The organism is Listeria booriae (assembly GCF_000766865.1).
In the GTDB taxonomy this organism is placed as follows: Bacteria; Bacillota; Bacilli; order Lactobacillales; family Listeriaceae; genus Listeria_A; species Listeria_A booriae.
On the sequence record NZ_JNFA01000028.1, the window covers coordinates 1 to 57,671 of the forward strand.

General features: G+C 43.1%; 53 protein-coding genes (1 of these 53 running past the window's edge). 46 read left to right on the forward strand and 7 right to left on the reverse strand.

What is annotated here, in order from left to right:
- Positions 1–2,958, forward strand: a 2,958-nt coding sequence (locus tag EP57_RS12650) for a right-handed parallel beta-helix repeat-containing protein (protein ID WP_036087280.1), incomplete at its 5' end; no start/stop codon positions are given.
- A 93-nt stretch (positions 2,959–3,051) separates the two neighbouring features.
- Here EP57_RS12650 and EP57_RS12655 read toward each other — a convergent pair.
- A complete protein-coding gene (locus tag EP57_RS12655) occupies positions 3,052–4,431 on the reverse strand; it encodes a sugar porter family MFS transporter (RefSeq protein ID WP_036087281.1) in 1,380 nt (459 codons plus the stop codon).
- A gap of 153 nt (positions 4,432–4,584) precedes the next feature.
- Between EP57_RS12655 and EP57_RS12660 the strand changes: the two genes are divergently transcribed.
- Complete coding sequence (locus EP57_RS12660) at positions 4,585–5,466, forward strand: AraC family transcriptional regulator (protein WP_338151743.1); 882 nt, start codon at positions 4,585–4,587, stop codon at positions 5,464–5,466.
- A 224-nt stretch (positions 5,467–5,690) separates the two neighbouring features.
- On the opposite strand, the gene EP57_RS16575 is transcribed toward EP57_RS12660, so the two are convergent.
- Positions 5,691–6,374 carry a CPBP family intramembrane glutamic endopeptidase gene (locus EP57_RS16575; protein WP_052167690.1) on the reverse strand — a complete coding sequence of 228 codons (684 nt, stop codon included), beginning with the start codon at positions 6,372–6,374 and terminating at the stop codon, positions 5,691–5,693.
- 170 nt (positions 6,375–6,544) lie between these two features.
- Here EP57_RS16575 and EP57_RS17010 point away from each other — a divergent pair, with 170 nt between their 5' ends.
- The 4 genes from EP57_RS17010 to EP57_RS12680 all read left to right on the forward strand — a co-directional run bounded on the left by EP57_RS17010 (position 6,545) and on the right by EP57_RS12680 (position 9,578).
- The gene (locus EP57_RS17010; RefSeq protein ID WP_159106433.1) at positions 6,545–6,703 is read left to right on the forward strand and encodes a hypothetical protein; all 159 of its coding nucleotides are present in this window, start codon (positions 6,545–6,547) and stop codon (positions 6,701–6,703) included.
- 84 nt (positions 6,704–6,787) lie between these two features.
- Positions 6,788–6,991 (forward strand): hypothetical protein, encoded by a 204-nt coding sequence (locus tag EP57_RS12670; RefSeq protein WP_036087282.1) that lies wholly within the window; start codon positions 6,788–6,790, stop codon positions 6,989–6,991.
- A gap of 392 nt (positions 6,992–7,383) precedes the next feature.
- Positions 7,384–8,223: a lipoyl-[GcvH]:protein N-lipoyltransferase gene (gene lipL / locus EP57_RS12675; protein ID WP_036087283.1), complete on the forward strand. Its 840-nt coding sequence runs from the start codon at positions 7,384–7,386 to the stop codon at positions 8,221–8,223.
- Between the two features lie 26 nt (positions 8,224–8,249).
- Positions 8,250–9,578 (forward strand): HD domain-containing protein, encoded by a 1,329-nt coding sequence (locus EP57_RS12680; RefSeq protein ID WP_036087284.1) that lies wholly within the window; start codon positions 8,250–8,252, stop codon positions 9,576–9,578.
- Positions 9,579–9,647: 69 nt separating this feature from the next.
- Here EP57_RS12680 and EP57_RS12685 read toward each other — a convergent pair whose 3' ends face one another.
- Entirely contained in the window at positions 9,648–9,833 is a 186-nt protein-coding gene (locus EP57_RS12685; protein ID WP_036087285.1) for a 2-hydroxymuconate tautomerase, read from the reverse strand.
- Between the two features lie 81 nt (positions 9,834–9,914).
- Between EP57_RS12685 and EP57_RS12690 the strand changes: the two genes are divergently transcribed.
- The 10 genes from EP57_RS12690 to EP57_RS12730 all read left to right on the forward strand — a co-directional run bounded on the left by EP57_RS12690 (position 9,915) and on the right by EP57_RS12730 (position 18,620).
- Positions 9,915–10,568: a site-2 protease family protein gene (locus EP57_RS12690; RefSeq protein WP_036087286.1), complete on the forward strand. Its 654-nt coding sequence runs from the start codon at positions 9,915–9,917 to the stop codon at positions 10,566–10,568.
- A 27-nt stretch (positions 10,569–10,595) separates the two neighbouring features.
- Positions 10,596–11,051: a YwiB family protein gene (locus EP57_RS12695; protein ID WP_376698026.1), complete on the forward strand. Its 456-nt coding sequence runs from the start codon at positions 10,596–10,598 to the stop codon at positions 11,049–11,051.
- Positions 11,048–12,718: an arginine--tRNA ligase gene (gene argS / locus EP57_RS12700; RefSeq protein WP_036087288.1), complete on the forward strand. Its 1,671-nt coding sequence runs from the start codon at positions 11,048–11,050 to the stop codon at positions 12,716–12,718. The genes EP57_RS12695 and argS overlap by 4 nt, the downstream gene beginning before the upstream one ends.
- A 39-nt stretch (positions 12,719–12,757) precedes the next feature.
- Positions 12,758–12,907 carry a hypothetical protein gene (locus EP57_RS17070; RefSeq protein ID WP_173405088.1) on the forward strand — a complete coding sequence of 50 codons (150 nt, stop codon included), beginning with the start codon at positions 12,758–12,760 and terminating at the stop codon, positions 12,905–12,907.
- Between the two features lie 124 nt (positions 12,908–13,031).
- On the forward strand, positions 13,032–13,565 hold the full coding sequence (rpoE, locus tag EP57_RS12705) for a DNA-directed RNA polymerase subunit delta (RefSeq protein ID WP_036087289.1): 534 nt from the start codon (positions 13,032–13,034) through the stop codon (positions 13,563–13,565).
- Positions 13,566–13,900: 335 nt separating this feature from the next.
- A complete protein-coding gene (locus tag EP57_RS12710) occupies positions 13,901–15,496 on the forward strand; it encodes a CTP synthase (protein ID WP_036087290.1) in 1,596 nt (531 codons plus the stop codon).
- 118 nt (positions 15,497–15,614) lie between these two features.
- Positions 15,615–15,806: a PLDc N-terminal domain-containing protein gene (locus EP57_RS12715; protein WP_036087291.1), complete on the forward strand. Its 192-nt coding sequence runs from the start codon at positions 15,615–15,617 to the stop codon at positions 15,804–15,806.
- Complete coding sequence (locus tag EP57_RS12720) at positions 15,803–16,717, forward strand: ABC transporter ATP-binding protein (RefSeq protein ID WP_241480730.1); 915 nt, start codon at positions 15,803–15,805, stop codon at positions 16,715–16,717. The genes EP57_RS12715 and EP57_RS12720 overlap by 4 nt, the downstream gene beginning before the upstream one ends.
- Positions 16,714–17,517 (forward strand): ABC transporter permease, encoded by an 804-nt coding sequence (locus tag EP57_RS12725; protein ID WP_036087292.1) that lies wholly within the window; start codon positions 16,714–16,716, stop codon positions 17,515–17,517. Before EP57_RS12720 ends, EP57_RS12725 begins: the two co-directional genes overlap by 4 nt.
- A gap of 278 nt (positions 17,518–17,795) precedes the next feature.
- Positions 17,796–18,620: an aldo/keto reductase gene (locus EP57_RS12730; RefSeq protein ID WP_036087293.1), complete on the forward strand. Its 825-nt coding sequence runs from the start codon at positions 17,796–17,798 to the stop codon at positions 18,618–18,620.
- An 84-nt stretch (positions 18,621–18,704) separates the two neighbouring features.
- Here the strand turns inward: EP57_RS12730 and EP57_RS12735 are convergent, their stop codons facing one another.
- Complete coding sequence (locus tag EP57_RS12735) at positions 18,705–21,497, reverse strand: GW domain-containing glycosaminoglycan-binding protein (RefSeq protein ID WP_036087294.1); 2,793 nt, start codon at positions 21,495–21,497, stop codon at positions 18,705–18,707.
- Positions 21,498–21,909: 412 nt separating this feature from the next.
- Between EP57_RS12735 and EP57_RS12740 the strand changes: the two genes are divergently transcribed.
- The 6 genes from EP57_RS12740 to EP57_RS12765 all read left to right on the forward strand — a co-directional run bounded on the left by EP57_RS12740 (position 21,910) and on the right by EP57_RS12765 (position 28,580).
- Positions 21,910–22,827: a diacylglycerol kinase gene (locus tag EP57_RS12740; RefSeq protein WP_036087295.1), complete on the forward strand. Its 918-nt coding sequence runs from the start codon at positions 21,910–21,912 to the stop codon at positions 22,825–22,827.
- 379 nt (positions 22,828–23,206) lie between these two features.
- Complete coding sequence (gene fba, locus EP57_RS12745; RefSeq protein WP_036087296.1) at positions 23,207–24,061, forward strand: class II fructose-1,6-bisphosphate aldolase; 855 nt, start codon at positions 23,207–23,209, stop codon at positions 24,059–24,061.
- A gap of 709 nt (positions 24,062–24,770) precedes the next feature.
- Positions 24,771–26,042, forward strand: a complete 1,272-nt coding sequence (locus EP57_RS12750; protein WP_036087297.1) for a UDP-N-acetylglucosamine 1-carboxyvinyltransferase — start codon at positions 24,771–24,773, stop codon at positions 26,040–26,042.
- A gap of 108 nt (positions 26,043–26,150) precedes the next feature.
- Positions 26,151–27,422 (forward strand): transcription termination factor Rho, encoded by a 1,272-nt coding sequence (gene rho / locus EP57_RS12755; RefSeq protein ID WP_036087299.1) that lies wholly within the window; start codon positions 26,151–26,153, stop codon positions 27,420–27,422.
- Positions 27,423–27,524: 102 nt separating this feature from the next.
- Entirely contained in the window at positions 27,525–27,770 is a 246-nt protein-coding gene (locus EP57_RS12760; RefSeq protein WP_036065627.1) for a type B 50S ribosomal protein L31, read from the forward strand.
- Between the two features lie 117 nt (positions 27,771–27,887).
- Positions 27,888–28,580 carry an N-acetylmannosamine-6-phosphate 2-epimerase gene (locus tag EP57_RS12765; RefSeq protein WP_036087301.1) on the forward strand — a complete coding sequence of 231 codons (693 nt, stop codon included), beginning with the start codon at positions 27,888–27,890 and terminating at the stop codon, positions 28,578–28,580.
- A gap of 113 nt (positions 28,581–28,693) precedes the next feature.
- Here the strand turns inward: EP57_RS12765 and EP57_RS16580 are convergent, their stop codons facing one another.
- On the reverse strand, positions 28,694–32,065 hold the full coding sequence (locus EP57_RS16580) for an immunoglobulin-like domain-containing protein (protein WP_052167691.1): 3,372 nt from the start codon (positions 32,063–32,065) through the stop codon (positions 28,694–28,696).
- Positions 32,066–32,391: 326 nt separating this feature from the next.
- On the opposite strand from EP57_RS16580, the gene gorA reads away from it, so the two are divergent.
- Complete coding sequence (gene gorA, locus EP57_RS12775) at positions 32,392–33,744, forward strand: glutathione-disulfide reductase (protein ID WP_036087302.1); 1,353 nt, start codon at positions 32,392–32,394, stop codon at positions 33,742–33,744.
- 23 nt (positions 33,745–33,767) lie between these two features.
- On the opposite strand, the gene EP57_RS12780 is transcribed toward gorA, so the two are convergent.
- Entirely contained in the window at positions 33,768–35,141 is a 1,374-nt protein-coding gene (locus EP57_RS12780; RefSeq protein ID WP_036087303.1) for an MATE family efflux transporter, read from the reverse strand.
- 15 nt (positions 35,142–35,156) lie between these two features.
- Positions 35,157–35,588, reverse strand: coding sequence for a MarR family winged helix-turn-helix transcriptional regulator (locus tag EP57_RS12785; RefSeq protein WP_036087304.1), 432 nt, complete (start codon positions 35,586–35,588; stop codon positions 35,157–35,159).
- 227 nt (positions 35,589–35,815) lie between these two features.
- Here EP57_RS12785 and EP57_RS12790 point away from each other — a divergent pair, with 227 nt between their 5' ends.
- The 23 genes from EP57_RS12790 to mreB all read left to right on the forward strand — a co-directional run.
- Positions 35,816–37,102 carry a homoserine dehydrogenase gene (locus tag EP57_RS12790; protein WP_036087305.1) on the forward strand — a complete coding sequence of 429 codons (1,287 nt, stop codon included), beginning with the start codon at positions 35,816–35,818 and terminating at the stop codon, positions 37,100–37,102.
- Between the two features lie 3 nt (positions 37,103–37,105).
- Positions 37,106–38,164 carry a threonine synthase gene (thrC, locus tag EP57_RS12795; protein ID WP_036087306.1) on the forward strand — a complete coding sequence of 353 codons (1,059 nt, stop codon included), beginning with the start codon at positions 37,106–37,108 and terminating at the stop codon, positions 38,162–38,164.
- Positions 38,164–39,030, forward strand: a complete 867-nt coding sequence (gene thrB / locus EP57_RS12800) for a homoserine kinase (RefSeq protein ID WP_077916873.1) — start codon at positions 38,164–38,166, stop codon at positions 39,028–39,030. Before thrC ends, thrB begins: the two co-directional genes overlap by 1 nt.
- 121 nt (positions 39,031–39,151) lie before the next feature.
- On the forward strand, positions 39,152–39,724 hold the full coding sequence (locus EP57_RS12805) for a thymidine kinase (protein WP_036087308.1): 573 nt from the start codon (positions 39,152–39,154) through the stop codon (positions 39,722–39,724).
- A gap of 20 nt (positions 39,725–39,744) precedes the next feature.
- The gene (gene prfA, locus EP57_RS12810; protein WP_036087309.1) at positions 39,745–40,821 is read left to right on the forward strand and encodes a peptide chain release factor 1; all 1,077 of its coding nucleotides are present in this window, start codon (positions 39,745–39,747) and stop codon (positions 40,819–40,821) included.
- Between the two features lies 1 nt (position 40,822).
- Entirely contained in the window at positions 40,823–41,677 is an 855-nt protein-coding gene (prmC, locus tag EP57_RS12815; RefSeq protein WP_036087310.1) for a peptide chain release factor N(5)-glutamine methyltransferase, read from the forward strand.
- A 303-nt stretch (positions 41,678–41,980) separates the two neighbouring features.
- Positions 41,981–43,027 carry an L-threonylcarbamoyladenylate synthase gene (locus EP57_RS12820; protein ID WP_036087311.1) on the forward strand — a complete coding sequence of 349 codons (1,047 nt, stop codon included), beginning with the start codon at positions 41,981–41,983 and terminating at the stop codon, positions 43,025–43,027.
- Positions 43,028–43,029: 2 nt separating this feature from the next.
- Positions 43,030–43,431 (forward strand): low molecular weight protein arginine phosphatase, encoded by a 402-nt coding sequence (locus EP57_RS12825; protein WP_036087312.1) that lies wholly within the window; start codon positions 43,030–43,032, stop codon positions 43,429–43,431.
- 390 nt (positions 43,432–43,821) lie between these two features.
- Positions 43,822–45,063 (forward strand): serine hydroxymethyltransferase, encoded by a 1,242-nt coding sequence (gene glyA / locus EP57_RS12830; protein ID WP_036087313.1) that lies wholly within the window; start codon positions 43,822–43,824, stop codon positions 45,061–45,063.
- Between the two features lie 140 nt (positions 45,064–45,203).
- The gene (gene upp, locus EP57_RS12835) at positions 45,204–45,833 is read left to right on the forward strand and encodes a uracil phosphoribosyltransferase (RefSeq protein WP_036087314.1); all 630 of its coding nucleotides are present in this window, start codon (positions 45,204–45,206) and stop codon (positions 45,831–45,833) included.
- A gap of 59 nt (positions 45,834–45,892) precedes the next feature.
- A complete protein-coding gene (gene wecB, locus EP57_RS12840; protein ID WP_036087316.1) occupies positions 45,893–47,035 on the forward strand; it encodes a non-hydrolyzing UDP-N-acetylglucosamine 2-epimerase in 1,143 nt (380 codons plus the stop codon).
- A gap of 794 nt (positions 47,036–47,829) precedes the next feature.
- Positions 47,830–48,213, forward strand: coding sequence for an ATP synthase subunit I (locus EP57_RS12845; RefSeq protein ID WP_036065646.1), 384 nt, complete (start codon positions 47,830–47,832; stop codon positions 48,211–48,213).
- A gap of 21 nt (positions 48,214–48,234) precedes the next feature.
- Positions 48,235–48,951 carry a F0F1 ATP synthase subunit A gene (atpB, locus tag EP57_RS12850; protein WP_036087317.1) on the forward strand — a complete coding sequence of 239 codons (717 nt, stop codon included), beginning with the start codon at positions 48,235–48,237 and terminating at the stop codon, positions 48,949–48,951.
- Positions 48,952–49,054: 103 nt separating this feature from the next.
- The gene (gene atpE, locus EP57_RS12855) at positions 49,055–49,273 is read left to right on the forward strand and encodes a F0F1 ATP synthase subunit C (RefSeq protein WP_036065649.1); all 219 of its coding nucleotides are present in this window, start codon (positions 49,055–49,057) and stop codon (positions 49,271–49,273) included.
- Positions 49,274–49,344: 71 nt separating this feature from the next.
- A complete protein-coding gene (gene atpF / locus EP57_RS12860; RefSeq protein WP_221630061.1) occupies positions 49,345–49,881 on the forward strand; it encodes a F0F1 ATP synthase subunit B in 537 nt (178 codons plus the stop codon).
- Entirely contained in the window at positions 49,878–50,417 is a 540-nt protein-coding gene (locus EP57_RS12865) for a F0F1 ATP synthase subunit delta (protein ID WP_036087321.1), read from the forward strand. Before atpF ends, EP57_RS12865 begins: the two co-directional genes overlap by 4 nt.
- 29 nt (positions 50,418–50,446) lie before the next feature.
- Positions 50,447–51,958 carry a F0F1 ATP synthase subunit alpha gene (atpA, locus tag EP57_RS12870; RefSeq protein WP_036087323.1) on the forward strand — a complete coding sequence of 504 codons (1,512 nt, stop codon included), beginning with the start codon at positions 50,447–50,449 and terminating at the stop codon, positions 51,956–51,958.
- A gap of 43 nt (positions 51,959–52,001) precedes the next feature.
- Positions 52,002–52,865 carry a F0F1 ATP synthase subunit gamma gene (locus EP57_RS12875; RefSeq protein WP_036087324.1) on the forward strand — a complete coding sequence of 288 codons (864 nt, stop codon included), beginning with the start codon at positions 52,002–52,004 and terminating at the stop codon, positions 52,863–52,865.
- Between the two features lie 70 nt (positions 52,866–52,935).
- The gene (gene atpD, locus EP57_RS12880; protein ID WP_036087325.1) at positions 52,936–54,354 is read left to right on the forward strand and encodes a F0F1 ATP synthase subunit beta; all 1,419 of its coding nucleotides are present in this window, start codon (positions 52,936–52,938) and stop codon (positions 54,352–54,354) included.
- Positions 54,355–54,375: 21 nt separating this feature from the next.
- Entirely contained in the window at positions 54,376–54,780 is a 405-nt protein-coding gene (locus EP57_RS12885) for a F0F1 ATP synthase subunit epsilon (RefSeq protein ID WP_036087327.1), read from the forward strand.
- A gap of 161 nt (positions 54,781–54,941) precedes the next feature.
- Entirely contained in the window at positions 54,942–55,181 is a 240-nt protein-coding gene (locus EP57_RS12890; RefSeq protein WP_036087328.1) for a DUF1146 family protein, read from the forward strand.
- Positions 55,182–55,364: 183 nt separating this feature from the next.
- Positions 55,365–56,648, forward strand: coding sequence for a UDP-N-acetylglucosamine 1-carboxyvinyltransferase (murA, locus tag EP57_RS12895; RefSeq protein ID WP_036087329.1), 1,284 nt, complete (start codon positions 55,365–55,367; stop codon positions 56,646–56,648).
- A gap of 154 nt (positions 56,649–56,802) precedes the next feature.
- On the forward strand, positions 56,803–57,671 hold the 5' portion of the coding sequence (gene mreB, locus EP57_RS12900; RefSeq protein WP_036087330.1) for a rod shape-determining protein. The gene runs 124 nt beyond the window's last position; only the first 869 of its 993 coding nucleotides appear in the window; its start codon is at positions 56,803–56,805; the stop codon falls past the right edge of the window.

Consider the following 57,671-nt stretch of genomic DNA (forward strand, 5'->3'; position numbering starts at 1 on the left):
TTAGCCAATTCTGACATGATTGAAGAAGCTATCAAACGGGCAAACCAAGAACTTCCTAATACACAGAAGCAACGTGGGACCGTGCGCTTACCTAATGGAGATTGGTATGTAAAGAATAAAATAAGTCTCCTAGAAGGAGTGGCTTTAGAAGGGCAGGAAAAAACGACGCTTCATCGCATTATTAGGGATTTTATCAAAGATCCTATTACATCCGCAGATATGGTAGGTTATTACGATGCTATTGTTGACATGGTCAATGACACAACCATACGTAATCTGACTTTAGATGGGCTTGAAACCCCAGAAGATAGTATGAGTTCCCATCAAAATGGTATCACAGCCAAAGGAAACTATGGTGAAGGCCCAAACCCCCAAGCACCAACAGCGAAGGATTATCTTCAAAATTTGACCATTGAAGACGTGACTGTTCAAAATATGGCGGGTAGCGGGATAACAATCGATCTTGCTAAAAATGTGACGATTCGTGGCACAACAGCTGTTACCGCACCCAATCATGCGATGAAAGTCGAGAATGTGAAGAATGATGGTATTATTGGTTACTCGGTGGAAAATATGCGAGTAGAAAATACGCTTACAAGAACTATTGGACATATGGAATCAGCTGGGAAATCAGCACAGCGATACAATGTTTGTGCCACAATGCGCAAGATGCAACACCCTGACCCAGGTCTAGCTTATTATGCCCGTTACCCCAACAGTCGAGACGTAACTTTCCAGCACAATGTTGTCCTCGATAATCCCTACTGGGAAGGATTGGATGGGCATAGCGTGCAAGGGATCACCATCGCGCATAATGTGGTGGCGGGGGTCGACCGCTCCATTGTCGTAGGTGGACAGGATTATACTCACACCGCACTAGAGAGCTACTACTATCCCTCCCAAGAGGTGACGATTACCAATAATCGAATTAACCAACCGCAGGATATCCAACGGTGGCAACCGACAAATACTGTCAAAAGCCAAGTGGGGATTGCGGTGTGGGGTACCAGTCGCTTAAGTGCGACAGAACCCAAACTCATAGGCTATACGAATGGCGTAGTTCGAGGCAATGCCATCGATGCCATTGAGCCAAGCCGTCCGGATACGACCCACTATGGTGCCATCGCGCTGAAGCTAGTTGGCAACAAAGCAGGCACCGAAAACGAAGCGCAGCCCCAAGGCATGCTGGTCACACAAAATACCATCGGAAAAGCTGCCGCCAACTCCGTCCAATTAGCGGGTATCAGTTCTGCGGGTAGTACGCGCAATACCACCCTTGCCGCCAACCACATCGGAGTGATTGGCAGTAGTAGCCCCGCAGCCCAAGCCGTTATCGGCAAGTTCACGCACGCCCCCATCACATTACGAGAAAGAGCGAACATGATGACATTTCAACACAATATCATGGCCAACCAGAACGCCGTCATGGTCCAAGACGATAAATACAGCATCCGTTCCGACATGCATCTGGAAGGGTTGACCACCAATCAATGGGAGGATCCGAAAGACAATGCGACGCGCCAACAAGATCAGTATAGTTATGCGATCACCAATGTCCAATGGGATGGCGAAACAGGCATGGTGACAGGAAATGTCGGCAATCAGGTGGGGACAGTCGAAATCCATCAAGGCAGCCTTTCCGATGTATTAGCCAACAGTCAACAAGCGGTCGCCAATACCTATACCCGTATCAATCCAACAACACGAACATTTCGTATCCAATCCAACGCTTTGAAAGGAACGGACTATCGCGAAGTGTATCTCGTCGCGAACAATGATCCGATAAATCTGCATCCCATCACGAGTAGTGTGGGACATCGCTATAAAGTAAATCTGCAGGCCGTCCAACAAGGCGCGTGGTATGCCATCACCCCCGCAGCGTATGATGTCCAACAAGATACCCACTTGCAAGTCAACGTCGGCGCCTTGATTAAACAGGTGCGCGTGGTCGAATACCCCACGGAGGGAAGTAACGAAGCGATGACAGTGCTCCAAGACAAGGTTCCCGTCGACCAAGGATCGATGCAGCTGGACTTCCAACTCCCGAATCGCACCAAAGAGGATGTCTACCGTGCCATTTGGATCGAAGGATACGATGCCGAGAACAATCTGGCAACCACCCAAAAGCTCCCCTTACAAGATGCCGCAGGTTTCCTAGTGGCTCCCAACCTGTATAATGTAGATACCGTTTCTTTGCGCGGCACCGTTGGACCACTCGTAAACCGGTTACGTCTGAGTGAAGATGGTATCATCAAACGATTGCTTGCCATCTCCAACCCGGCTGTGGAGTTCGTCATGAGTTTGAAAGGGCACGTGACTCCATCGGACAACCAAGGCATCCAGCTATCCTCCTATGACAAGTTCGATACACTCCGCCAAACAACCAATGTCAAATGTGTGAAGAGTGGCATGGGAATGACCATTCCGACCTATGATTTGAGCCAGTCCTATCTCACCGGCACGTTAGAAGCCAACCATGCCATTGCTAAAGTACATATACAAGTGAATGGCAAAACCGTGAATGTGTTGAGTATACCACCAGGCACCCAGACTTTTTGGGCCGCCATGGCAGGAAAAATCCCAACCGCGCTAGCCACGGTCACGCTATTACCGGAAGATATCAATGGCTATATCTGGCATACCTACCAAGCTACCGCACCACTCGTAGATACGCGGTATGATTTAGCCTTAGACACTGGGGCAGCGGCTTACTTTTATGGCAAAACGAATATGACCGGGCGTGTCAACAGTAGCTTGGTCGGACGCATTGACATATGGGTCGATGGTGTGCGTAAAAATAATTACACGGTGCTAGAAGGTAGCGGTACCTTCACCATCAACATGGCTGGACGGGTGCCAAGCGCTACTAGTCAAATTACAGCTAAAATCTACGACCGCGCCACGGATATATTACAAAAAGAACAAGAAGTACCGATGCTACCAAGTAGACCATCTTAAGACAACAAAAGAAGCGTTCACTTTTCCCAAGCGACGCTTCTTTTATAATGGATTAAAAATATGACAAGTAAATCGATAGCGTATTTAGCTTCTTTAAAACACCTTAGCAATAGAAGCACGTTTTTTATCATTCAATTTCTTAGTCTCATCTTTTAGCAATGCTTCTTCAATTTGCTCTAGCGTATAACCTCGCGTCTCGAACACAAAGCTCTTGACGAAGAAGGCTGCGGCTATACAAACCAATCCAAAACTGATAAATAGTATTACATCGCCAATCTTTGCTTCTAAAACAGGGAAGCTGACGGATACAGTCCAGTTGGCAACCCAGTTCACTAGTGAAGCGATACCAACTGCTAGCCCACGAATTTTTAATGGGAAAATCTCGCCAATCATAACCCACATGACAGGCCCCCAAGTGGCACAGAAACTAGAAATATACGTAGCCAAGAAAATAAATGTGAAGAGATGGAATCCAGCTTTATCTCCTTCTAAATGAAACGCGGCAGAAAGAGCAAAGAACGAAAGCCCCATACCGATAGCGCCAAATATCAAAACTTTTCTCCGATCAAAACGATCCATCAACGAGACCGCGACTGCCGTTACGATGACATAAAAGATACCTAAAAAGATTTGCGTACGTATCGCAGAAGCAGCATCCGTACCACCGCTCATTAAAATACGTGGCGCATAATAAAATACCGTATTACAGCCCATCCATTGTTGCAAAATAGCCAAACCAAATGCCGCAACAACTGCTGGACGAACCCATTTTGAAAAGACATCTTTCAAACGACCTTTTTCTTGATGGCTCTGTTCTTCAATTTCTAGAATTTCCGCTTCCGCTTCTGACTTCGTTCGAATGTTTAATAAGATATTCTCTGCTTCTTCTCGTTTCCCAACTTTCACTAAGTATCGCGGTGATTCAGGTAATAAAATACCACCGATAAAAAGAATAAGTGCTGGTAGTGCTGCAAAACCTAACATTAACTCCCAACCGATGGGTGATAGGCGCCAAACATAGTTCGCGATATAAGCAAGCAACATCCCAATCATAATCATTAACTGATTGAGTGAAGATAAGCTTCCCCGTTGATTCGCAGGTGCCAATTCGGCAAGATACATCGGAACAAGCGCGCTAGCACCACCAACTGCGATTCCCAAAAACATACGCGAAATAATCAAGAACGAAACATTGGGCGAAAATCCACTACCCAAGGCCCCAATAAGAAAAATAAGTGCTGTCAAAATAACCATTTTCTTACGACCATACCTATCAGATAACGGCGAAATCAATATTGCTCCGACAACCGCTCCAATCAAAATACAGCTCACAACAAATCCTATTTCCGCATTGCTTAAATGAAGTTCTTCTTGAATAAGAATCTGTGCCCCCGCAATGACCCCCGTATCATAACCGAATAATAATCCCCCTAAAGCACCGAAAAAATAAATTAAATTCTTTGATAGTCTCATGTACTCATTTCCTCCTTTTGTGTTAAAAAATCAATATTGCTTCCGCTTTCCATTTCGTTTATAGTGAAATAACATGGAGGGAAGAATATGACAAATGAATTCGAATTGATTGCGCATAATAAAGTTCAGGATATTTATGTTTTTCTAATTGAGATGCATTATCGCAGCACGCACTTACATATGGACATCGAAATGGTCTATCTATTAAGTGGTTCGCTAAACATTATGACAAATAACAAAAAAATCAAACTAAGGCAAGGCGACTTCATTGTTTTAAATTCCTGCCAATTACATGAATTACATTCAAAAAACGCTGCATTATTATTGATTTTTCAGTTTTCTCCAAAAATTTTTGAATCGTTTTTCCCGAAAATCAATGAGGTGTATTTCGACACAACGCCGATAGCTTTAAAGGATTCCGAAATTGGTAAACATTTGTTGGCGAATCTTTTAGTAGCTAGCCAAGCCTATTTTCAAGAAGAAGAACATTTCCCGCTACTGTGCCACGGTTTTTCCTCTATTATCATGTTCGATTTAATGAAACTCATTCCTCACAAACAAATGAAAGAAGAAACGAAAAACCAACTGCTGTTAAAGCTGGAAAGAATCAAGCGAATAAGCGATTACATTTCAAAAAACTACCAACAAAAACTACTACTTTCTGATATCGCCAAAAAAGAAGCATTATCCAGCACTTATTTATCTCATTTTTTTCATGAGAATTTCGGTGTAACGTTCCAAGAATATTTAAATCTTATCCGATGTGAAAAGGCACAATATATGCTGATTCATACGGAAAATACACTTTTAGCCATTTGCGAGGCTTGCGGTTTTTCAGATGTTCGTTATTTAAATAGCTCCTTCACACGCTTTTATGGTGTAAGTCCGAAGCTGTTTCGAAACCAGCAACAAAGCTGTCCTAATCAAATAACTGTCGCAGAACAAGAGGTCATTAATAAACAATATATTTTTTCAAAAAATCAAAGTCTTAAGAAAATCAATCAATTACTCCAGCCTGTCTACAAAAACTACTAAGTTGCGTTTTCTTAAATTATGTCTTTTCATCACCTCTTTTAAATATTTATCGTTAGCGCTTACAATTGTTGTATAAACTGTATTTTATCATTTTTATTTTTAGTTTTCACACAGGATTTTGTTTTCAGGAACAGACTATCTTGCTGTCGAAGATAATAAATAGTACGGCATGTATGCAGAAAAGCAGGATTTCCCAGTCATTATCAACGGGAAACCCTGCTTTTTTACGGCCAAATAAAGGCAATGAAATTATTCAAGAAATGCGCGAAAATAGTTAGCTCCAGCCGCTTTGTTTTGTACAAAATCCCACCAAGCGCGATTCCTGGAATCAAATAAAGTAGAAAACTAACCCAATCTGTAGGTACGTGAACCGCGCAAAATAGCAAACTGCTCACAATCCAACCAAGCCACAAACGATTCCGGAAAAGTTGCTGCATCAAGAATCCTCGGAAAATAATCTCTTCTACAAATGGCGCGATGATAACGATAGAAAAAAAACTTAGCAACCATGAAGCGTTTTTATAAACATCTTCTAATAGCATTTCGTTTTGCGTCGTTGTATAGGAAGTGTAGCTTTGCCCAAGATAGTCAATGAGTGAACTAAGCGCGATCGCAATACCCATCACGACTGCAGCGAAGACGAAGCCTCTCCAACTGATTTTTGTCCATTTGAAGAACTGAATATTTTGGAATTTTGCTATGATAAGTGTTAGTAACATTGCCGCAAGTCCTAGTAATTCGCTATGCCAACTAACAGACATGCTAAGGAAATCGTTCCCGGCCAGCGCATCCCAGAGAATACTAACGACTTGGAAAATAAGTGAAAGCCCCATATACACCAAGAAAACCCAGATGATTGTCCAGATTTTAGGCTGGTTTTGCGGGCTAGGGATATTGAATTCTTGCATTGTTACACCCTCCCATAGACATATTATAATGTATCATATCATTAACAACCCCTAAGTTCCAAATACAAATGCGACTTCGGATGTAGCAATTTTCAGCCCGTAGCCTATCGTTAAAAAAATAAAAGCCCGCTATAATTAACCTATCAACCAAACAAAAGGGCGTGAACGACGTGAAAAAAGGGATTTTCGGTCTAGTATCGGCACTGCTAATTATGTTGCTAGTTGGCTTACAAGGGCAGCAAACAGTAGTACCAACAAACACAACACAGCTACATATCAATCAGCAAAACGAGCCGGCAACTGCTCAAATCTTAGACGTTAAAAACTGATCGGCTTGATAAGGCGATTTCATATAGATTTTAATCATGCTAACTTTAAAAACGTTGATATAAAAAAATTTGGAGGTTATTACAATGAACAACTTTTTCAAGTACTTATTTACAATTATCTTGGTCCTTATCGGACTTAATATTCTATTCAAGGTTATCGGTATTACGCTTCACTTCTTATTCCCACTAATCGGTATCGCAATTGTCGCTTACTTGCTATATCGCATTTGGGGCAACCCGCGTAACTGCCGTCGCAACACGAGCAAAACAGATCGCTACGATTGGTAATTCGGATGTAACTTTATATACTCATTTAAAACTCCCTAGGTTTTAAATTTTTAAGGATGAGATTTTCAGTTGATGTAAAAGTCAGTTGAGGGCTCATCCTCTTTTTTGTGTGGAGTTGTATCCGTTGTAATGCGGCAAGAAAAGCCATAAACTAAGTAATAAGGAGGCGATTAATGTGAATAAGAAAACGTGGAGTCGGTTAGGAAAATTGACGGTTGTCGCATTAGTAGCAAAATTGGTCTTAACATCGAAAAGACGACGGGTGAAATAATACGAATAAGGGGTTAAAAATACAGCGATTCATTTATATTGCGAATTTAGAAAAAGCGCTCCAAATCGCTCTGGGTCTATGCTATAATAACAACAACGATTACTAGAAATGGAGTAATGAGATGAGAGACGGATTGGATTTATTGAAGCAAGAACAATGGCGTTTTATTGACCAGACAACGGTACAGATTGCGTTTGACGCGTTGCAGTCATTTGCGACGGATGATACGCTGTGTCGCTCGGTTGGGAGTCATATGTCTCCGCCAACGACGCGAGCTTGGGTGCATTATAATACGATTTCGATGGGAATTCAGGATTCGAAATTGCCCGATATACAGAAAGGTATAGCTTATTTTAAGGAGCAAGGATACCGTGCGGTGGTGCGGAACTCTGGTGGTTTAGCGGTTGTGCTTGATCCGGGAGTGCTGAATTTGTCGCTTGTTTTTCCTGATGTGGATAAGGGGATTGCGATTGATCGTGGCTATGAGACGATGTTTGCGCTGATTAAGCATATGTTTCCGCAGTATTCGCACAAGATGGAAGCGCGTGAAATTGTCGGCTCTTATTGTCCGGGAAGTTATGATTTGAGCATTGATGGGAAGAAGTTTGCCGGGATTTCACAACGCCGAATGGCAAAAGGGGTCGCGGTGCAGATTTATTTAGCGGTGAACGGTGATCAGCGGCAGCGCGCGGAGTTGATTCGCGAGTTTTACCGAATTAGCGGGAAAGATAGGCAAGATAAATATACATTTCCAGATGTGGTGCCAGAAGTGATGACGACCTTGTCGGAGCTTTTTGGTGAGGAACTGTCGGTGAATGATGTGATGGTGAAATTATTGAATGCGTTGTATCATTTTGCGGATCATTTGGAGTCTAGTCGTTTGATGGGCGAGGAATTGGTTTGGTACCCGGAATATTATGAACGGCTTATTTTGAGAAATGAGAAGGTCTTGAACACATGAAGAACTAGAGAGAGGGTAGATGGCCTGTGACTTATTTAGAGACAAGATTACCTGAAGTGAAAGTTTTTAAAGACCCGGTGCATCGGTATGTGCATGTGTCGGATCAGATTGTGTGGGATTTAATTGCAACGAAGGAGTTTCAGCGGTTGCGCCGAATTCATCAGTTAGGAACGACGTCTTTGACTTTTCACGGGGCAGAGCATAGTCGGTTTAATCATTCGTTAGGTGTTTATGAGATTACGCGTCGAATTGTGGAAGGTACGTTTGCCAAGGAGATTCAGTGGGATAACGAGGAGCGCTTGGTAGCGTTGTGTGCCGCGCTGTTGCATGACTTGGGGCATGGACCGTTCTCGCATGCGTTTGAGAAGGTGTTTAGTACGGATCATGAACATTATACGATGGCGATCGTGACGGGGAATACGGAGGTTCGTACGGTGTTAGAACGTGCGGGAGCTTTGTTTCCGGAGAAGGTCGCGGCGGTTATTAATAAGACATACCAGAATCAGACGCTGGTCAAATTGATTTCAAGCCAAATTGACGCGGACCGGATGGATTATTTGTTGCGGGATGCGTATTATACGGGTGTTAGTTATGGGAATTTTGATATGGAGCGAATTATGCGAGTGATGCGGCCGAGCCCAGATGGGAATGGCGTTATTATTAAGCAGTCGGGGATGCATGCGGTGGAAGACTATATTGTGAGTCGCTATCAGATGTATCAGCAAGTTTATTTTCATCCGGTGAGCCGGAGCGCCGAGGTACTTTTGTGGAAGATACTTGAGCGCGCGCAACATTTATATGAGCAAGGTTATCATTTTGAGCAGACGCCGGTGCAGTTATTGCCGTTTTTAAAGCGAGATGTTTCGTTAGATGAGTATATTGCGCTGGATGACACGGTATTGATGTATTTCTTTTCTGTGTGGCAGTATGAGCAGGATTTGATTTTGAGTGATTTGTGTAGCCGCTTTTTGAATCGTCGGTTATTGCAATATATTACGTATGATTCGAAAGAGGATGCAGAACTTTATGCGAAGTTAAAAGGCTTGCTTGAGAAGGCCGAGATTGATCCCGAGTATTATTTGGTGATAGATTCGACGTCTGATTTGCCGTATGACTTGTACGAGCCGGAGGATGTTGGCGGACGGTCTCCAATTCAGTTATTGATGCCAAATGGCGAGTTGCACGAATTGTCGACGGAATCCCCAATTGTAGAAGCCATCGGTGGCAAGCGCCGAGTAGATATTAAACTATACTACCCACTAGATTTTATCGAAAGCGGGCGAATTAGCGCACCAATCGCCGAAGAAATCATCGGCTTGATTCACGCACATTCATTGAAGGATTATAAAAAATAAGAAAGCACAACGAAGTAGCGGCTGTGCTTTGACTGTAGAAAAACTATATTTTAAGCAAAATGTTGGTGTTTAGATGTCGGATTTGCGGACGCCGCCAACACCGTAGTCTGTTTTTTTCATTTCTTCTAGGATGACGTGGATGTTTTCTTTTGGAGCTCCGAGATTTTTGGAGACAGCTTCTGTGACGTCTTGTACGACGGCTTTCTTTTGTTCGTCCGTGCGACCTTCTAGAAATTTAATTGTTACGAAAGGCATGTAATTCACTCCTAAGTATTGATTTAATGAGTGTATTATAACATAATTAGTAGAGTAATATGATTATGAAGGAGATTTTACATGGAGAATTTTTTAGCTTACTCGTTGCAGGATTTGCCGTATGTTATCGTGACGCTGTTGATTGCTTTTACGATTCATGAGTTGGCACATGCTTGGGTAGCGCTATTGTTTGGTGATGATACAGCGAAGAATGAGGGACGTATTACGTTTAATCCGATGAAACATATTGACCCGATTGGCTTTATCTTTGTGATTATTGCTGGGTTTGGGTGGGCTAGGCCGACGCCTGTTAACACGTATAAAATGAAGCACCGCCGAGTTGGTAGTGTGGTCGTTAGTTTGGCTGGTCCGGTGAGTAATTTATTGCTTGCGTTTGTTGGAATGGGACTATATTTTTTATTTCTGCAGATGGATGTGTCGTATTCGCAGATTGTATTGCATTTCTTTAATTTATTTGTATCGTTGAATGTGATTTTGTTTATTTTTAATTTGTTGCCATTGCCGCCTTTGGATGGATATCATATTGTAGCGGAGTTCTTGCCACTGAAATGGCGCTTGAAGGTGCAGGCGTATGAGAATTATGCACTACTTTTCTTTTTAATTTTAGTGATTACGCCGCTTTCGAGATATACGATTACGCCGATTTTTAATACATTGATTCCTTGGATAACGAATGAAATGGCGAGTTTTTATTATTTTGTTTTTCAAATATGATGTTTATGAATTTATATGGAGGGACTTTTGCGCGTGAGTAGTAAGGAAAAGACGGCTGTTAGATTGCGTTTGCGAACGATTTCTAAGCAGGAGACGGTGGAAGAGCGTTCGGAATTGGACGTGTCGGGTGTGTTTTATTTGGACCATGCGACAGGGAGTCGGTACCTTCATTACGAGGAGGAGCAAGAGGCTGGCGTTATTCGAACGGTGCTTAAGATTACGGATAAGGAAGTTCTATTGATGCGCAGTGGTGCTGTGAGTATGCGGATGCACTTTTTTAAGGAGCGGAAGCGGAGCACGGTAAGTGTGGACTATGGTGTCGGCAAGCTGATGATGGAATCGGAACTTTTGAATATAGAAGAGGTTTATGAGGACGGCGAACTTTTTGCTGGGAAAATTGATTTTCAATATGAGTTATTAGATAATGGCGTGAATATTGGGCTATTTGATGTCTCGATGATTTTGGAGGAGGATAAGGAATGAATGTCAGTCAAAAGAGTCAACAAGATTTAATTGCAATCATTAAGAATGCGGTAGTTGGTGCGCTTGGTTTGGAAGAGGCGGACGTACCTGCGATTTTATTAGAGGTTCCAAAGGATAAGCAACATGGGGATTACTCGACGAACGTGGCGATGCAGCTGGCTCGTGTTGCGAAGAAGGCACCAAAAGTGATTGCAGAAGCGATTGTGGACGCGATTGGTGAGGATCATGCGATTATTAATAAGGTGGAAATTGCGGGACCTGGTTTTATTAATTTCTACTTGGATAATGCGTATTTGACGGCGCTTGTGCCTGTGATTATGGACGCGGATACGGCGTATGGTGAAAGTAACACGGGACAAGGCAAGAAGTTTCAAATTGAGTTTGTATCGGCGAATCCGACGGGAGATCTTCATTTAGGACACGCGCGTGGTGCGGCAATTGGAGACTCCTTGGCGAATATTTTGGCGATGGCGGGTTATAATGTGTCGCGCGAATATTATATTAATGATGCGGGAAATCAGATTCAGAACTTGGTGTTATCAACGGAGGCGCGTTATTTGGAGGCGCTTGGTGTAGACGCAGAATTTCCTGAGGATGGGTATCGCGGTGCGGATATTATCAATTTAGGGAAGCAATTGGCGGAGAAATATGGTGACGAGTTCGTGGAAGCGGATGTAGACACGCGACGTGACGTTTTCCGTAAAGAGGCTTTGGCATTTGAAACAGCGAAATTACGTGATGATTTAGCGGAGTTTCGTGTGCATTTTGACAACTGGTTCTCGGAGACAACACTTTATGAGAATGGCAAAATTATGCCTGCGCTCGAGAAGTTACGCGCGAATGGGTATATTTTTGAAGAAGAAGGCGCGACTTGGTTGCGGACTACGGAATTTGGCGATGATAAGGATCGTGTCTTGATTAAGTCAGATGGCACGTATACGTATTTCTTGCCGGACATCGCGTATCATTTGGATAAGCTGGAGCGTGGCTTTGATGTGCTAATCGATGTTTGGGGCGCAGATCATCACGGTTATATTCCAAGAATGCGTGCAGCGATTCAGAGTTTGGGTTACAGTCCAGATCATCTGGAAGTCGAAATTATTCAGCTCGTTCATTTATATGAGAATGGGGAACAAATAAAAATGAGTAAGCGTACTGGTAAATCAGTGACAATGCGTGATTTGATTGAAGAGGTAGGTCTTGATGCGACGCGTTATTTCTTTGCGATGCGTAGTTCAGATACACATATGAATTTTGATATGGGCTTGGCGAAATCGACTTCTGCGGAGAACCCAGTGTATTATGTGCAATATGCGCATGCACGGATTTCGAGCATTTTACGTTCTGGTGTGGAGCAAGGTTTTGCGCTTAGCAAGGATGCGAACTTAGCTTTGTTGAACTCAGAAGCGGATTATGATTTGCTGAAAGTGTTAGGTGAATTCCCAGACGTAGTAGCTGAGGCTGCTGAGAAAAGAATTCCACACCGAATTGTGCGTTTCTTGAATGATTTAGCAGCGGCATTCCATCGTTTTTACAATGCGAACAAGGTGTTGGATGTTGAGAATAAAGAAGTATCAGAAGCTCGTTTGGCTTTGATTAAGGCAACACAGATTACGTTGCGCAATGGACTTACGTTACTAGGTGTTTCTGCGCCAGAAAAAATGTAGAATAAGGGTGAAAAAATTTAGATCGGGGTTTTGCCAATTATGCGATATATCATTTTCATAAGTGTTATTTTTGTCTTGCTGGTTATTGCAACTGCGGTTTTATATAGCATGCAGCTTGGTTCTATCCCGATTTTATTGCTTGCGATTTTACTGTTTTATCTTGCGTATTGTGTGTTGAGGAAGTTGTGAATGTGGCTTTATTCGTTTCGGCGTGATAATTTTATTGTGTTTGACGTGATTTACATGTAGAATAGATAGAGTCAGAAAAATTGTAGTGGAAATCATTTTTTATTATAGAAGGGGCGTGCCAGCTTTGGATTTAAGCCAATTGACGAAAGAAGAGCGTGACGAGTTATCTTTGATTGAAGTGGCGCACTATGTTCTTGAAACGAAAAGAGAAGTAATGCCATTCCAATCGATTGTGGATGAGATTACGAAGTTTCTAGGGTTAAGCGACGATGAAATGAGAGATAAACTTGTTCAATTTTACACGGATATGAATATTGAGGGGAACTTTATTTCTCTTGGTAACAATACGTGGGGATTGCGCGCGTGGTACCCGATTGATGCGATTGATGAAGAAGTTCAAACGCAGACGAAGACGAAGAAACGTAAATCGGACGACGATGATGACGAAGATATTGATGAGGACATTCTTGATGATGATATTGAGTATGAAGAAGACGACGGTGTAGAAGAACTTGGTGAAGAAGAAGTAATTCTAACGGACGGCCTTGTTGATGACGATGAAGATCCAGTAGAAGATCACTTGCCAGACGGAATTGAAGGCGACTTGACGACAGTTGAAGACGACGAGTTTGCTGATGAATTCGAGGATGACAAATAATTTTTAGACGCCTGCTACGATTTGTGGCAGGTTTTTTAATAAAATAATTTTATCCTTTGTTTGCAGGTGTTGAGGACGGTTTCACAAAATAAAGGGTTGACTTATTCGCGCTATCTATGTAATATTTTATTTGGGCTCCTTTTTATAAGGACGGATATAAATATTGCGCTCCCTTACTTTGAAAGATGAGTAAGTGGGGCGTTTTCTTTTTGTGTAGCCAAAGCATAAATGTGGTTTTGGTGATTTTCTTTTTTAGCAATGTTTTTTTGCAAGTAAAGGTTCTCCACCCCGAAAAAAATAATTTCGATAAGGCGAAAGGAGTAGAATTTAGAACAATGACAAAGTATATTTTTGTGACAGGTGGCGTCGTTTCATCGATTGGTAAAGGGATTACAGCTGCTTCACTGGGAAGACTACTGAAAAACCGAGGTCTTAGTGTAACGATTCAAAAATTTGATCCTTACATTAACGTCGATCCGGGAACAATGAGCCCATATCAACATGGTGAAGTTTTTGTAACAGATGATGGTGCAGAGACGGATTTGGATTTGGGTCACTATGAGCGTTTTATCGATATTAATTTGAATAAGTACAGCAATGTAACTACGGGGAAAGTGTATTCCGAGGTTATTAAGAAAGAGCGTCGTGGCGATTATCTTGGTGGAACAGTTCAAGTTATTCCGCATATCACGAACGAGTTGAAAGACCGGGTTTTCCGTGCTGCGCGCATGACAGATTCGGATATTATCATTACCGAAATCGGTGGAACGGTTGGGGATATCGAGTCATTGCCGTTTATCGAAGCAATTCGCCAAATCAAGAGCGATGTTGGTGCTGAAAACGTGCTTTACATTCACACAACGCTTATTCCTTACATCAAAGCTGCTGGTGAAATGAAGACGAAACCGACCCAACATAGCGTGAAAGAACTTCGCAGTTACGGGATTCAACCAAATATTATCGTTGTGCGTACGGAACAACCAGTTTCTCAAGAGATGAAAGAGAAAATCGCGCTGTTTTGTGATGTGAGAGCTTCGGAAGTTATTGAGGCTCGCGATGAGGAAACGCTATACAACGTGCCGCTTTCCTTACAAGCGCAAAAAATGGACCAAATCGTGTTGGATCACTTGCAGTTGGAGGCGCCAGTTGCGGATATGTCCGAATGGCAAGAACTTGTGCATAAAGTGAAGAACTTGACGAAAAAAGTACGTATTGCTTTAGTCGGAAAATATGTTTCGTTACCAGATGCGTATCTTTCAGTAGCAGAAGCATTGCGTCATGCGGGTTATGCGAATGATGCAGAACTGCAAATCGATTGGGTAGATTCAGAAGAAATTACACCTGAAAATGTGCACGAAAAACTTGGCGAAGCTGACGGAATTCTAGTTCCTGGTGGTTTTGGCGATCGTGGTATTGAAGGTAAAATTACAGCGATTAAATTTGCGCGTGAAAACAAAGTGCCTTATTTCGGTATTTGTTTAGGTATGCAGTTGGCGACGATTGAGTATGCGCGTAATGTCATGGGCTTAGAAGGTGCGAACTCTGCGGAAATCGAGCCGAAAACACCATATGCCATCATTGATTTATTGCCAGAACAAAAAAATATTGAAGATATGGGCGGCACATTGCGCTTAGGTCTTTACCCAGCAAGAATTAAAGAAGGAACAAGAGCGGCGGAAGCTTATGGCACTACTTTAGTAGAAGAACGCCATCGTCACCGTTACGAGTTCAACAATGAGTATCGTGAACAGTTGGAAAATGCGGGAATGACGGTTTCTGCTACAAGTCCAGACGGTCGTTTGGTTGAAGTTGTGGAAATTACGGATCATCCGTGGTTTGTAGCGTGTCAATATCATCCAGAATTTATTTCACGTCCGAACCGTCCACAAAGCTTGTTCAACGCTTTTGTTGCAGCATCTTTAAATAAATAAAAATTAAAGGTCCGAACTTGTGTGAATTATCGCGAGTTCGGACTTTTTCTTGACTTTAATGTTTGCTTGTTATACTATATATATAACAGTTAGTTATTTCAAAGCAGAAAGGATGGGCATGATGAACACAATAGCTCTTTTAGTGCCATTTATTATTTTATATCTTATTTTATTAGTGACGGCGTTGGTGGACTTGATTCGCCATTGGAATACTCGCCAAGTTCCCGTGATTTGGTTAATCGTGATTATTTTTGTAAGTACGATTGGTCCGATTATTTACTTTATTTTTGGTAGAAAGGATTACCGATGATGGAGCGCGTGTTGGAAGTCAGCGGTGTGTCCAAGCGTTTCGAGAATTACCAAGCGGTCAAAAATGCCAGCTTCGCGCTAGAGTCAGGTGAATGTGTGGCATTACTAGGTCCGAATGGTGCCGGAAAAACAACGATTTTGAAAATGATTGTAGATATGATAAATCCCGACCAAGGCAAAATCAATATTTGTGGGCAGAAAAACATCCAAATGAAACAAAAAATTGGCTACCTCCCGCAATATCCGAACTTTTACGGATGGATGACAGGCATCGATGCTTTGCACTTCATGGGGAAATTATCAGGCATGGATAAAGCAAGTTTGGAGGCGCGAATTCCTGAGGTTTTGGAACAAGTTGGACTTGATCCGAAATCTAAGAAGAAAATCGCAACATACTCTGGCGGGATGCGACAACGACTAGGAATTGCCCAAGCGATTTTGCATCGTCCAGCAGTTTTAATTATGGATGAACCTGTTTCTGCGCTGGATCCGATTGGGCGCCGCGAGGTCATCGAGTTAATTCAATCTTTGAAAGCAGAAACGACATTACTATTTTCCACGCATATTTTGGCGGATGTTGAAGAAATTTGCGAGCGTGTATGTATTATTCGCGAAGGCGAGATTGTAGCAGATGATAAAATTGCGAATTTAGTGCAGATAAATGCAGAACAGGTCTTTATTTTGAAAGCAGAAGGGGATATTTCATCATTTGAGGGCCAACTTGCAGGAAATGCAGAGATTCGCGAAATTGCACACAAAAATGGTGCGATTTACGTCTATTACAATGATGATGCCGCAGTCGCGCGTGAAGCGATTATGCAAGCTTTGTTAGCGTCAAGGCTCCATTGGACGAGCGTCAGTCAAGCCGAAGAATCGCTAGAAGAAGTCTTCTTAAGGATGGTGAGCAAATGAAAAACATCGCAACGCTTTTTCAAAAAGAACAAATGGAACAATGGCGTAGTCTAAAATTCATCTGGCTCCCCGTCGTATTTGCGATTATCGGTATCATGCAGCCATTAATGATGTATTATTTACCAGAAATCATGGGAGCGGCAGGTGCCGGTGAGGATGGCGATGCTATTGCTCAGTTAATGGGTTCTGTCAATGAAACGCAAGTCATGGCTGGCACGTTATCATCCCAGTTCGACCAATTAGGCATTATTATTTTAATCGTTGCCTTAATGGGCGCCATCATTTCCGAAAAGAATAACGGCATGCTGGCCTTCATATTAACAAGACCCGTCGAAGCGTGGCAATATGTTATCGCAAAATGGATTTCTCAGGCCTTATTAGCGTTTATTTCACTGCTTTTAGGTTATTTTGGAGCCTATTACTATGTTTTCTTATTATATGGCAGTATCGACATCTCAAGCGTCCTATTGGCATTTGGTATTTATTTTGTTTGGCTATTATTCATTATCTCGGTTGTATTGCTCCTCGGCATTCTGTTTAAAAGCACGGCGGTTGTTGCGATGTTAGCAGCTGGTGGCGCGATTATTCTAGAGCTTGTGAGCGGTGCTAAGGGGTGGGGACAAATGTTTAATCCAGCGTATTTGAGTAGTAACGCCGTAGAAGTGCTAATGACTAACAACGTAAAAGATTATTTTGTAGGCAATCTATGTATTTCCTTACTGCTAATCGTTGCGGTTGTGCTTTTATCGGTTTGGTTATTATCGAAGAAACATTTCCATATCGGCAGTTCACATGAATAGATCGGTAAAAATTAATGAATTTCTCATCTGAATCTTGAAAGATTATCATGTTTGGCCTGTATTATAGAGAATGTAAAGAGGATAGCAATTACTTTTTCCCCCTTTTTAGTAGTTGTTCATCCTAATATACTCCCTTTTTGGACCATCGCGGTTTCCCCCTTTTTCCGCGGTGGCCTTTTTATGTCTACAGGTGCACAGAAAAAGCATAAGGTTTGCATTGACCCGGGGCATTAGGTGTATAGTAGAGAGGTAAAATAGAAAATCGGGAGGCTGGAAAAATGAACATTAATGATACAATAGCGCTGGCAAATGGTGTGGAAATGCCGCGACTTGGTTTCGGGGTATGGCGTGTAAACGATGGCGAAGAAGCAGTTAATTCCGTAAAATGGGCGATTGAGACGGGCTATAAGAGCATCGATACAGCGGCTGCTTACAAAAACGAAGAAGGCGTCGGTCAAGCAATTAAAGAATCAGGAATCGCGCGCGAAGATCTTTTTGTAACGACGAAATTATGGAATGCGGATCAAGGCTACGAGTCGACATTGGCGGCTTTTGAGACGAGTTTAGAAAAATTAGGTTTGGATTATGTTGATTTATACTTAATTCACTGGCCAGTAGAAGGAAAATTCGTGGATACATGGCGTGCCTTTGAAAAACTATATGCGGACAAAAAAGTACGTGCTATCGGGGTTTGTAATTTCCATGAACATCATTTAGATACATTGTTGAAGGAAGCAAAAGTCGCACCAATGGTAAATCAAGTTGAACTTCATCCGCTGCTTTCTCAAGAGCCATTGCGTAAATATTGTGCCGATAAAAATATCGTTGTGGAGGCGTGGAGCCCGCTTGGCAGTGGTAAAATTCTTGATAACAGTGTCATTAACTCCATCGCCAAAATTTACGAAAAATCTGTAGCGCAAGTTATTCTGCGTTGGGATTTACAACACGGTTTAGTGACAATTCCTAAATCTGTCCACCAAAACCGAATTATCGAGAATGCGAATATTTTCGATTTCGAATTGAAAGATTCGGAAATGGCGTTAATTGATGGCCTGAATAAGAATGAGCGTACAGGCCCAGACCCAGATAATTTTAATTTCTAAGCGATGAAAAAAGCAGTAAATCCATTTTTCGTGGGTTTACTGCTTTTTGTTTTACTTCATAATTTCACGTTAAATCTTAGAAAATCAACGAACGCTAGATGCTGGTACCCAAGTGACTAATTCGGAACCGTTGATGAGATAATACCACAATTTGCCGTTAATCGTAATTTGTTTATGCACTTTCAAAGGTTTATTGGTATATGCGGATAAATTGCCTCGGCGCATAGATGCATCAACAACAGGGAAATAATATACGGATTCGGTAGGAACGCTCACATAGCGGGTTAAATTAGCTGATTTTTCCATGCTAGGTGTGTACGTGATAGTGATTGCTTTGCTGTCTACCCAACCAATCGTTTTGCCGTCGATAGCGAATTGATACCAAAGACCTTTGCTTGTTTTCATTTCGCGGATTAATTTTAGGTTTTTGCCGTTATAATTGGATAAAGGATTAACGACTTTGGCGCCTAAAGTACCGTTTGGAACTGTCCATACATTGTTTCCTGTAGTTGTTTTAACGTTAGCGTAAGTGGTAACCGCCATCGCTTTGTTATATTCGACTTGGTCATAGACGGTGGTAGTTAGGCTGGAAGCTGGTACCCAAGTGACTAATTCAGAGCCGTTGATGAGGTAGTACCACAATTTGCCGTTAATCGTGATTTGTTTATGCACTTTTAAAGGCTTGTTAGTGTATGCGGCTAGGTCACCTCTACGCATAGAGGCATCGGCAACTGGGAAATAGTACACGGATTCGGTAGGAACACTGACATAACGGACTAAGTTAGCTGGTGTTTCCATACTTGGCGTGTATGTGATAGTGATTGCTTTGCTGTCTACCCAGCCAATCGTTTTGCCGTCGATAGCGAATTGATACCAAAGACCGCTACTTGTTTTCATTTCGCGAACCAGCTTTAGATTTTTGCCGTTATAAGTGGACAATGGATTAACGACTTTCGCGCCGGATGTCCCGTTTGGAACTGTCCAGATGTTGTTGCCTGAAGCCGTTTTAACATTGGCATAAGTAGTGACTGCCATTGCTTTATCATATTCTATTTTGTCGTACAAAGTTTCTTTTAGACTTGAAGCGGGTACCCAAGTGACTAATTCAGAACCATTGATAAGGTAATACCATAGTTTGCCGTTAATCGTAATTTGTTTATGCACTTTCAAAGGTTTATTGATATACGCGGATAAATTGCCTCGGCGCATAGATGCATCAGCAACAGGGAAATAATACACGGATTCAGTAGGAACATTTACATAGCGGGTTAAATTGGCGGATGTTTCCATACTTGGCGTGTACGTAATAGTCACAGCTTTACTGTCAACCCAGCCAATCGTTGTGCCATCGATAGCGAATTGATACCAGAGACCACTACTTGTTTTCATTTCACGAACCAGTTTTAGATTTTTGCTGTTATAAGTGGATAAAGGATTAACGACTTTAGCGCCTAAAGTACCGTTTGGAACCGTCCATACATTGTTTCCTGTAGCCGTTTTAACGTTAGCGTAAGTGGTAACCGCCATCGCTTTGTTATATTCGACTTGGTCATAGGCTGTTGCTGTTAGACTGGAAGCTGGAACCCAAGTGACTAATTCTGAGCCATTGATAACGTAGTACCACAATTTTCCGTTAATCGTGATTTGTTTATTCACTTTCAAAGGTTTGTTGATGTACGCGGATAGGTCTCCTCTACGCATGGAGGCGTCAGCAACAGGGAAATAGTACACGGACTCAGTCGGAACGCTGACATAACGTGTTAAGTTCGCTGTTGATTCCATACTAGGCGTGTAGAAAATGTTAACTGCTTTATCTTCCACCCAACCGATTGTTTTGCCATCAATTGCAAACTGATACCATGTACCGCTTTGTGTTTTTGCTGTGCGGAGCAATTTCATGTTTTTGCCGTTGTAGCTGGAAAGTGGGTTTACTTCTTTGGAGCCGGCTGTGTTAAATGGAGCTGACCAGACGGTGTTTCCAGAGGCAGTTTTGACATTGGCGTAGGTCGTTGTTGTGAAAGCCACGTTGGAAAGAATCGTATCTTTACTCATCGCGTTGTATTTCTCTGTGACAAGTGTTAGGAACTCGTTGTAGCTGTAGCCCCACTTGTTAAAATAACCAATCGGATCTGTATGCGTTGTGCCGCCGAGGTATTTGCTGACCGCGTTATGGGTCCAAACCGTACCGACACCATCTGTCTCAGCGCTATCAATCGGTAGCTTGTATTTATCTAAAATATAGGCCGTATAGTAAGCATAGTTGTTGATAGAACGGGCAAATTCGTCAAACGTGCTATGTTCTACTAATTCATATTGAACAAAGCGGGCATTCGCGAAACGTCCTGCGCCCCACACACCGTAATCTGTCGGGTGAATTTGAATGATATTGCCTTTATCAACAAAACTGTGCACAAATGCGTTTTCCCAGTTGCGGCTCATGTAGTCAATTTCGTTTTGGATGGTAGAGTTAGGATTGGCTGTTTCATGCAAAACAACACCCTCTGGTTTACCATAGCCATTGCGATAATTGAACTTCGTGAATTGCGTCTGGATTTGGCTACTAAGTGCGGATGTTTTGAAATTATTTGATTTAATATAATTGTTGACGTTTGGATAGGCTGCTTTTGCATTTAAAAGACGGCTACGATCGGGAATTGGCGCCTCATTATCGTCTTCGGCATGTAAATCACCGGTGAATGTACCTTCGCGCTCTGCTTTTGGTACGTAGATTGAGTCGTCTTGAATCGTCTGTGAACCATCTTTTGCAGTAACAGAACTAGTGTCAGTAGTCGATTGTTCATCAGCCAGAACAGTAATCGGCAAAACTACAGTGGAAAGACCAACTGTTACGATAACTGATTTTAATAAAGTCTTCAATTTTCCATCTCCATTCTTTAAACTCCCTTTTTTGAAAAATAATTACACGCAGTAAAAGAGCAACTGCGCCCGTTTTAACTAGGTTGTAAAATAGCTTACCTTCCATTATGGAGAAAATGGAGAATAGAGTCAATAGAGTTTCCCTTTCTTGATAACGGTTACAAGAGCGATTTTCGAAAAAAACCATAGCAATACCAGTTGTTTTAAGCCTTAACATATGAAATTTGACAATTTACCTACAATTTAATGTCGAAATAACGACAGAAAATAGAGAAAGCAAACGTTTTCTGCAATATTTTAGTACCTTTTTGTAGAAAAAATAAAAAACGATAGCTTTGAGCCTCCCAATTTGACAAAAAGTACGTAAAATAAGACACTAAAATTATCACTGCATGAGAAAAGGGGAATTCTGTTGTTAAAGCGAATGTTAATTATTTATAACCCGGTGGCTGGACAGCGCAAGTTTCAAAAGCTAATGCCGGTAGCAGAACAAATATTGGGAGATGCGGGCTATGATGTGACGCTAATTCCAACGACGGAAGAAGCAAAAAGCGCAACAAAAATTGCAAAACAAGGTGCAAAAGACGGTTTTGAAGTCATCGTTGCTGCAGGCGGCGATGGTACGGTGAATGATGTTGTGAACGGTCTAATGCAAGTCGCGACACCACCAATTTTCGGCGTATTGCCAGTTGGCACGACAAACGATTTCGCGCGAGCACTTCAAATGGCGAAAGATCCGATTGACGCACTAAACATAATGGCAGCGCGAAACACAGTTGCTGTTGATGTCGGCAAAGCAAACAATGATTACTTTATAAACAACGCGGCAGGTGGAAAAATCACCGAAATCACCTACGCAGTCAAAGAATCGTTGAAAAATAAAATAGGACGACTGGCGTATTTATTCAGCGGCATTTCAATGCTCCCGAAACTAGCGCCTAAAAAAGTGACGGTAACGCATGATGAGGGCGTTTTTGAAGGTGAAATTTTGCTACTATTCGGCTCTTTAACAAACAGTGTCGGCGGTATGGAACAATTATGTCCACCAGCGGTTTTCAATGATGGCAAAATGGATTTACTACTACTAAAAAAAGTCTCACCAGCCAAGCTATTGAAACTGCTTGCTTCTATAAAATCAGGCGCACACTTAGAAAGCGAAGATGTCGTCTACGTACGTACGAAAAAAGTGCAAATAACCTGCAAAACCAGCCTGAATATTAGCTACGACGGCGTATACGGCGGCGAAACACCATACGAACTAGAAGTGTTACCCGAAAAATTACAAGTTTTAGCAGATGCAAAACGAATCCAACATCGTTTGCACAATTAAAACGATTACATCAAAAATATCGACCTTCACTATGGTAAAATGCTCACAAATCTGGTATCATAGCTGTGTTAGGAAAAATAGTTTCCCTATTTTTCACAGCAGAAAATCAAATTTTGTAAAAGTTAGGACATAGCTCGAGTCAAGCCAAACCCGCCCAGCCTGTTTAAGAATTTTTTAGAAATGGGTAGGACGTACATATGGCTTTACACAAATCGAGCGAAAGCGTTTGTATTCCACCATTTCGGTGGAAGCCGGAAGCGGAGCATACTTGTGTATGTGAGAACCGGAAGTCCGCCGAAATGGTGGAATGCGAACGCTTGCCGCCGATTTACTCGGCGTATGATCTACACTTTTATATTCCTGAGGAGGAAATTGTATTATGCCTATCGTTAGTATGACTGAAATGTTGAAAAAAGCGTTAGCTGGTAAATATGCCGTAGGACAATTCAACATCAACAACCTTGAATGGACTCGTGCTATTTTAGAAGCTGCGGAACAAGAAAAATCTCCTGTAATCCTTGGTGTTTCTGAAGGAGCTGCCAAATACATGGGCGGATTTACAACAGTAGTTAAAATGACTGAAGGACTTATGCATGACCTAAAAATCACTGTACCAGTTGCAATTCACTTGGATCACGGTTCATCTTTTGATTCTTGTAAAGCTGCAATTGACGCAGGATTCTCTTCTGTTATGATTGATGGTTCTCATCACCCAATCGATGAAAACGTTGAAATGACTAAAAAAGTTGTTGACTACGCGCATCCAAAAGGTGTTTCTGTTGAAGCAGAAGTTGGAACTGTTGGTGGCGAAGAAGACGGCGTAACAGGCGGAATCAACTATGCTGATCCTGCTGAATGTCTACGTGTTGTTAAAGAAGCTAACATTGATGCACTTGCTGCAGCATTAGGTTCTGTACACGGACCTTACCACGGTGAGCCAGTACTTGGTTTTGACGAAATGAAAGAAATCTCTGAGTTAACTGGAGCTCCTCTAGTATTACACGGCGGTTCTGGAATTCCTGAACACCAAATCAAAAAAGCAATCCAATTAGGTCACAGCAAAATCAACGTAAACACAGAGTGCCAAATCGTTTGGACAGCTGCTGTTCGCGAAAAATTAGCTACAGACGACAAAGTTTACGATCCACGTAAAGTTATCGGACCTGGTCAAGCTGCAATTGTTAAAACAGTTGTTGCTAAGATCCAAGAATTTGGTTCTAACGGCAAAGCATAATAATACCTATTTTTATAAGGACAACGAGCCGGGAGTTTGGGCTCGTTGTTTTTGTTGGGGGCCTTATGAAGCGTATTTTGCTGAATTAGGCCCCCAATATGCATGTGAGCAAAGCGAGGATGTAATCCACCAGTGGGCTTTACAGAATCTGATGTTTTAGGCCTGAGTGGGAAGGAGCCTCGAGTTCCAATTTTTTGTTTTTATACATATGCTGTGTTGTGCTTGGGGAACTCTTAATCATGGCTAACGGGGTGGAGATGTTATAAAAAATTTTGAATAGAATTTGGCGTTACACAATGTAAGGCATCTGACATAGCGCCTCCGATCCAGCCTCAAGAGCCAGCTCTTCGGAAACTTCACGCCCTCCGAAAAAGTCAAAAGAGGACTTTTCCTGCGGCCGCTCCAGTTTCTGTCAGAGCTAAACGGTGGTGGTTTGGAGGTGTCACAAAATTTTTTGAATAAAATTTGGCGTTACGCAATGTAAGGCGTCTGACATAGCGTCTCCGATCCAGCCTCAGAAGCCAGCTCCTCGAAGTTTTCACGCCCTCCGAAAAAATCAAAAGAGGATTTTTCCTGCGGCCGCTCCAAACTTTTTCGGAGCTAACGGGCTTCTTCGGCTTTTCAATTTGCAAATTTCCTCTTTATCATGGATAATTAACAACAAGTGAAATCTTTTTACAAAGAGACAGATCAAGAAAGAAGGAACGGCATGGTTGAGAAATTAGTAATTAAAGGTGGAAAAGAGTTATCAGGGACGTTGCGTGTTGACGGGGCGAAAAATAGTGCAGTGGCGCTTATTCCTGCTACGATTCTCGCTGATTCTGACGTTACAATTGAAGGTTTGCCAGATATTTCGGATGTACACACGCTATACGCGATTTTAGAAGAGCTTGGTGGGAAGGTTCACGCGAATCCTGATGCGGTGACGATTGATCCTTCGAACTTAGTGGATATGCCATTACCAAATGGAAATGTGAAAAAACTGCGTGCTTCTTATTATTTGATGGGCGCGATGCTTGGTCGTTTTAAAAAGGCCGTTATTGGACTTCCTGGTGGTTGTTATTTAGGACCTCGGCCAATTGATCAGCATATTAAGGGTTTCGAGGCGCTCGGTGCTACGGTGACGAACGAACAAGGTGCGATTTATTTGCGTGCGGATGAACTAAAAGGTGCGCGTATTTATCTTGACGTGGTCAGTGTTGGTGCGACGATTAACATTATGCTTGCTGCTGTGAAGGCGAAAGGCCAAACGGTTATTGAAAATGCCGCAAAAGAACCAGAGATTATCGATGTCGCAACGCTTCTTTCAAGTATGGGTGCAAAAATCAAAGGCGCTGGAACAGATACAATTCGTATTGATGGTGTCGAGCAGCTTCACGGTTGTCGCCACACAATTATTCCAGACCGCATTGAAGCCGGCACATTCATGATTTTAGCTGCAGCTGCAGGTTCAGGTATTAAAGTCGAGAATATTATTCCAGCCCATATGGAAGCCGTAAAAGCGAAACTGGTTGAAGCAGGTGTGGATATTAAAATGGATGAAGACTCCGCCTATATTGGCAAAAGTCCAGCCCTCAAAAAAGTAGATATCAAAACATACGCCTATCCAGGTTTTCCAACGGATCTGCAACAGCCGATGACAACATTACTCGCTGGTGCAACAGGAAGTAGCGTCGTGACGGATACGATTTATCCAAGTCGTTTTAAACATATCGATGAACTAAAACGCATGGGTGGGAAGTTTAAATTACAAAGCCGTGCAGCGATTGTTACTGGTCCAACGCAACTCATTGGCGCTACCGTAACGGCCTCTGATCTTCGCGCTGGGGCATCGCTTGTCATTGCGGGTCTTGCCGCGGATGGCGTTACCGAGATTCATGGTGTCGAACATATTGAACGTGGCTACGGCCGCATTATCGAGAAATTAGAAGGTATTGGCGCCGACATCTGCAAAGTAACACACGTAGAAGAAGTCGTCTAATTTATAGGCTCCGCCGAACATCCAAGCCGTTTTGCGGAGCTTCCTAGTTTTGCCCCTCAGTCCTCTCCTAAATCCTCACTACAAAAATCCAAAAAGGTGGTCAATTATATGCCAGATATATCTATATCCTATCTTGAAAAGTTAACAATCAAAGAAATTTATGCGCTTGCAAAAGAACATAAAATCCCGTATTACAGCAAACTAACAAAGCGAGAACTGAGCTTCGCGTTACTAAAAGCGAGTGCTGAAAAACAAGGCTTCTTTTTCATGGAAGGAGTTCTGGATATCATTGCCTCAGAAGGATTTGGTTTCCTTCGCCCCATCAATTATTCCGCGAGTTCTGAAGATATCTACATATCGGCCTCTCAAATCAGACGTTTCGACTTAAGAACTGGGGACAAAGTGTCTGGAAAAGTCCGCCCGCCAAAAGAAAATGAACGTTATTTCGGCTTGCTTCATGTGGAAGCAGTAAACGGTGAGAACCCAGAAGTTGCGAAAGAACGTGTGCATTTCCCTGGCTTGACGCCACTTTATCCAGATCGCCAAATTCATATGGAAATTGGTCAAAACCCGCTTTCCACGCGTATGATTGACATGATTGCGCCGATTGGTTTTGGTCAGCGTGGACTTATCGTTGCTCCGCCAAAAGCAGGGAAGACCATTTTGCTAAAAGAAATTGCTAATGCGATTACGGCAAACAGTCCGGAGGCAGAACTCATTGTTCTTTTGATTGATGAAAGACCAGAAGAAGTAACAGATATTGAGCGTTCTGTGAAGGCAGAGGTCGTTAGTTCGACGTTTGATGAAGTTCCGGAGAATCATATTAAGGTTGCTGAATTAGTCTTAGAACGGGCGATGCGGCTTGTAGAACAGAAGCGTGATGTTATTATTTTGATGGATAGTATTACGCGTTTGGCTCGTGCTTATAATCTTGTTATCCCGCCGAGTGGCCGTACGCTTTCAGGTGGTATTGACCCAGCCGCTTTCCACCGGCCGAAACGCTTTTTTGGAGCTGCGAGAAACATTGAAGAAGGCGGTAGCTTGACGATTCTGGCGACAGCGCTTGTAGACACAGGTTCGCGTATGGACGACGTGATTTATGAAGAATTTAAAGGAACGGGAAACATGGAGCTACATCTCGATCGCGCACTTGCCGAACGCCGCGTTTTCCCAGCCATCGATATCCGCCGTTCAGGAACCCGAAAAGAAGAGCTTTTACTACCAAAAGACAAGCTTGAGCACCTTTGGAAAATCCGCAAAGTGATGCCGATTCAAGGCGACGCACTGGACATTTCCGAACGCTTCATCCGCTATTTGAAAAAGACGAAAACGAACGATGAATTTTTCGAGGTCATTCAAACCGAAATGTTTAAAAAATAAGCCTTGCTAAAAATGAAAAGCATTGTTATAATAAATTTACTGTGTGCAATTGTGCAGAAATTACTCTGTTTCAGATGATTCAGGGCGAAGGAGTTGAAAACAATGAAAGCTGGAATTCACCCGGAATACCGTCAAGTGGTATTTCTTGATACTAGTACAGATTTCAAGTTTCTTTCTGGTTCTACTAAGGGCTCTAACGAAACTATTCAATGGGAAGACGGCAACGAGTATCCGTTACTACGTGTCGAAATCAGTTCTGATTCACACCCATTCTATACTGGTAAACAAAAACATGCGACTGCCGACGGACGTGTCGACCGTTTCAACAAAAAATATGGTATCAAATAAAAAGACAGGGTTTCCCATTGGGAGATCCTCTTTTTTTGATTCCGTGAGAAAATAATTTTCTTGTGTTATAGTTTACTTGAAAACGGATACTTTTTATTTTTGGAGGGGGAGAAAAAGATGGCAAATTCATTCCTAGAAAAGGTGCGCGGCAAACTCATTGTTTCGTGCCAAGCATTACCGGAAGAACCTTTACATAGTTCTTTCATCATGTCCAAAATGGCGATAGCGGCCGTTGAAGGAGGCGCTGCGGGTATAAGATCTAATTCTGTAGCGGACATTCAAGCGATACGAGAAGTCGTCTCGGTCCCAGTTATCGGGATTATCAAAGAGGTCTACCCCGATTCACCAGTTTTTATTACACCCACGATAAAAGAAGTCATTGCCGCCTGTGAAACCGGGGTCGAAGTTGTTGCAATGGACGGCACAAATCGCAAACGTCCGAATGGAGAAGACTTAGCCACAATTTTGCAACAAGCTAAAAGCAAGTTTCCCGACACACTATTTATGGCAGACATAGCAACCGTTGAAGAAGCCGCGATGGCAGAACAGCTCGGCTTTGATATCGTCGCCACGACATTGCATGGCTACACAGAACAAACAAAAGGCCACAATATCGCCGAAGCCAATTTTCAGTTTCTAAAAGAAGTATTACAAGTTACAGCGCTTCCAGTTATCGTCGAAGGGAAAATCGATACACCAGAAAAAGCAAGGACAGCCCTAGAACTTGGCGGAACTTCCGTTGTTGTCGGTGGCGCAATCACTCGTCCACAGGAAATAACAGCGCGCTTTATATCAAAACTAAATTCATGAATCTGGAAATCGGGCTACAGAGTTCATACGAGACAGTGCTAGGCGTATCAAAAAATACCAGCTGATACCATGTTTCCATAAACGGAAATGTGTTATCAGCTGGTATTGTTATATTATTTCTTTCTGCGTAAGAATAGAGCGCCTAGCATGGCTAGTAAACCGCCTATTGTAATAACTTGGGCTGTGTTGTCTGTGTCACCTGTTTTTGGTAGTTCTCGTACTGGATCTGGCGCGCTGACGCTAGAAACGATAGGATCAGCCATTTGTACAGGTGCTGGTGTCACATGCATTGGTGTCTCTGGATCAGCTGGAATGACTGGATCGACAGGTTGGGCACCAACGAGAACCGTGATGGTGATTTGTGTTTCATTGCCATCAGCGTCTGTCACGCTATACGTCACGTGGTAAATGCCTGCTTGTAGTGGATTCACATCATTGGAAATGATCTTGATGCTGCCTGTCAAATCGCCATCTTCTAAGTCTTCTGCTGTCACGCCTGCCATTGGATCAAAGGCTTGACCGTAAGCGAGTGTTTGGTCTGTGGCGCGGATGACTGGTTTTTCGTTCGTTAGGACCGTTACGCTGTACGTTGCTTCCGTTGTGTTGCCGTCGGAATCCGTTACGCTGTATGTGACATGGTATACGCCAGCCACATCTGGATTCACGTCATTCGCTGTAATTTCGATGGTGCTTGTGATATCGCCGTCTTCGGTGTCACTTGCAGTTACGCCAGCCATTGGGTCGAAGGCTTTGCCTGCTTTGAACGTGACATCTTGCCCGTGAATCACAGGCGCGTCGTTGCTTAGAATGGTTACTGTGATGTTTTTTTCTGTTTCGTTGCCATCGGAATCTAAGACACTGTATGTCACGTGGTATTCGCCTGGCACATCGATGTTAATGTCGTTTGCGATGATTTTGATGTTTGCTGTTAAGTCGCCATCTTCTAAGTCACTTGCCGTCACGCCAGCCATGGGGTCCACGCTACGGTGGGCTTTTTGTGTGATATCTGCGGCTGTGATGACTGGTTTTTCGTTCGTTAAAACGGTAATGGTTACTGTTTTCGTCGTTGTGTTGTCATCCGAATCTGTCACGCTGTATGTCACGTGGTACGTGCCTGCTTGGTTGGCATCGACATCGTTCGCTGTGACGGTCACGTTGGCCGTGATATCGCCATCTTCCGTGTCACTTGCAGACATGCCAGCTAATGGGTCGAAGCTAGCACCTGCTTTGAATGTTTGGTCGCTTGCGTGAATAACGGGTTTGTCATTCGTGCGCACATAGACGTGGCGTGTGATTTTTGTTGTGTTGTTATCGGAATCTGTCACGCTGTATTCTACGGCATACGTGCCAGGTTGCGTCATGTCGACGTCGCTACTTTCGATATCAATTCGGTCTGTCAAATCGCCATCTTCCGTATCGCTTGCCGTAATGCCTGCGTACGGGTTGAATTTGTCGCCGACTTTCAAGTAGACGTCGCTGGTCGTGAAGGTTGGTGCGTCGTTGCTTGTGATGGTTACCGTAATCGTTTTCGTCGTCGTGTTGCCGTCGGAATCCGTCACGCTGTAAGTCACGTGGTACGTGCCCACGGTATTCGTGTCGACATCGTTCGCCGTTACCGTAATGCCACCCGTCACGTCACCATCTTCCAAATCACTCGCGCTCACGCCTGCCATCACATCAAAGGCTTTGCCTTTTTTGATCGTTTGGTCGCTAGCTACAATGACTGGTGCATCATTACTTGTCACCGTCACGGTAATCGTTTTCGTTGTTGTATTGCCGTCGGAATCCGTCACGCTATACGTCACATGATACGTGCCAACCGCAGAAGTATCCACATCATTTGCCGTCACGGTCACTTTATCCGTCACATTGCCATCTTCCGTATCGCTCGCCGATACACCGGCCATCGGATCAAAGCTACCGCCTTTTTTCAATGTTTTATCCGATGCCGTAATGACTGGCGCATCATTACTTGTCACCGTCACGGTAATCGTCTTCGTTGTTGTATTGCCATCGGAATCGGTCACGCTATACGTCACATGGTACGTCCCAACCGCAGAAGTATCCACATCATTCGCCGTCACGGTCACTTTATCCGTCACATTGCCATCTTCCGTATCGCTTGCCGATACACCGGCCATCGGATCAAAGCTCGCGCCTTTTTTCAACGTCTTGTCTGCCGCCGTAATCACCGGCGCATTATTACTCGATACCGTCACGGTAATCGTTTTCGTCGTTGTATTCCCGTCAGAATCCGTCACACTATACGTCACATGATACGTTCCCTCAACAGAAGTATCCACGTCATTTGCCGTTACGCTAATACTACTAGTTAAATTCCCGTCCTCCACATCGCTCGCCGTCACGCCAGCCATCGGATCAAAGCTTCCACCTTTTTTCACGCTTGTATCATCTGCTGCAATCACAGGTGCAGTATTGCTTGTTACGGCAATGTTAGCGCCAGTTGAATTAGCCGTATAGGTAGCATCAGTGAATCCTAAATCATGATATTCTAGAGACGTGCTGATATGTGCGGCATTTGTTTCCGTTAATCCCTCAACTCCGATTCCAACAGTTGTCGTTGCACCATCAGCGATTTGGTTTACATGTACGCTTAATGTATGCGTTGCGTCGTTATAAGTCACATCTGATGTAGTTGTGCCGTTAATTGTAACCGAGGAAGGGACATATTTTAACGTTGCAGGCAATGGAATCTCCAAATTGATATCTCCAGCTTGCATACCACCATTGTTCGCAATGTTGACATTATACTTAGCCTGCTTGCCTTTAGGTGTAGAAGCTTTATCATAAGAATCTGTTACTACAAGATTTGACGGGGAAGAGAAGACGATGTTGTCTAAATAGTTCCCACGTGTTAAATCTCCATCAGCCGTAGAGATAGCTTGGAATTCAAAGCGAGTCACTGTTTGACCTTCAGGGATTGTGTATGTGCCCTGATATTCTTTCCAAGCCGTACCATCTGAAGCCATTGTCGCCATTAATTGTAACGATTGGTTGGGAGCCCCAAAACGAACCTCTGCTGTATCAACACCGTCACGACCACGATGTGATACTTTCCAGCGAATTTTTGTTCCTGGTGTTGTTTCTATATCTTGATAGAGTGCTGAGTTCATATTGGCATTTAATTCTGCCCATTGCTCTCCATCAGCAGCATCCATTTTCCAGAAATCGTTGTAGTTTCGTTGAAGCTCGATTGTATTATCCGTTGCGGTTGTTTTCCATCCTGGAACTTCAGATGCATCAAACATTGCATTTGAACGCGAGATTTGTGGCTCTTCAAAACTCCCATTCACCAACTTAATTGGTGATTCTACTTCGCTTTTTAGCGCGTTATTTTTTAATTTTGTCTCGGCTTTCGTTGCGTAACTTGCTGGATTTACTTGCTCAGCTGCGTATGAAGGCACAGATGCACCAGCTAGCACAACAAGTGCAGTAGATACAGCCCCGATTTTTTTGATTAACATGTGATACTCCCTTTCATTAATAAACTTAATATTCTGATAAATTTTTAGGATACAAAATTATTGTTGCTTCATTGATGTGATGAAACTCCTCCCTACTCTTACGTATTTCTCATTTTTACTTACTATAAAAGTGTATCATATGGTGATTTCATTTGAATACGGCTCCCATCCACATAATTGTTATTATTTCTCTCCTTTGTGTGAACTTTTAATGAACATTCTATATGAACGCAAAAACACCAACTTCACAAACCAAACATTTTTATTTAGGCGGGGGTTGCGTTAGAATTGAGGGTAGAGAAGTACTGACTTTAGGAGGTTATCGAATGGTGGAACATTATGATTATATAGCGATTGGTGGCGGAAGTGGCGGGATTTCTTCGGTGAATCGGGCGGCAAGTTATGGGATGAAATGTGCGCTTGTAGAGCCGAAACATCTCGGCGGGACTTGTGTGAACGTTGGTTGTGTACCGAAAAAAGTCATGTGGTATGGTGCTCAAATTTCGGAGGCGATGCATAAGTATGCGCCGGATTATGGGTTTGAAGTGAAGCAGGAACGTTTTGATTTTGCGAAGTTGGTGGAGAATCGGGAGGCTTATATTGAGCGGATTCATGGTTCTTATCAGCGCGGATTGGATAGTAATAAGGTCGATATTTTGAAAGGGTACGCGTCGTTTGTGGATGAACATACGATTGAAGTGAATGGGACGCGGTATTCGGCGGATCATATCTTGATTGCGACTGGTGGAAAACCGGCTTGGCCTGATGTTCCTGGTGCGGAATACGGGATTGATTCGAATGGATTCTTTGCTTTGACGGAGTTGCCGAAACGTGTGGCTGTTGTTGGTGCGGGATATATTGCGGTGGAGCTGGCCGGTGTTTTGCAAGGACTTGGTGCACAGACGCATTTGTTTGTGCGAAAGCATGCGCCGCTTCGGAATTTCGATCCGCTACTTGTGGAAACGCTGGTGGAAGTGATGCAGGAGCAGGGGCCGACGTTGCATACGGGAGCTGTGCCTAAGGAAGTGACTAAAAATGAGGACGGTTCGGTGACGCTTCATTTGGAGGATGGTCGTTCGGAGACGGTGGACACGCTGATTTGGGCGATTGGTAGAAAGCCTGAGACGGAGAGCTTGAATTTGGCGGCGACAGCGGTAGATCTTGATGCGAAAGGCTATATCAAGGTGGATAAATACCAAAACACGACGGTTCCAGGCATTTATGCTGTTGGGGATATTACGGGGCATATTGAGTTGACGCCAGTTGCGATTGCCGCGGGACGTCGTTTGTCAGAACGGTTATTCAATGGAAAACTGGATGAGCATCTGGATTATGACTTGATTCCGACGGTTGTATTTAGCCATCCAGCGATTGGGACGGTTGGTTTGACGGAGCCGCAAGCGATTGAGAAATACGGGGAAACGCAAGTCAAAGTTTATACGTCTTCTTTTACGTCTATGTACACTGCGATCACAGCGCATCGCGAACCGTGCCGAATGAAGCTGGTTTGTGCTGGCGCGAATGAAAAAGTAGTCGGGCTACACGGAATCGGCACGGGAGTTGATGAGATGATTCAAGGCTTTGCCGTTGCGATGAAAATGGGCGCGACAAAGGCTGATTTTGATAACACGGTTGCGATTCATCCGACGGGAGCCGAAGAATTCGTAACGATGCGTTAACATTTAGAAAAACATGCGACTTATCATGGTGTGCTTATTTTTGCACCAGATAGGTCGGGTGTTTTTATTTTGCGTTGGAATGCTAGGAAGAATAGGAGTCCCATCACAGCGGTAATGATTTCGGTCACGGTCATGGACCAAATAACGCCATGCAAGCCGAAAGTGACATGTAAAATCAGAATCATCGGAATATATAGAACGCCTTGTGTGATAGACATAACCATCGTCGCGGTTCCTTGTCCTGCGGCTTGGAAAACGCCGATGAATAAACCGGTGAAGCCGTTGAACAATGCGGAGATTAACATGGCAATTAAGATGTAAGTGCCGACGGTAAGTACGCTTGGGTCACTGGAGAACAAGTGAATAATTGGTGTTCGGAACAAGTAGACAATGCCGACAAATAGGATAGCGATGCCGCCTATATACCACGCTGCTTGTGAAAGTCCTGCTTTGAATCGCGCATAATTTTTACTTGCAAAGTTAAAAGCGAAGAACGGGATAAGCCCGAAAAACAGCCCCATTGCTAAAAATTCTGGAATTTGGACGATGCGAAGTGCGATACCGAATCCTGCGACAACGTTGTCCCCGTAATGGATTGCGAAATTGTTTAAAAGCAGTGTGCTCACAATAAGAAACGCGGATTGGAGCAGTTCAGAGATGCCGATTTTGTAAACTTCGAGTTGGTCTTTGATGGAAATTTTGATATGTTTCAGGAAGCCTTGGAGGTGTTCGCTGCGTTTTTCTAGGAAATAGAGATAGTAGATGGCTGAGCCGAGTTGGGCTAGAATCATTGCGAGTGCTGCGCCTGCCACGTGCCAGCCGAGTCCGAGAATGAGCAGTGGGTCAAGAATAAGACTTAAGCCCGTACTGATGAAAATGCCATACATCGATTCTTTGGATGCCCCGCCAGAGCGAACTAGCTGCTCCAACGCGAAATTAAGAACAACGATAAAACCACCAGCAAAAAGGGTCATAGTGTATGCTTTTGTATAGGCGAATGTTGCTGCGTCCGCGCCCAGCAGTTGGGAAATCGGGTTGACGAAAAGCATGGCGAGAAGGGAGATAAGAATTCCGGCGATGATGCTACCGTAGAATGTGTATCCCGCGACACGACGGGCTTTTTCGGAATCTTTTTGTCCGATGAGCCGGGTAATGAAAGTTCCACCGCCGACACCAAATACGTTCCCGATAGCCATTAGAACGGTAAAAATCGGCAAGCCAAGTGTAATCGCCGAAAGCATGCTCGTGTTATGCAAAAGTCCGATAAAATAAGCGTTGATGACATTGTAAATCGTTCCGACGGACATCCCAATCATCATTGGAATGGAAAGATGGGCGATTGCTTTCTTGATTGGTGCTTCTTCTAAATAATATTGATCTGAAAATTTCTTAGACATGTGAATCCTTCTTTCTTATAGGTTATGGCTTACTTTTGTTAATAGGGCTTTTAGTTGTTCGGCTTCGGTTTTTGTGAGGCCTTTTGTGATATTGCCTTCGATTTCAGCAAAAACGTCTTGGAATTCTTCGATAAGTGCCACGCCTTTTTCGAGAACGTAGATGTTTTTCTGGCGTTCGTTGTTTTCTGGGACGACGCGTTTGATGTAGCCTTTCTTCTCGAGGCCTTGGAGCATGCTGGTGATGCTGGCACCTTTGCGGTTGAATTGGGTCGCGAGGTCTTTCTGGATGACGCCGCGGTCTTGGTTTTCGTAGATGTAGCCAATCATGCGGCCTTGTTGTCCGTTTAGTTCGATATCGGCAAGTCTGCGATCGGCGCTAAATTTTAATTTCATACCAATTTCGCGGAATAAATCGGAATAGGGGGTGTTCGTGTTTTCTGGTTTCATTTTTAATTCGACTCCTTATAGTTAGAACTCTAACTTTCGATACGTTGAGTATAATACATAGAATTCTAACTGTCAAGCATCTATGTTTTTGAAACCTGTAATTGTGTCTTTTGTGAACATTTTCGTAAACGAATATTCAGATATATCAAATAACCCTTTGCTTTATGGAATGAAATTGCGTATAATAAGCAATAATTACATTGTTTTAGAACTGAGGAGGTTGGCAAGTGGAAGCGAAATTAAAAGTTGGAATTTTAGGATTTGGAACGGTTGGTAGTGGTGTTATTCACATTTTAGAAGAGCACGCGGAGAAAATTAGTCAAATTACGGGCTACCAAGTAAGTGTCAAAAAAGTACTTGTGCGTGACTTAGAGAAAAATCGTCGGTACGAAACGAAAGGATTCAGCTTGACCACAGAGCCAACTGATATTTTAGATGACCCGGAAATTTCGGTCGTTGTCGAGGTTATGGGAAGCATTGAGCCAGCGCGGGAATATATTTTGCAGGCGCTTAAGGCTGGGAAACATGTCGTGACGGCGAATAAGGATTTGATTGCGTTACATGGTGATGAGTTGATTGCTGTGGCGCAGGCGAATAAATGTGATTTATTCTATGAGGCAAGTGTAGCCGGCGGGATTCCGATTTTGCGTACGATTGTGAACGGTCTTGCGGCGGATAAGATTCAGAAGGTTATGGGAATCGTGAATGGCACGACGAACTTTATGTTAACGAAAATGAAAACCGAGAAACGCACATACGAGGATGTTTTGAAGGAAGCGCAGGATTTGGGCTTTGCGGAGGCTGACCCGACGAGTGATGTGGACGGAATTGATGCGGCTCGCAAAATGGTCATTTTAACGCGTCTTGCTTTTGGGATGAACGTGGACTTGGCGGATGTTGATACGGTTGGTATTCGCGGGATTGCGCCGCGTGATATGGAAGTTGCGGAGCAGTTGAAATACGTGATTAAACTAGTGGGCACGGCCGAAGAGAAGAACGGTTCGGTGGCTGTAAGTGTTGGGCCAGTGTTGTTGCCGAAGTATCATCCGATGGCAGGTGTGAACAACGAGAATAATGCGGTGTTTGTAACGGGTGCTGCGGCGGGTGAGACGATGTATTACGGGCCTGGTGCAGGCGAACTTCCGACGGCGACGAGTGTTGTTAGTGACATTATTACGGTTGCTAAAAACAGCAAGTTAGGCACGAACGGGAATGCGTTCAATAGTTATCAGCATGATACAAAGCAGACGTCACCGGATGAAATTTTCTCGAAATATTATATGCGAATTGTAATGGATGATAAGACAGGGACTTTCCTTAAGTTAACGCAGATTTTTGCGGAGGCGGGTGTCGGTTTTGATAAAATTTTGCAAGAACCGCTGGACGATTATACGGCGACGGTTGTTGTTGTAACGCACGTAACGAGTAAGGCGCAGTTGGAGCAGGCGATTAGTCGTGTGGAACTGGAGCCACAGATGCAAATGCAAGCGAAATATCAAGTTGTGGAGGGATAACAAATGTACGAAGGTTTATTGAAAAGATATAAGGACTATTTACCAATTACTGAAAAAACACCGATGATTGGCTTGGCGGAAGGAAATACACCGTTAATTCCATTGCCAAACTTGTCAAAAGAGCTTGGTGTGACGTTATATGGCAAGTATGAGGGCTTGAATCCGACGGGATCGTTTAAGGATCGCGGTATGGTGATGGCGGTTGCGAAGGCGAAGGAAGAGGGCGCGGAAGCTGTTATTTGTGCGTCGACGGGAAATACGTCAGCGGCAGCAGCGGCTTATGCGACACGTGCGGGCATGAAGGCGTACGTGGTTATTCCGGACGGCAAAGTGGCGCTTGGTAAGTTGGCGCAAGCCGTGATGTATGGTGCGGATATCATTGCGATTCAAGGGAATTTCGATGAGGCATTGGACGCGGTACGTGAATTGGCGGAGACGGAAGCTGTGGCGTTAGTAAACTCGGTGAATCCGTATCGTTTGGAAGGACAGAAGACGGCTGCTTTTGAAATCTGTGAGCAACTGGGAGGCAAAGCGCCAGACGTGCTTGCGATTCCGGTTGGTAATGCGGGAAACATTTCGGCATATTGGAAAGGTTTTAAAGAATGGGACGGTAATTTTGGTGTTGGTTTACCACGCATGCACGGTTTTGAAGCGGAAGGTGCGGCGGCGATTGTGCAAGGTGCGCCAATTAAGAATCCGGAAACGATTGCGACGGCGATTCGGATTGGAAATCCTGCAAGTTGGGGCTTAGCGGAAGCGGCTCGCGATGAATCAGGCGGTTATATCCATTCGGTGACAGACGACGAGATTGTCAACGCGTATAAAAAAGTCGCAGCACAAGACGGCGTATTTATTGAACCGGGCTCGGCGGCATCGCTTGCAGGCGTGATTCAACACGTGAAAAGTGGCGCGATTAAGCAAGGCGAGACGGTCGTTTGTGTGTTTACTGGAAACGGCTTGAAAGATCCAGATACTGCGATGAGTGTGCATGAAGTTCCGATTTCGCACGTAGAAGGTGTGGACGCAATGCGTGAATACTTGCGCGGGGGCGTGACGAAATGATCCGCATCCAAGTTCCGGCTACAACAGCGAATCTTGGACCTGGTTTTGATTCGTGCGGCTTGGCGTTATCGCTTTATTTGACGCTAGATGTTTTGGAAGAAGCAACCGAGTGGCATGTTGCGCATGATTTAGGTGAGGGGATTCCGACGGATGCAACGAATGTTATCGTGGAAACCGCGCTTAGTATTGCGCCTGATTTGACGCCACATCGTTTACAAATGGCATGTGATATCCCTGCGGCGCGCGGACTTGGAAGTAGTTCTGCGGCCGTCGTTGCGGGAATTGAGCTAGCCAATGCACTGGCCAATTTGGAACTAACACCGGAACGAAAAGTGGAAATCGCAGCGGAAATTGAAGGCCATCCGGATAATGTCGCACCAGCCGTGCTCGGTAATTTTGTTGTTGGGGCGAAATTGGATGGAGAAGATTTTTACGTGCGTCATTTGTTCCCAGATTGCGCTTTATTAGCCTTTATTCCGCAAGAAGCATTGCTGACGAGCGAAAGCCGTGGCGTACTTCCGAACGAACTAGCCTATAAAGAAGCAGTCAAAGCGAGTAGCATCGCTAATGTCATGATTGCGGCACTTTTGCAAAATGATTTGGAACTCGCAGGAAAAATGATGGAACGCGATTTATGGCATGAGAATTACCGTGCAAAATTGGTGCCACATCTCGCGCCGCTTCGAGCTTTGACGAAAGAACACGGGGCGTATGCGGCTTGCCTAAGTGGGGCCGGTCCTACCATTCTTATTTTTGCACCACAAGAGAAAGCGGATGACTTGCTGAGCGTGATGAAAGATTTTGATACAACGGCAAGTGTTCTTTCTCTAAAAGTTGAAAACGATGGTTCTGTAACAACACGCTGACTCTTATGTCGGCGTGTTTTTCAGAATGAAAATAAGAAGTGCGGCTTCCTGTTGTCCATAATTGCCCGCTATGATAGAATGAAAAAGAGTTTTTAACATGTGAATGTGAGGTTATGGGAAGATGGCACAGCTTTTCTTTAGGTACGGTTCGATGAATAGCGGCAAAACAATTGAAATTTTAAAAGTAGCGCATAATTATGAGGAGCAAAATAAACCGGTTGTGATTTTTACGTCAGGGATTGATGATCGCGATCAGGTTGGCATGATTTCGAGTCGTATTGGCTTGAAACGTGAGGCGATTCCTGTGTTTTCGACGACAAATGTGTATGATGAAGTGGCGCAACTGGAGACGAAACCGTATTGCGTTTTGCTGGATGAATCGCAGTTTTTGGAGAAGAAACATATTTTGCAATTGGCGCGTATTGCCGATGAACTGAACATTCCGGTCATTGCGTACGGTCTAAAAAATGATTTTCAAAATGAGCTTTTTGAAGGCTCGAAATATTTATTATTATATGCGGACAAAATCGAAGAAATGAAGACGGTTTGCTGGTTTTGCACGAAGAAGGCGACGATGGTTCTGCGCGTTGATGAAGATGGAAAGCCGATGTATAAAGGTGACCAAATTTTGATTGGTGGAAATGATCGTTATTATCCTGTTTGCCGTAAGTGCCATGCGAATCCGTCGATATAAAACGAATGAGGTGAAAGTACATGTATGATCGATTACAGGCGGTTGAGGATCGCTATGATGAACTAAATGAGTTGCTTAGCGACCCGAACGTTGTTAGTGATGCGAAGAAATTGCGCGACTATTCGAAGGAGCAGTCGGGAATCGCGGAAACAGTAGAGGTGTATCGCCACTACAAAGAAGTGACCGGAGCGCTTGCGGACACGCGCGAAATGCTGAACGAGAAGCTAGACGATGAGATGAAAGAAATGGTCAAGGAAGAATTCAATGAACTAACGCAAGAAAAAGCCGATTTGGAAGAAAAATTGAAGCTGTTACTCGTTCCAAAAGACCCGAATGATGATAAAAACGTCATTATGGAAATTCGCGGTGCTGCTGGTGGCGATGAGGCGGCCTTATTTGCTGGCGACTTGTTCCGGATGTATTCGCGTTATGCGGAGTCTCGTGGTTGGAAAGCCGAGGTTATGGAGGCGAACGCGACGGGAATCGGTGGTTATAAGGAAATTATCGTGATGATTAACGGAAATGGCGCGTATTCTCGCTTGAAATATGAGAACGGCGCGCATCGTGTGCAACGTGTTCCTGAGACGGAATCTGGCGGGCGCATTCATACGTCGACCGCGACTGTTGCGATTTTGCCAGAAGCTGAAGATGTGGAAATCGATATTAAAGATAGCGATATTCGGACGGATACATTTGCATCAAGTGGCGCCGGTGGACAAAGTGTCAACACGACAATGTCCGCGGTTCGTTTGACGCATATGCCGACGGGAATCGTGGTTTCGATGCAAGATGAACGTTCCCAAATCAAAAACAAAGAAAAAGCAATGAAAATTTTGCGTGCCCGTATTTTTGATAAATTTGAGCGTGAAGCGCGTGAAGAATACGATACGACGCGTAAATCTGCCGTTGGGACTGGGGATCGTTCGGAGCGAATTCGGACGTATAATTATCCACAAAACCGCGTAACAGATCATCGAATTGGTCTAACGATTCAAAAACTGGATCAAATCATGGAAGGCAAGCTCGATGAAGTCATTGACGCGCTAATCATGGAAGACCAAACAAGTAAACTAGAACACATCAACGACGGTTTGTAAGATGACAATAGCCGAAGTTTTACAACAAGCAAAAGCCGTTTTAATAGAACGCGAACTCGATCAAAATATTGCCGAAATCATTTTAGAGACTCGGCTTTTTTTGACGCGTTCGCAACTGTGGACAACAATTGGGCGTGAACTAACCCCAACTGAAAAAGCCCAATTTGACGCTGATTTCGCGCGTTATCTTGCCGGCGAACCAGTGCAATACATTTTAGGCGTGGCCCCGTTTTACGGTCGTGATTTTAAAGTAACACCAAGCGTTTTAATCCCGCGTCCAGAAACCGAAGAGCTCGTCTATGCGGCAGAACAGTGGATAAAGCAGCATCCAGGCGAAGTTCAGCGTGTACTCGACGTGTGCACCGGTAGCGGCATCATCCCGATTACTTTGCAAGCCGAATTCCCAGAACTCGCGCTCACTGGCTCCGACATATCCACCGAAGCCCTCGAAGTAGCTGTGGATAACAATATTCGTCAAAAAACAAATGTCCGATTTATCCACACCGACCTTGTGAAAACATTCCTAGAAAACGGCGAAAAATTCGATATGATCTTGGCAAATCCGCCATATATCGCGGAAAAAGAACGCAGCGAAATGTCTGATTACGTCTTAAAAAATGAACCAGAACTCGCATTATTCGCGCCAAACGACGGTTTAGCTATCTACGAACGACTTATCGCCGACTTGCCTCAACTTGTGGATAAACAATTCTGGATTGGCGTTGAAATAGGTTATACACAAGGAGAAGCCGTAAAATTACTATTCGAAAAAAGTTTTCCACAGGCTAACGTGAAAATTCAACAAGACATAAATGGCAAAGATCGTATGGTAATCTGCCATAATACATTGATATAACAGCATCTCTCACGCGGAGGTGCTTTTTTATTCCCCGTGATTATCCACAGCGATGGGGATAATAGTTTGTGCAAAAAAAATTTTTTAATCAAATCTTAATAATTAAAACCCAGTTATCAACACACTTATACACATTATCCACAGGTTCACAATTAGTTATCCACATTGACAAAGTTATTATCCACAGAATGGGGATAACTTTGTGGATGAATCGCTATTTTTAAAATAATCACGAATTAAGCTGTAAAAACAACCGTAAAACCGTTAAAATAAGATTAAAGCAATGTAAAGGAGTCTTTCCTAATGAAAACAAAGATTTGGCAGATAACGAAAGAAAGCGAAATTCAAATATATTTAGAAGCTGCGAAAATGCTCCAAGCTGGAGAAACAGTGGCTTTTCCAACTGAAACTGTATATGGGATTGGTGCGGATGCTACAAATGAAGCCGCAGTAACCAAAATCTATGAAGCAAAAGGACGACCATCTGATAACCCGCTAATTGTCCACATCGCGGATCAAGCGCAAGTACACAGTTTTGTGAAGGAGATACCGCCAAATGCGAAGAAGTTGATGAAACAATTTTGGCCAGGTCCGTTGACGATTATTTTACCGCTACAAGCTAACCGATTAGCGCGCAATGTGACGGCGGGATTGGACAGTGTCGGTGTGCGTATGCCAGAGCATCCTGTTGCGCTCGGACTTTTGGCAGTGGCGGGAATTCCTGTGGCAGCGCCAAGTGCGAACCGTTCAGGCAAACCAAGTCCGACATCTGGAGAACATGTGGAAGAAGATTTGAACGGTAGAATTGCAGGCATTATTTCGGCTGGGAAAACGGGTGTTGGTTTGGAATCGACCGTTATTGACTGCACGCTAGAAGTACCGGCAATTTTACGACCAGGCGGTGTTTCTCAAGCTGAAATCGAGGCAGTGATTGGGCCGGTGATTTCCGAAGTTCAGCCGCTGGAACAGAAAGAAGCTCCGAAAGCGCCAGGCATGAAGTACACGCATTATGCTCCGAAAGCGCCAGTCGTTATTATCGAAGGTGATGCGACTTTTTTCCAACAACAAATTGATAATGCCAAAGCTCGTGGTGAAGAAGTGGGCATTTTAGTTTCGGATGAGCTAAGTAAGGACTTGGACGCGTCAACGCATAAGTTAGCGCTTGGGAGTCGTGAACATCTAGAAGAAGTTGCCTATCAGCTTTATCAACAGCTTCGTAATTTTGACCATACGAGTGTTACGATTATTTATGCCGAAGCTTTTGCGAAAGAAGGAATTGGAACAGCTATCATGAATCGTTTGGATAAGGCTGCAGGTGGCCATTATATGAGACAAAGCGAGGAAGATTAACGATGAAAATTCTATTTGTATGTACTGGAAATACGTGTCGGAGCCCCATGGCGGAAAAAATGTTGCAATGGCTCAAACCTGATTGGGAAGTGACTTCGGCAGGATTGTCAGCGCAGGCTGGTGCACCGATGTCGGTGAATTCCAAAGCGGTTTTGCAGGAGCATGGGTTGCCTACTTATCATGTGGCTAAGCGGGTCACGGCAGAGCTTGTAGAGGCGGCGGATAAGGTTTTTGTGATGACAGAACAGCATCGGCAGGCGCTTTTGAGTCAGTTTCCTAATCGGAAGACGGAGTTGTTGTCGCCGAATGGGTTTGATGTTGGGGATCCGTATGGTGGGAGTATGGCGGATTATGAGTATACGTTTGGGGAATTGGAGGAGATGATTGAGCGGAGATTCTTGTGAGTCTAAAATGTATTTTGGGCATAAGTAATTTTGCTTGAGTGGTTTTGAGAAAAAAGTTTGGTGGCTGATTTGGGAGATTTATTAGTGTTTTGTAGTCTTGTTGGGGTTTTCGAAGTGTATTGCGTCGTGTGGGGCGCCTCCGGATCCAGCTTCAAGAGCCAGCCTCTCGGAAACTTCACGCCCTCCATAAAAAGCAAGAGCGGCTTTTTATGGAGGCCGCTCCAGTTTCTGTCGAGGCTAAACGGGCTCTTTCAGCTTTTCTAATTGTGAAACCCTAAACTTTCTGAATTTTGCGCTAAAACACTTGCATTTTGTGGTGGAATGAGAGATTATTAAGGCAGGTACGAAAAGCTTTAAATAATCATTTGAGAAAAGGATGGGGATCCACACATGGTTTATCTACAAAAGCACGACAAGGCAGTTTTTGACGCAATTGAGTTAGAGTTAGGCAGACAACGGAATAATATTGAGTTAATCGCATCGGAGAATTTCGTGACAGAGCAAGTTATGGAAGCGATGGGATCTGTTTTAACAAACAAATATGCAGAAGGTTACCCTGGCAAACGCTATTACGGCGGTTGTGAATATGTTGATATTGTAGAAGACTTAGCTCGTGATCGTGCCAAGCAATTATTTGGCGCAGAATATGCAAATGTTCAACCTCACTCTGGTGCCCAAGCGAACATGGCGGTTTACCATGCAACGCTTCAACCAGGCGACACGGTACTCGGCATGAATTTATCGCACGGTGGTCACTTAACACATGGTAGCCCAGCGAATTTCAGTGGCGAATTGTATCAGTTCGTAGCTTACGGTGTAGACGAAGAAACCAAACAAATTGATTATGACAAAGTTCGTGAAATCGCTCTAGAACACAAACCAAAAATGATTGTAGCCGGAGCAAGTGCTTATCCGCGTGCGATCGACTTTTCTAAATTCCGTGAAATTGCGGATGAAGTTGGCGCGTACTTAATGGTCGACATGGCGCATATCGCAGGTCTTGTTGCCACAGGTCACCACCAAAATCCAGTACCTTACGCTGATTTCGTTACAACAACTACCCACAAAACTTTGCGCGGCCCACGTGGCGGTATGATTTTAGCAAAAGCGGAATGGGAAGCAAAACTAAACAAAGCAATTTTCCCAGGAATTCAGGGTGGTCCTTTAATGCACGTTATCGCTGCGAAAGCCGTAGCATTTGGCGAAGCGTTACAACCAGAATTCACAACGTATAGCGAAAATATTTTAAAGAACTCTAAACAATTAGCTAAAACATTGCAAGAAAACGACGTAGCGGTATTAACAGGCGGTTCTGATAACCATTTACTACTAATCGACCTAAAACCACTTGGCTTGACTGGTAAAGCTGTAGAAGCGGTTCTAGACGATGTCGGCATTACTGTTAACAAAAACACGATTCCATTCGAAACAGAAAGCCCATTTGTAACAAGCGGTATTCGCGTAGGCGTTGCAGCAGTAACAACTCGTGGTTTTGACGAAGTGGCTATCGAAAAAGTTGGTAAACTAATTGCTAAAGTATTGCACAATTTAGAAGACGAAGCGGTATTAGCCGAAGTAAAAGCCGAAGTGGCAAAAATCACGGCGGAATATCCATTATATCCATCACTATAAATAATAGAGAATCGCGCTAAACTACAAATTTGGCGCGATCTTTTTTTGTAGCAGTTTTTACATAATCAATATTTTACTTGCACAAGCAGGATTCTTTGATACAATAAGAGAAGGAAATTTACCTTAAAGGAGCGAATACAATGGCAAAAGTACACGTAATTGATCACCCGTTAGTGCAACACAAGCTAACGATCATCCGTGATAAAGATACTGGAACAAAAGCATTCCGCGAATTAGTAAACGAGGTCGCAACGTTGATGGCTTACGAAATCACTCGCGACGTAGAACTAGAAGATACATTCGTTGAAACACCACTTAAACGCACGCCCGCAAAAACAATTGCTGGTAAAAAATTAGGTGTAGTACCAATTCTCCGTGCAGGTCTTGGAATGGCAGACGGAATCTTAACGCTAATCCCAGCTGCAAAAGTAGGACACGTAGGACTTTACCGCGATCACGACACATTAGAGCCAGTCGAATATTTTGTAAAACTGCCATCCGATGTAGAAGAACGTCTATTCATCGTTGTTGACCCGATGTTGGCAACAGGCGGTTCTGCTATCATGGCAATCGATTGTCTGAAGAAACGTGGCGCTAAAAATATGAAGTTTATGTGTTTAGTTGCCGCTCCAGAGGGAATTAAAGCATTACAGGAAGCACATCCAGATGTCGATATTTATGTCGCAGGCTTGGATGAAAAATTAGACGAAAACGGCTATATCTTACCAGGTCTTGGAGATGCTGGCGATCGTCTATTCGGTACAAAATAAATAAATGAGAACGAGGAGGCGAAACAGTTTCCTCGTTTTTTCAGAAGGGAAAGTTAATCATGAGTAAAATCAAAGTAATGAGTGTATTCGGAACGCGCCCAGAAGCAATCAAAATGGCACCGCTTGTTTTAGCGTTAGAAGGGCAGCCCGAATTTTTTGAATCACGCGTTGTTATTACGGCACAACATCGCGAAATGCTAGACCAAGTTCTGGATATTTTCAATGTACAACCAGACGTCGATTTGAATATTATGCAAAAACAACAAACATTAACAGATATTACAACCCGCGCAATGCAGGGTTTGAATGAAGTTATCGCAACAGAAAAACCGGACATCGTTCTTGTCCACGGAGACACGACAACAAGTTTTGCCGCAGCTTTGGCAGCTTTTTATAATCAAACAGCAATTGGCCACGTAGAAGCGGGCTTGCGCACATGGAATAAATATTCGCCGTTCCCAGAAGAAATGAACCGCCAACTAACAGGCGTTATGGCAGACTTGCATTTCTCACCTACTGCACAATCGAAGCAAAACCTGCTAAGCGAAGGTAAAAACGAAGATGCTATTTTTGTTACAGGTAACACGGCGATTGATGCGCTGAAAACAACGGTACAAGACGACTATCACCATCCGATTTTGGAAGAATTAGGGGACCATCGTTTAATCTTGATGACTGCGCATAGACGTGAGAATTTGGGCGCGCCGATGCAAGGGATTTTCGAAGCCGTTCGTGAAATTGCCGAAGCACGCGAAGACGTTGAAATCGTGTATCCAATGCACATGAACCCAGCAGTCCGCGAAAAAGCAACAGCAATTCTAGGCGGCCATCCACGTATTCACTTAATCGAACCACTGGATGCCATCGATTTCCACAACTTCTTGAAGAAATCCTATCTTGTATTCACCGATTCAGGCGGCGTGCAAGAAGAAGCGCCAGGCATGGGTGTTCCAGTATTAGTCCTGCGCGACACAACCGAACGTCCAGAAGGCGTAGAAGCAGGCACATTGAAGCTTATCGGTACCGCAAAAGAAGACTTGAAAAAAGAAGCATTTGACCTACTAGACAACGAATCATCTTACGCAAAAATGACTAATGCCAACAATCCATACGGTGACGGCGAAGCGTCTGCGCGTATCCTAGAAGCCATCAAATATCACTTCAAAAAAACAACTGAACGTCCATCTGACTATACAGTCTAAGAGACGAAACCATAGTTCCCGATTTTGCGAGCTATGGTTTTTTTAGTACAGTGAAAAAGCAAGAAATCCCAATGGAAGCGCCTCATTGTTACAGATATATTACGGCGTCAGTTTTCGCTAGAGCTTTCCAATAGTTTGTGTTAAGATGAACAATGTTATTATCGAAAGAACCCAAAAGTAACTGTTCTATTCAATGCGTAGGGGATAATTGCTGGTCATACGGCACTGTCTCAATCCCGCCGACGCCTGATTTGTGGCGTAGACCGAATTGACCCAGATGTGCCGGGTAATTATAACTTTATACTCAAATAAGAATACGTGTTGTACTTTTTCGTTCTTTTTCACTGGAAAAGATGCTTATGCAGTCACGTTATCTGCCCAGAATCTTTTCTTAGCAAACAGGAAAGATTTTTTTGTTTTTCCAGTGTCTTACGGAGGTGTGGCGTGTGGAAATGCGTACGACAAAGTCAAAGTCTACGCGATATATGTAACTTTTCAAAAAAATGTTAAAAATTAATTCGCATTATTTCCAAGCGGTAGTGGAAGTGTGGTAAAATTGTAGACAAGTGGGTACGGAATTTGTGAAAAGATATTGACTTTTTACTTTTGCCTATTGTATGCTAAAAACTAGCACGCTGATAAGGCTTACAAGCGTGTTCGGCTTTTTGTTAGCATACAGGTAATGTGTAAAAAATCACAAAGTCTAAACTTGCTTCTGTCGTAAAATCTTAGTCACGTTTTATGGACGGGAAACAAAATTGGCCAATAACATTAAAGAAAGGACATCTGCCGGAATGTTAGAATCACTGATAGGAATGTATCATCGTCATCAGAAGTACATCATTGCGTTTGTTGGCATATGCGTAGCTGGATGGTTGCTAACCCCACATGTACATATTTTTTTGGGGCTAAAGCTAGGGATTATTGTAGGTTGGTTTAACTACTGGCTTCTAATGCGACGCACGCAAGCCATGACGAAAGCGATTGCTGAAAAGCGAACTTTCTATGGTATGGGAACAACTGCAAGAATGGGAAGCGTTCTACTTGCAACAATCATTGCGACACAAGTGCCAGATTTTTTTCACGTTTATAGTATGGTGATTGGTTTGGGCATTGTTTATTCCGTGGTTTTCTTAGATTTTGTTATCTATTCCATCTACCGGAAGAAAAACGCTTAAAAGAGAGAGGGGTGAACCAAATTGGAAGAGGAATTTCCAATATGGTACTTAGGGAAATTAGCATTTAACTTGTCTAATGTCCTGATGATTACAATTACGTGTATCATCGTACTGTTTATTGCAATCTTTTGTACTCGTAAGCTCCAAATGCGCCCAACAGGCAAACAGAACTTTATTGAATGGGTAATGGATTTCGTTAAAGGAATCATTAACAGCAATATGGACTGGAAAACTGGTGGACGGTTCCACGTATTAGGAATCACGTTGATATTCTTTATCTTCGTAGCCAATATGTTAGGATTGCCAATGCAGATTGCGGTTGGCGGTGAAGTATGGTGGCGTTCACCTACTGCTGATCCAATTGTAACGCTAACACTGGCGGTACTAATTATCGGATTGACTCACTATTACGGGATTAAGCTTAGAGGCACTAAACATTACGTTGTTGGAACCTACTTCAGCCCAATGAAATTTTTATTCCCGCTGAAGTTGGTAGAAGAATTCGCAAACACATTGACTCTCGGTTTGCGTCTATACGGTAACATTTTTGCAGGGGAAGTATTGCTAAGCATCATTGCATTGCAACTAGCACATATCAACCCAGTTGTTGGCGTATTCGCTATTATTCCAGCAGTTATATGGCAAGGGTTCTCTATCTTCATCGGAGCTATCCAAGCATATCTATTCACCGTGTTGACAATGGTTTACATGTCTCACAAAGTAAGTGACGAACACTAAGCAACACTCGCCACATCAAGGAGAAGTCAGACGTATGGGGCAAAACCCATAATCTTGTAATAAACAAAAATAATTTAGAAGATAATTCGAGGAGGATATTATTATGTCATTAGGTGCAATTGCAGCCGCTATCGCAGTAGGTTTAGGAGCTTTAGGAGCAGGTATTGGTAACGGTCTTATCGTATCAAAAACAGTTGAAGGTGTTGCTCGTCAACCGGAAGCACGTTCAATGCTACAAACAATCATGTTCATTGGTGTTGGTTTGGTTGAGGCCCTTCCAATCATCGCTGTTGTTATCGCCTTCATGGTAATGAATAAGTAATCGACATTTTTGGCGGGAACATACTCGCCATTCCTTTGTGTAAAGGCATGAAACGATACTAAAGCGAATGTATGGAAAGGAGTGAATCGAACGTGCTAGGATTTAATATTGCACTAGGTTCAGCCGTGTTTACAGCAGGCGATTCTATTTTTACCGTCGTATCATTCTGTATTTTGTTAGTCTTAATCCGAATCTTTGCGTGGAAACCATTGATGAATATCATGAAAGCCCGCGAAGAGCATATCGCATCGGAAATCGACTCGGCAGAAGAAAGTCGTGTACAAGCAGAAGCCCTTTTAGCTGAGCAAAAAGAAGTATTACAACAAGCCCGCGTGGAATCACAAACAATGATTGAAAACGCGAAACAACTCGGCGAAAGAGAACGCGAAGAAATTATCAAAGTTGCGCGCGCTGAAAGTGAACGCATTAAAGAAGAAGCCAAAAGCGACATTACTCGCGAAAAAGAAGATGCTATCAAAGCGCTTCGTGAACAAGTCGGCTCCTTGTCTGTCTTAATCGCATCCAAAGTTATTGAGAAGAACTTGGACGAAGAAGCACAATCCGCACTTGTACAAGAGTATATCGAAAGGCTAGGCGATGACAAATGAGCAAAGATTTAGAAGTTGCGAATCGTTACGCCGTAGCACTTTTTGAAGTTGCAAAAGATAAACAAATGACTGATCAGTTCGACGCTGAGCTAGCAATCGTGAAGGAATCTCTTGACCAAAGTGACGATTTCCGATCACTAATCGAGAACCCAACGATTACTATCGAAGCGAAAAAACAAATGCTGGCTACCGTTTTTGGCGGAATAACACCAGTATTACAAGATTTCATGTCTCTTCTCGTTGACCGCGGTCGCGAAGACTATTTAGTGACTATCATCGATCAATATTTGAAGAAAGTGAAAGACGCCCGTGGCATTGCAGACGCAGAAGTTTACTCCGTTGTCCCGCTTTCCAAAGCCGAAGAAGCCGAGTTATCCAAAGCCTTTGCAGCAAAAATGTCCAAAAACGAGCTTAACATTCATAATCATATCGACCCAAGCCTTCTTGGAGGCGTGCGGGTAGTTATTGGCAACCGTATCTATGACGGTAGTTTAAAATCAAAACTAAGAGACCTGGAACGACAAATTAAATTGTAAGTTTCCGGTGTAACCAAGGGGTGAATTTGATGAGCATTAAAGCTGAAGAGATCAGTGCTCTTATAAAGCAGCAAATTGAAAATTATCAATCTGAGCTAAAAGTTAGCGATGTCGGAACAGTTACCTATATTGGTGATGGTATCGCACGTGCTCACGGATTAGATAACGCAATGGCTGGAGAATTGCTAGAGTTCTCCAACGGTGTTATGGGTATGGCTCAGAACTTAGAAACCAATGATGTTGGTATCATTATTTTGGGACCTTATACTGAAATCCGTGAAGGCGATGAAGTTCGTCGTACAGGAAAAATCATGGAAGTTCCAGTTGGTGAAGGCCTAATCGGTCGTGTAGTCAATGCATTGGGACAACCAGTCGATGGCTTAGGTCCAATCGAATCATCAAGTACACGCCCAGTCGAAGCAGTAGCTCCAGGCGTTATGCAACGTCAATCCGTTAACGAACCGTTGCAAACAGGAATTAAAGCTATCGATGCCCTAGTTCCAATCGGTCGTGGTCAACGTGAGTTAATCATCGGTGACCGCCAAACTGGTAAAACAACAGTAGCTATCGATACAATCCTAAACCAAGCAGACCAAGACATGATTTGTATTTACGTTGCCATCGGTCAAAAAGAATCAACAGTTCGTACAGCCGTTGAAACTTTGCGTAAACACGGTGCACTCGAATACACAATCGTTGTAACAGCGTCTGCATCTCAACCAGCGCCACTCTTATACTTAGCTCCATATGCTGGTGTTGCGATGGGTGAGGAATTCATGTATAACGGTAAACACGTTTTGATTATCTATGATGATTTATCAAAACAAGCAGCCGCATATCGTGAACTGTCCTTGCTACTACGTCGTCCTCCAGGTCGTGAAGCATATCCAGGGGATGTATTCTACTTGCACTCACGTCTATTAGAACGTGCAGCAAAACTGAATGACTCATTAGGTGGCGGTTCAATTACAGCACTGCCATTCGTTGAAACACAAGCAGGTGATATTTCTGCATATATCCCTACCAATGTTATCTCCATAACTGATGGTCAAATATTCCTACAATCTGATTTATTCTTCTCAGGCGTACGTCCAGCTATCAACGCAGGTTTGTCCGTATCACGTGTTGGTGGTTCCGCACAAATCAAAGCGATGAAGAGCGTTGCCGGTACACTTCGTTTAGACCTAGCCTCATATCGTGAGTTGGAATCCTTCTCGCAATTCGGTTCAGACCTAGACGCAGCTACTCGTGCAAAACTAGAACGTGGTAAACGTACTGTAGAAGTTCTAAAACAAGATTTGCATAAACCACTAAAAGTTGAAAAACAAATTCTAATTCTTTATACACTAGTTCACTCATTCCTAGACGATATCCCAGTGGTAGACGTGCTACGTTTCGAAAGCGAAATGAACGCATGGTTTGACCATAATCGTCCAGAATTGCTGGAAACAATTCGTACAACGAAAAAGTTACCAGACGAAGCAGAACTAGACAGTGCCATTAAAGAGTTCAAAAATACATTTGTTCCGTCAGAAGCCTAATCAAGTTTTTGACTGACAAACGAAACAAAGGTGGTGAAAATCTTTGGCATCTTTAATAGATATTAAGCAACGCATCACATCCACAAAGAAAACAAGCCAGATTACGAAGGCAATGCAAATGGTTTCTGCATCCAAACTCGGACGCGCAGAAGAAAAAGCAAGAGCATTTGCCCCATACGTGGAAAAAATTCGTGATGTAGTAACCCATGTTGCATCAGGAAACAGCGCTGACCATCCAATGTTAGTAACACGTGCGGTCCACAGAACGGGCTATATCGTTATTACTTCTCATAAAGGTCTAGCTGGTGCCTACAATAGTAGCGTTATTAAAGAAGTATATAAACAAATTCAAGAAAAGCATACTTCAAGCGAAGAATATGCCATTATCGCTTTAGGAAGAGCAGGTGCAGACTTCTTTAAAGCTCGTCAAATGAATGTTGTTCTAGAAGTACCAAGTATTTCAGACCATCCGATTTTTGCCGAGATTAAAGATGTTGCGCGCAATACCGTCCAAATGTTTGAAGATGGTGTGTTTGATGAAGTATTTATCTTCTACAATCACCACGTGAATTCGATTTCTCAAACATTACGAACTGAGAAATTATTGCCATTAACAGAGTTCCATGAAACAGAAGTGGAACATGATTTGACAACGTACGAATTCGAACCATCCGAAGGCGAAATCTTGGAAGTGTTGTTACCGCAATATGTTGAAAGTCTGATTTTCGGTGCTGTTCTGGATGCCAAAGCCGCAGAACACGCTGCCCGAATGACAGCGATGAGAAGCGCGACTGATAATGCGACCGATATCATTGATGATTTGTCATTACAATATAACCGTGCTCGCCAAGCTGCGATTACACAAGAGATTACCGAAATTATTGGTGGTGTAGCAGCTCTCGAATAATATTTGAGAGTTGTCAGCCCGCCGTTTAAAGTTCCCTAATCAAGGGAGAGCAAGTGAGGAGGAAAATCGCATGACTGAAGGACGAATAATCCAAGTTATGGGTCCTGTTGTAGACGTTCAGTTTGATAACCACTTACCAGAAATCTACAATGCGCTTAAAGTTGAATACAAAGCACAATCCGAAGAGGAAAAAAGTGTAGAATTAACACTAGAAGTAGCAATCCATTTAGGTGACGATGTTGTTCGTACAATCGCGATGGCCTCTACTGATGGCGTTCAAAGAGGTATGCCAGTAATCGATACTGAAAGCCCAATCACTGTTCCAGTTGGAAACGTGACTCTAGGACGTGTGTTCAACGTACTTGGAAATACAATTGATTTAGATGAGCCGATCGCAAGTGACGTTCAGCGTAATAAAATTCACCGCTTAGCACCAACATTCGACGAACTATCGACAACAACTGAAATTCTTGAAACAGGAATCAAAGTTGTAGACTTGTTAGCACCATACGTAAAAGGTGGTAAAATTGGTCTGTTCGGTGGTGCCGGCGTAGGTAAAACGGTACTTATCCAAGAGCTGATTCATAACATCGCTCAAGAACATGGTGGTATTTCCGTGTTCGCTGGGGTAGGTGAACGTACTCGTGAAGGTAATGACCTTTACTTTGAAATGAAAGACTCAGGCGTTATTGAAAAAACTGCCATGGTATTCGGTCAAATGAATGAGCCGCCTGGTGCGCGTATGCGTGTAGCCTTGACTGGTCTAACTATTGCTGAATATTTCCGTGATGTAGAACACCAAGACGTTCTGCTTTTCATTGATAACATTTTCCGTTTCACGCAAGCTGGTTCAGAAGTATCAGCCTTGCTAGGACGTATGCCATCTGCCGTAGGTTACCAACCAACATTGGCCACAGAAATGGGTCAATTACAAGAGCGTATCACATCTACAAACGTAGGATCTGTTACATCGATTCAGGCTATTTACGTTCCTGCCGATGACTATACCGATCCAGCCCCAGCAACAACTTTCGCCCATCTAGATGCAACAACTAACTTGGAGCGTAAATTAACAGAACAAGGTATTTACCCAGCGGTAGATCCACTTGCTTCTACTTCTCGTGCACTTGCTCCTGATATCGTGGGAGAAGATCACTATGAAGTTGCAACACAAGTACAACAACTATTACAACGCTACAAAGAACTTCAAGATATCATCGCTATCCTAGGTATGGATGAGTTATCTGACGAAGACAAACAGGCAGTTGGACGTGCACGCCGTGTTCAATTCTTCCTAAGTCAAAACTTCCACGTAGCAGAACAATTCACTGGTCAAAAAGGTTCGTATGTCCCAGTTAAAGAAACAGTTAAAGGTTTCCAAGATATTCTTGCTGGTAAATATGATCACCTTCCAGAGGATGCGTTCCGTTCGCTTGGACGTATTGAAGAAGTTATCGAAAAAGCTAAAGGCATGGGTGTCGAAGTTTAATAAAAACAGGAGGAGATACACATGGGCATTTTAAATGTAAGTATTGTTACTCCAGATGGTCCTGTTTTCAGCGGTGAAGCAAATATGGTCATCGCAAGAACAAAAGCTGGCGAACTAGGTATTCTGCCTGGTCACGTTCCTTTAGTAGCCCCTCTAAAAATTGATGTCGTCCGCTTAAAGCACGATGGCGCAGAGGAATGGGTTGCAGTAAATGGCGGCTTTATGGAAGTAAATGGTGAAGAAGTGAATATTTTAGCTGACACCGCAGAACGTGAAGAAGAAATCGACATTGTTCGCGCCGAGGCAGCTAAGCAACGAGCAGAAGATGCGTTGAAAGATGCGAAAGACAAAAAAGTAGATGAACTAAAAGCAGAAGTCGCACTTCAAAAAGCAATCAATCGTATTCACGCCTATAATAAAAAATAATTTCTCACAAGTTTGGAGCTAATTACTCGTAAAAGGAGTCTAGCTCCAAACTTGTTTATTACATTTTGCAAAAAAACCACAATATAAAGCATATAAAATTGTTATTCTGTAACATTCCTGTTAAAATAGGATAGGTTGGTAAAAAATAATGGAGGCCACAGATGTATACAGTTATTGGACAACAAGCAATTATCGTAATGATTTCACATCTTCTTTTTATTGTCATTACATTTTGGGCATTACAGGCGCTTAATTTCGAGAAACTAATACGCCGAGATCATGTTATTCAAGCACGAGTCCTATATTTAATTATCGCCGTAGCTTTAGGAGTTACCATAAGTAATTTCTTTTTAGACTATTTCATCTCAGCTAGACAACTCGGAAATCTGTTCGGCAACTAATTTTTAACATTATTAAGAGGTTATAGTTGGTATACCTCTCTTAAAATTAGTGTTGAAATTAGGCAGTCATTAATGTTAGAATGTCATAGTGCGTTTAAATTCGCATAATTTCATTTCAATATTAATTTTAAGTGATATATACCAGTTTATGAATAGAGTAATTAATACGCGGAGGGGTTCGTTTTGGAAAAAATTATAGTCCGTGGAGGAAAACAGTTACAAGGAACAGTGAAAGTTGAAGGGGCAAAAAATGCTGTTCTGCCTGTTATCGCCGCTACATTATTGGCAAGTAAAGGAACAAGTACGTTAAGAAATGTTCCACGTTTATCGGATGTTTACACAATTAATGAAGTACTCAAATATTTGAAAGCAGACGTATCATTTGAAGACAACACAGTAACTGTGGATGCTACAGGTGATATTCTTTCTGATACTCCATTTGAATATGTTCGCAAAATGCGGGCGTCAATCGTTGTAATGGGGCCTCTATTAGCACGTACTGGTTCAGCGAAAGTTGCTCTTCCAGGAGGTTGTGCGATCGGATCTCGTCCAGTTGACCTTCATCTAAAAGGTTTTGAAGCAATGGGCGCTAATGTGAAAATTGAAAATGGCTATATAGAAGCAACTGCAGACAAATTATCTGGTGCTAAAATATACTTAGATTTTCCAAGTGTGGGCGCTACTCAAAACATCATGATGGCAGCTACTTTAGCGGAAGGCACTACAGTAATCGAAAACGTTGCTCGTGAACCAGAAATTGTTGATTTAGCTAACTTCCTTAATCAAATGGGTGCACGTGTCATCGGTGCAGGAACAGAAGTTATCCGTATCGAAGGCGTTAAAGAATTGACGGCAACGGATCATTCTATCATCCCTGACCGTATCGAAGCTGGAACATTCATGATTGCAGCCGCTATTACAGGCGGTAATGTACTTATTGAAGAGATGGTACCAGAACACATTAGCTCGCTTATTGCTAAGCTAGAAGAAATGGGCGTTAAAATTACAGAAGAAGACAATGGCGTACGTGTTATCGGACCAAAACATTTGCGAGCAGTTGATGTTAAAACATTGCCGCACCCTGGCTTCCCTACGGATATGCAATCACAAATGATGGTTATCCAAATGCTAAGCGAAGGCACAAGCGTAATGACCGAAACCGTATTTGAAAATCGCTTCATGCACGTAGAAGAAATGCGCCGTATGAATGCTGATATGAAAATCGAAGGACACTCTGTTATAATATCTGGTCCTGCAAAACTTCAAGGTGCTGAAGTCGCAGCAACAGATTTACGCGCAGCAGCAGCATTAATTTTAGCAGGTCTTGTTGCAGAGGGTTATACACAAGTAACAGAACTTAAATATCTCGATCGTGGTTATTATGATTTCCATAAGAAACTCCAAGCACTGGGCGCGGATATCGAGCGTACGAGTGATACTAAAAAAGTTGAAGCAGACACTATTTAATAATCGAAGAACTAGGTCGTATAGGCCTAGTTCTTTTCTAAATTGTAAACCTTTAATGAAAATATATATAAGTTATAAGAAATATGCTATAATGCAAATGAGATAGTACGAAGTATTACATATGAAACAACTCAGAAAGGGGTCATTATAAACTATGGCAAAAGATGTTGGGATTGATCTAGGAACAGCAAATGTTTTAATTCATGTAAAAGGAAAAGGGATTGTACTAAACGAGCCATCAGTCGTAGCAATTAACAATGTCACAAATGAAGTATTGGCTGTAGGAACAGAAGCTAGAAATATGGTAGGAAGAACTCCAGGTAATATTACGGCGATTAAACCAATGAAAGATGGTGTGATAGCCGATTTTGATATTGTTCAAGAAATGTTACGTTTCTTCTTGCAGAAGCTTGATTTGAAAAGCTTTTTCTCAAAACCGAGAATATTAATTTGTTGTCCAACAAACATTACTTCAGTCGAACAAAAAGCAATTCGAGAAGCAGCTGAAAGAAGCGGCGGGAAACAAGTCTTTATGGAAGAAGAGCCTAAAGTAGCTGCGATTGGTGCAGGTATGGATATCTTCCAGCCAAGTGGTAATATGGTTATTGATATTGGTGGAGGAACAACGGATATCGCAGTACTCTCAATGGGTGATATCGTAACAAGTAGATCGGTAAAACTTGCAGGTAATCAATTAGATGGCGATATCCTACACTATATTAAGAGAACATATAATCTTTTAATTGGTGAGCGTACATCGGAAGAACTGAAAATCAATGTAGCTACAGCGTCTCCTGGTGCAAGACAAGAGTCTATGGATATTCGTGGTAGAGACTTAGTGACAGGGTTACCTAAGACAGTCACAGTAACAAGTGATGAAATCGAATTGGCACTAAGAGAATCAGTTAATGTCATTGTTCAGGCAGCAAAACAAGTACTAGAGCAAACTCCGCCAGAACTATCGGCAGACATTATTGATCGGGGTATTATCATGACTGGCGGCGGCTCGCTTTTACATGGCTT

Coding starts and splice junctions, on each gene's coding strand:
- EP57_RS12655 (WP_036087281.1), bottom strand. CDS start 4,431: ATGAGACTATCAAAGAATTTAATTTATTTTTTCGGTGCTTTAGGGGGA.
- EP57_RS12660 (WP_338151743.1), top strand. CDS start 4,585: ATGCATTATCGCAGCACGCACTTACATATGGACATCGAAATGGTCTAT.
- EP57_RS16575 (WP_052167690.1), bottom strand. CDS start 6,374: ATGCAAGAATTCAATATCCCTAGCCCGCAAAACCAGCCTAAAATCTGG.
- EP57_RS12670 (WP_036087282.1), top strand. CDS start 6,788: ATGAACAACTTTTTCAAGTACTTATTTACAATTATCTTGGTCCTTATC.
- lipL (WP_036087283.1), top strand. CDS start 7,384: ATGAGAGACGGATTGGATTTATTGAAGCAAGAACAATGGCGTTTTATT.
- EP57_RS12685 (WP_036087285.1), bottom strand. CDS start 9,833: ATGCCTTTCGTAACAATTAAATTTCTAGAAGGTCGCACGGACGAACAA.
- EP57_RS12690 (WP_036087286.1), top strand. CDS start 9,915: ATGGAGAATTTTTTAGCTTACTCGTTGCAGGATTTGCCGTATGTTATC.
- argS (WP_036087288.1), top strand. CDS start 11,048: ATGAATGTCAGTCAAAAGAGTCAACAAGATTTAATTGCAATCATTAAG.
- EP57_RS17070 (WP_173405088.1), top strand. CDS start 12,758: ATGCGATATATCATTTTCATAAGTGTTATTTTTGTCTTGCTGGTTATT.
- EP57_RS12710 (WP_036087290.1), top strand. CDS start 13,901: ATGACAAAGTATATTTTTGTGACAGGTGGCGTCGTTTCATCGATTGGT.
- EP57_RS12715 (WP_036087291.1), top strand. CDS start 15,615: ATGATGAACACAATAGCTCTTTTAGTGCCATTTATTATTTTATATCTT.
- EP57_RS12720 (WP_241480730.1), top strand. CDS start 15,803: ATGATGGAGCGCGTGTTGGAAGTCAGCGGTGTGTCCAAGCGTTTCGAG.
- EP57_RS12725 (WP_036087292.1), top strand. CDS start 16,714: ATGAAAAACATCGCAACGCTTTTTCAAAAAGAACAAATGGAACAATGG.
- EP57_RS12730 (WP_036087293.1), top strand. CDS start 17,796: ATGAACATTAATGATACAATAGCGCTGGCAAATGGTGTGGAAATGCCG.
- fba (WP_036087296.1), top strand. CDS start 23,207: ATGCCTATCGTTAGTATGACTGAAATGTTGAAAAAAGCGTTAGCTGGT.
- EP57_RS12750 (WP_036087297.1), top strand. CDS start 24,771: ATGGTTGAGAAATTAGTAATTAAAGGTGGAAAAGAGTTATCAGGGACG.
- rho (WP_036087299.1), top strand. CDS start 26,151: ATGCCAGATATATCTATATCCTATCTTGAAAAGTTAACAATCAAAGAA.
- EP57_RS12760 (WP_036065627.1), top strand. CDS start 27,525: ATGAAAGCTGGAATTCACCCGGAATACCGTCAAGTGGTATTTCTTGAT.
- EP57_RS12765 (WP_036087301.1), top strand. CDS start 27,888: ATGGCAAATTCATTCCTAGAAAAGGTGCGCGGCAAACTCATTGTTTCG.
- EP57_RS16580 (WP_052167691.1), bottom strand. CDS start 32,065: ATGTTAATCAAAAAAATCGGGGCTGTATCTACTGCACTTGTTGTGCTA.
- gorA (WP_036087302.1), top strand. CDS start 32,392: ATGGTGGAACATTATGATTATATAGCGATTGGTGGCGGAAGTGGCGGG.
- EP57_RS12780 (WP_036087303.1), bottom strand. CDS start 35,141: ATGTCTAAGAAATTTTCAGATCAATATTATTTAGAAGAAGCACCAATC.
- EP57_RS12785 (WP_036087304.1), bottom strand. CDS start 35,588: ATGAAACCAGAAAACACGAACACCCCCTATTCCGATTTATTCCGCGAA.
- thrC (WP_036087306.1), top strand. CDS start 37,106: ATGTACGAAGGTTTATTGAAAAGATATAAGGACTATTTACCAATTACT.
- EP57_RS12805 (WP_036087308.1), top strand. CDS start 39,152: ATGGCACAGCTTTTCTTTAGGTACGGTTCGATGAATAGCGGCAAAACA.
- prfA (WP_036087309.1), top strand. CDS start 39,745: ATGTATGATCGATTACAGGCGGTTGAGGATCGCTATGATGAACTAAAT.
- prmC (WP_036087310.1), top strand. CDS start 40,823: ATGACAATAGCCGAAGTTTTACAACAAGCAAAAGCCGTTTTAATAGAA.
- EP57_RS12820 (WP_036087311.1), top strand. CDS start 41,981: ATGAAAACAAAGATTTGGCAGATAACGAAAGAAAGCGAAATTCAAATA.
- EP57_RS12825 (WP_036087312.1), top strand. CDS start 43,030: ATGAAAATTCTATTTGTATGTACTGGAAATACGTGTCGGAGCCCCATG.
- glyA (WP_036087313.1), top strand. CDS start 43,822: ATGGTTTATCTACAAAAGCACGACAAGGCAGTTTTTGACGCAATTGAG.
- upp (WP_036087314.1), top strand. CDS start 45,204: ATGGCAAAAGTACACGTAATTGATCACCCGTTAGTGCAACACAAGCTA.
- wecB (WP_036087316.1), top strand. CDS start 45,893: ATGAGTAAAATCAAAGTAATGAGTGTATTCGGAACGCGCCCAGAAGCA.
- EP57_RS12845 (WP_036065646.1), top strand. CDS start 47,830: ATGTTAGAATCACTGATAGGAATGTATCATCGTCATCAGAAGTACATC.
- atpE (WP_036065649.1), top strand. CDS start 49,055: ATGTCATTAGGTGCAATTGCAGCCGCTATCGCAGTAGGTTTAGGAGCT.
- atpF (WP_221630061.1), top strand. CDS start 49,345: ATGGAAAGGAGTGAATCGAACGTGCTAGGATTTAATATTGCACTAGGT.
- EP57_RS12865 (WP_036087321.1), top strand. CDS start 49,878: ATGAGCAAAGATTTAGAAGTTGCGAATCGTTACGCCGTAGCACTTTTT.
- atpA (WP_036087323.1), top strand. CDS start 50,447: ATGAGCATTAAAGCTGAAGAGATCAGTGCTCTTATAAAGCAGCAAATT.
- atpD (WP_036087325.1), top strand. CDS start 52,936: ATGACTGAAGGACGAATAATCCAAGTTATGGGTCCTGTTGTAGACGTT.
- EP57_RS12885 (WP_036087327.1), top strand. CDS start 54,376: ATGGGCATTTTAAATGTAAGTATTGTTACTCCAGATGGTCCTGTTTTC.
- EP57_RS12890 (WP_036087328.1), top strand. CDS start 54,942: ATGTATACAGTTATTGGACAACAAGCAATTATCGTAATGATTTCACAT.